Origin of the sequence: Dactylosporangium cerinum, from assembly GCF_042653625.1 — a bacterium.
In the GTDB taxonomy this organism is placed as follows: Bacteria; Actinomycetota; Actinomycetes; order Mycobacteriales; family Micromonosporaceae; genus Dactylosporangium; species Dactylosporangium cerinum.
In genome coordinates this window covers 1-49,844 of record NZ_JBHSIU010000114.1, presented here as the reverse complement: position 1 = coordinate 49,844, position 49,844 = coordinate 1, and the positions used below count along the sequence as shown (strand labels likewise).

Genomic DNA, 49,844 nt, shown 5'->3' with positions numbered 1-49,844 from the left:
ATGTACGGGACCCAGCGCGCGACGCAGTGGGGCTACTCGCTGTGGTCACTGCAGGTCTTCGGCAGTTGACGCACGCAGGATGAGTCCCGTCCGACGGATGGCCCCGGGTGCGTCGGCGCACCCGGGGCCGGCCCGAATTCAGCTGCGCAGCGTGCGATCCAGGCGGCGCACGGCGACGAGCAGGGCGGCGAGGCCCAGCACCGCGAGGTAGGCGATCGCGATCAGCGCGTGCTGCCAGCCGGTGCCGAGGAAGCAGGCCCGGACCAGCTCGATGCTGTGGTACAGCGGCAGCGCCTCCACCAGCCACTGCACCGGCCGGGGGTACACCGACAGCGGGAAGAACGTGGTGGAGAACAGGAACATCGGCAGCATCACCAGCTGGATCAGTTGGGTGTCCTGCCAGCTGCGCAGCAGGGTGACCACGACCAGCCCGAGCGAGGCGAAGGTCGCGCCGATGAGCAGGGCGGCCGGCACGACCAGCAGCGCGGTCCACGTGCCGGTGAGGCCGATGAGGCTCACCGCGACCAGGAACGTGGTGGACACGACGGTGCCGCGCAGCAGCGCCCAGGTGACCTCGCCGAGCGCCACGGCACGGCTGGACATCGGGGTGGTGAGGATCGCCTGGTAGGTCTTCTCGGTGGTGAGCTTCGCGTACATGTTGAACGTCGTCTCGTTCATGGCGCCGTTCATCGCCGCGGTGGCCAGCAGCGCGGGTGCCACGAAGCGGGGGAAGCTGACGGTGGTGTCGGCGAGGCCGGGCACGGTGCCGACGAGGACGCCGATGCCGACCCCGAACGCCAGCAGGTACATCATCGGTTCGAAGATCTCGGCCAGCAGCACCGGCCAGGTGTGCCGGTAGATGAGCAGGTTGCGCTCCACCATCGAGAACGCCCGGCCGGGGCGCAGGGTCAGCTCAGACATACAGCTGCCTCCGGTAGTTTCGCCGGGCGAAGGCGATGCCGGCGGCGGTGAACGCGGCGAGGTACGCCACGTGGACGAGCGTCATGGGCAGCGTCGCGGTGTCGAGCGCGACGCCGCGGGCCAGGTCGATGCCGTGCCACAGCGGGGTCGCCCAGGCGACCGGCTGCAGCCACGACGGCAGCTGCTCGATGGGGAAGAACGTGCCGGAGAACATGTACAGCGGCAGGATCACGAACCGGAACATCATGTTCAGCTTTGCGGGGCGGTCGACGGTCACCGCCCAGGCCGACGCGGGCGCGCAGAACGCCACTGCGACGAGGACCGCGATCGGGACCAGCAGCGTGCCGTGGACGAGATCGACGGCGCCGAAGCACGCGCAGACCGCGATGAACAACACGGCGTTCTGTGCCGCGCGCAGCAGCCAGTACAACATGTGCCCGTGGAAGATGTCGGCTGGCCGCAGCGGGGTGGCCGAGGCCGAGCGGTAGTTGCCGGTCGGGCGGGTGCTCTGGAACACCGGTCCGGCCGCTTCGAGGAACGCCGTCTGCATGACCGCTGCGACGAGCAGTCCGGGCACGATGAACTCGGCGTAGGTGTGCCCGTGCAGCTGCGGGTTGGTCCGGGCGTCGATGAGTTGGCCGAGGCCCAGCCCGAGGGCGATCATGAAGAACAGTGGGTTGACGACGCTGATCACGATGCTGCCGCGCCAGGTGCGGCGGTAGCGGAACAGCCAGTAGGTGAGCCCGCGCACGGCGGCGGTGGTCATCGGTGGTTCCCCCGTTATTCGATGAGCGAGCGGCCGGTGAGGGTGAGGAAGACGTCCTCGAGCGTCGAGCGCCGCACGACGGCGCCGGCCGGGCGCACGCCGAGCGCGTGGACCGCGGCGAGGGTCGACTCGCCGTCGCCGGTGTACAGCACCAGCCGGTCCGGCAGCACCTCCACCCGCTCGGTCACCTCGGCGCACTTGTCGATCATCAGCTGCCGCTCGTGGGCGGCGAAGCGCAGCTCGAGCACCTCGCGGGTGCTGTGCCGCTCGATGAGGTCGGCGGGGGAGCCCTCGGCCACGATCTTCCCGGCGTCCATCACCACCAGGCGGTCGCACAACTGCTCGGCCTCGTCCATGTAGTGCGTGGTGAGCAGCAGCGTGACCCCGTCCTCCTTGAGCTGGAACAGCCGCTCCCACAGCAGGTGGCGCGCCTGCGGGTCCAGGCCGGTGGTCGGCTCGTCGAGCAGGAGGATCTCCGGCTGGTTGATCAGCGCCCGGGCGATGGTGAGCCGCCGCCGCATGCCGCCGGACAGGGTGGAGACGGCCTGGCTGCCCTTGTCCTCGAGGCGGCTGAAGGCCAGCAACTGGTCGCAGCGTTCGCGCAGGGCCTTCCACGGGATGCCGAAGTAGCGGCCGTAGATGAGCAGGTTCTCCCGGACGGTGAGCTCCGTGTCGAGGGTGTCGTCCTGCGGCACGACGCCGAGGCGGGCGCGGATCCGCTCGCCGTCGCGGGCCGCGTCCATGCCGAGGATCCGCAGCGTGCCGCTGGTGACCGGGGAGACGCAGGCGATCATCCGCATGGTCGAGGACTTGCCTGCGCCGTTGGCGCCCAGCACACCGAACGCCTCGCCCGGGCGCACCTCGAAGTCGATCCCGTCGACCGCGGTGTACGGCTCCCCGGTCACGTAGGTCTTCGTCAGGTCACGGGCCTCAATGAGTGGCGCAGTGGTCATGGGTCGTGAAGCTAGTAGAGGTCGTCAAATATTTGCAACGCATTACCAAGTTTTGCGCACATGATCGTCAAGAACAGCGCGGGAGGGGTCGCCGGTGCCCCTCCCGCGCCTTCGGCTTACGCCTGGACCTGGTCGAACTGCTCCCAGCCGCCGATCGCCGCGCGGTTGGCGATCAGCGCCGCGGCCCCCGCGTTCTCCGCGCACACGTACTGGTTGTTGACCGTGGCGAGCAGGCTGACCGTGCCGTTGCTGTTGCGGATCAGCTTGAACGTCTCCCACGGTCCGGCGGCGGTACGGTTGGCGATCAGCGCCGACGCACCCGCGTTCTCCGCACACACCAGGCGGCTGTTGACCCTGGCGCGCAGCGCGATGTTCCCGCCGCCGAGGTCGACCACCTCGAACCGCTCCGCGTTGCCGACCGCGGTGGCGGAGGCGATCAGCGGCGAGTTGCCGCTGTTGGGCGCCGAGACGTAGCGGTTGTTGGCCCGGGACCGGAACGCGAACGCGGTGCCGGTCGGCGTGCTCGGCGGGTTCGTCGGGCCGCCGGCGATCGGCTGGGTCGGCCGGGTCGCGGTCAGCGGCGTCTCCCGCTTGAACATCCGGCCGCCGTCGGCGGTGAGCCGCAGGTAGTAGTCCGACGAGCAGGCGACCCCGTCGGCGTCGAGCGCGGGATGGCCGAAGTTCGTCGGCTGCATCGACGCGTTCTCGGCCGTCTTCGCGATCTGGTTGCCCTCGTTGAACTCGTCGAACATCGACACGTACAGGCCCTGCGCGCCGAGCCGGGTCATGTTGTAGATGTGCCGCCAGTAGAAGTCGCCGTGGGCACGGGCACCGTTGGACAGGTCACCGGGCATGACGCACGGCTGGTAGTCGATCCCCCTGGCGTTGCAGTCGGCCTGGTCGCCGACGTTGACGTTGTTGTAGTACGAGTCGAGCCCGGCCACGTCGCCGGTCCGCCCGACCATCCACGGCGAGATCATGTTGAACGCGTGGTACACGTCCAGGAACCCGGGCCGCGAGTCGTTGATACCGGTGCGCCACCAGGTCGGCACGCCGCCGATCACGTAGCAGCCCTGGGCCTTGAACCAGTTGATGACGTCCAGGCACGGACCCGGCGTGAACGGGCGCCCGGCGTCGTTGAACCCGAAGCCCCAGATGCACACGACCGGCTTGCCGTTCTGCCGCGCGTACGCCGGCGACGCCGTGTACGCGGACATCTTCGTCGTCCAGTCGGTCTTGATCTGCGACTGCATGTTCGTCCAGCTGGTGACGTCGTACATGATGTAGAACTTGCGCCCGTACGCCTCCGCGGCCTGGCGGACCTTCACGGTCATCGCGTCGCGGATCGGCCCTTCACCGCCGGTCGGGTTGAACCGCTGCAGCGCGGCCGTGTCACAGCCGTAGTCACGCATCCACTTGAAGTGCGTGTCGACGGTCTGCTGGTCGTAGGACGAGAACAGCTTGGCGGGCTGCCCGTTGCCCAGGTTCGCGTACGCGGTCGTGTAACTCTTGGTGTATTCGCGCATGTCCGGCCACGACACCAGCGTCGTGTTGCTCGGCGACGGCGGCTGACCGCCGTTGGCGCTGTAATGCCACCACTGGTTGATCGGTGACCCGTCGCCGGGGCAGGAGAACCAGCCCTGGTAACCGACGGAGATCTTCCCGACCACATCGCCCGGAGCGCTGGCGGCCTCGGCGTTGCCGGCGACGTACGCGGTCGCACCGAGCCCGGCGGCGGCCACTCCGGCGGCCAGGACCTGGCGCCTTGAGAGACTCATGAGGTGTCCTTTCAGACGGAAACGCGGGTGGAATGCCACATGGCGGTGGGCGCCTGCCGCATTGCAGGCTTCCGCGTCGTGCGCGAGGACAGGGATGGGCCCGGCCCACGCGAGTGGGCAGGCGGCGGCGAGCGACAGCGGCGCGCGGACATCGGGCGGACTCCGGCACTTCACGGAGGAGCGCGCCGACGCACCTGGAGGAACGGCGTCCTGCGGTGAGGGTGCGCAGGAGCAGGCCGTCTTCACCTGGACCTTTGCAAGTTACGCCCCGGTTTGTCAACAGTTTGATCAGATGTCTCCGTACCGGCCGGTACGGACGGCCGCCTGCCCCTTCGGCCGCTGGCGCTCCCGAGCACCCGCGTGGCCGGCACCGTGCGGGTGCGCATAGCGTCGCGTTGTGCAGAGAGGCTGGACGGACGGGCTGGAGCCGTGGCAGAGCCGGGTCTTCGCGGCCGGGTGTGCGCAGCGGGTGACGCCGCTGGTGGAGGCGTTCGGCACGGACACCGAGCGGTGGGCGTGGCGGGAGGCGCTCGCGGCAGTCTGGGCCGGCGCACCCTACGACCCGCAGATGGTGTACCGGTCCTGGCGGGCCGGGACGTGGGCGCCGACGCTGTTCCATCAGACCCAGGAACTGATCGGTGACGCGCTGGTGACCCGCAACCCCGACCCCGTGATCGCGGCGGCGGGGGCGCAGGACGCGGGCTTTGACGCTGACGACGTGGTGGCCGGCCTGGCGGAGGACTACGGCGCGCTGGCGCTCATCGCGGCCGAGATCGACGCGCAGGCGGCGACGCTGGAGCTGGTGCGGCAGTTGCCGACCGAGCAGGCAGCCGCGGCCGTGCGGGCGGTGTCGCTGGACCTCGAGCCGGTCCTGGCGGACATCGGCCTGCCGCGCTCCGGTCCGTTGGGGCCGCGCCCCGATCCGCGGATCCGGCACGCCGACCACCCGGCGGGCGGCGCCGTGCCCGCGGCGCCGCAGCAGCCGACCCAGCTGGTGGCGGCGGATGCACCGGCGTTCGAGCCCGGCCCGGACGGGCGCCCGCCGTTCCGCTCCGGTGACGTCCTGCGGCTGGACTGTCCACCGGCGGACACGATTGTCACGGCGGAGCACGAGGACCGGCTGACCGTGGAGCACCCGTGGCAGCCCGGGATGCTGTGGTCGCTGCCCCGCCGCCCGAACACGACCAGCAGCGGCGACAACTGGACGCCGGTGCGCATCGAACCCGGCCCGGAGACGCTCGGGGTCGGCGACGCGTGCCGGGTCGGTATCCCCGCCGTCGCCGTGTATCTGGTCGAGGCGTACACGTCCACGCCGCGCCGCTCGACCCGCCCGGTTGCGTGGATGGCTGCATGGCCGGCGGGAGTGCGGCCGCTGGGCGGGTACGGCCGGTACGACGAGCCGCTGGACCCGTACGAACTGCCGGTGCGGGTCGTGCTGGTGCACCGCGGGTATGCGTACCTGGCGCCGGGGGAACGGGTCGTCGACGCGGACGGGACGGAACTGGACTTCCACCCGCCGCTGCTGTTCCTGCACCCGGACGCGGACGTGCGGGACAACACGCGCTGGCCGGTGGCGCAGGTGCCGCGCTGGCCGTTGCGCCGGGTCGACGGCACGGTGATCGGCGAGACGGCGTCGGGCTGCCACGACGAGGAGGCCGACGCCTGGGAGGCGGCGTCCGGTGTCGCTCTGGGCGCCGAGTATGAGCTGGTGCCGTGGTTCCTCCGGGTCGGCGATCGCCCGCCGACCTACTGCCCGTAGGCGACGCCGTGGCGGTGGTCACGCCCCCCGCGTGACCACCGCCCGGCTGGACCCTGCCTCCCTCGGTGGGCAGGGTTGCACGTGGGGCTACGAGCCTTCCTGGACCTGGTAGATCTCGTCGGCGACCAGGCCGTGCGCCTCGCGGTGGACGGCGTGCGCCGCCTCCGCCGACGGCGCCTCGGCGAGGCAGAAGATCTTGCCGCGGTCCTCGTCGACCCAGTACCGCAGGTAGCTGACGTCGTACTTGCTCTGCACCCGCAGGTCGGCCATGTGGGCCTTGACGACGTCGTCGACGGAGACACCCCCGCCGATATGATGAATGTCCATGTACAGCGGCATCGGTGCTGCCTCCTCGGTCGTGACGTGCTTTGACCGTACGGAGCCGGCGGCCCGCCCCGGATCGGTAACCGACCCTGAGGTTTGCCGCGCCACTACCTAAAAACCTGGCACGGCCGCCGCGGACCCCTGCACCTTCCGGATCGCCTTCGCCCGCGTCGACACGCCCAGCTTGGACAGGACCGCGGACACGTGGTGGTCGACGGTCTTCACCGACAGCACGAGGTTGGCGGCGATCTCGGCGTTGGTGTTCCCGGCACAGATCAGGTGCAGCACCTCCTGCTCGCGCCGGGTCAGGCCGTGCGGGTCGGCCCGCGTCGCCGTCTGCGGGCCGGTGGGGACCGACCGGATCCCATGGTCGCGCATCAGCTGCCGGGCCACCCGCACCGCGGCCGTCGCGCCCAGGTCGCCGAGCATCCCCACCGCCCGGCGCAGCGACTGCTCGTCGGCGGCGCCCAGCAACGCCAGCGCCGCGTCGTAGGGGCAGCTCAGATCGAGCCAGGCCGCGGCCGCGCCGGCCCAGTCACCGTCGATCTCCAGCCGGAACGGCTCGGCCAGCTCGCCGCGCGCGGGCCGGTCGGAGCCGGTGCGGCGCAGCCAGACCGCGACCCAGCCGCGCAGCCACCCGTCGGCGTCGCCGACCGCGTCGTCGGCGAGTTCGGCCTCGATGCGGGCGTCCTGCACCTTGCCCGCCAGCCAGGACGCCTCGGCCCGGCCGATCCGCGACTTGACGATCCACTGCGGCTCGCCGCAGCCGTCGGCGGAGGCGGCCGCCTCGTCCAGCGCCGCCCAGACGCCGTCCTCGTCGCGCCGGGCCCGGACCGTCGCGACGCAGTACAGCACGTAGATCCGGTTGATCGGGGACGCCTCCTCGACCCGCGTCAGCACCTCACGGCACAGTGCCAGCGCGTCGTCCCAGCGCCCCATCCGTGACAGCGAGTTGGCCCGCTCGCCGCGCAGGCAGGTGCCGAACGTGTCGACGTCGAACTCGTCGCAGTAGGCGATGGCCTCCTGGTACACCGGATCCGCCTCGACGTAGCGGCGCTCCCGGCACAGCATGCCGTACAGGTTGGTGTACGCCCGGCCGGCCTGCCCGTCGAGCCGGTTCGCCACGGCGATGTCCAACGCGCGGCGGATCAGCCCGGTCCAGTCCTGGCCGAGCATGCGGCGCGCGACCGCCTCCGTGTTCATGGTGTCGCTGAGCACGTCGACCAGGCCGAGCGATTCGGCGATGTCCTGGCTGCGGCCGGCCAGCTCGACGGCCTCGGCGTTGCGGTCGGCGAGCAGCCGCTGCTTGGCCAGGTGCGCGTACGCGCGGGCCAGCTCGACGCCGGGCCCCAGCGGTTCGAGCACGGCGATGGCCGCCTCGGCGTCGCTGATCGCCTCCCGGCCCCGGCACAGGCTGACCATGGCGGCGGAGTGCAGCCGCAGCGCCGCGCCCTCCCGCAGCGGGTCGCCGGCGGCCCGCCACAGCGTCCGCGCCCGGTCCGCCGCCTCGGCCACCCCCGCCCAGCTGTCCACGAAGGACAGTTCGACGCCGAGCGCGTCGTAGAGCTGCGGATCGTCGGGGTCGCAGCGCACCGCGCGCTGATACTGCGCCGCCGCCTCCCGGTGCGACTTGAACCCGGCCGCCCGCCTGGCCGCCCGGACCGCGTGGTGCAGCGCCGCCCTGGTGTCACCGGCCGCCTCGGCGTGGTGCGCCATGCCCGCGTCGTCGTCGCTGCCGAGGTCCTGCAGCGCCGCGAGGATCCGCGTGTGGATGAGCCCGGTCCGGTGCGCCGGCACGGCCTGCTCCACGGCGAGGCGGCCCAGCTCGTGCCGGAACCGCAGGCCGGGCCCGTCGCCGACGAGCAGCCCCGAGTCGACGAGCTCGTCGAGGGCCGTGGCCGGGCCGCCGGTGGCCGCGGCGAGCAGCCGCGGCTCGATCCGGGTGCCGATCAGCGCCGCCGCGTCGAGCACCGCGCGGGTGTCGCCGGACAGCTCCGCCGCGCGGGCCAGCACGGCGTCGCGGGCCGAGGCCGGCACCCCCGCCGCCCCGGCCTTGCCGGCCCGCACGACCTCGCTGACGAAGTAGGGGTTGCCGCCGGTCAGCCGGTGCAGCTCGACCGGCTCCAGTCCGTGGTCCCCGGCCAGGACCGCAACCGCGTCCGCGGACAGCGGCGCGAGCCCGATCCGGCGGGTGGAGCGCTGCCGGCCCAGGTCGCCCAGCGCGATGCGCAGTGGGTGCCCGGGCGCCAGGCTGTCGTCGCGGTAGGTCACGACCAGCAGGACGGGGACGTTGCGCACCCGGCGGGCCAGGAACCGCACCAGGTCGATCGTCGCCTCGTCGGCCCAGTGCAGGTCCTCGATCACGACGACGTGCAGGGTGCCGGACCCGCCGAGCTGCCGCAGCAGCGCCCCGAACAGCTCCTCCCGGGACCCGCCGGACCGGGACAGCTCCAGCAGCTCCCCACCGAGCTCGGCGGCGATGTCGAACAGCGGCCCGAGCGGCCGGGGCGTGAACAGGCCGTCGCACAACCCCCACGCCCACCGCGCGTCGGCGAGGCGTTCGGCGAGGACCTCGACCAGCGTCGACTTGCCGACGCCCGCCTCCCCCGCCACGAGCACCAGACACCCCTGCCCGGCCCGCGCCTGCTGCGCGTACTCGCCCAGCGACGCCAGCGCGGCGTCCCGTTCCAGCAGCTGCATCCCCTACGCCTCCCGCCGGCCCCCCGTGGGCGTTTCCGACCGCCGAGACTACGCGGCCGGCGGCCCCACCGGCGGCGTGCTGTCGGACGTCCGGCACCACCTATGAGCACCGCGACGACCGGGTCGATGAAGGGATCAGCGGGTGGCGCCGAGCATCTGGCCCCGGGTGAGTGCCCGCTGGGCGATCACGAAGACGGCGAGCACCGGCGCGACCGTGACGAACGTGGCGACGGCCAGCTGGGGTGCGTAGAGGCGCACGTCGAGACCGGCGGCGTTGGTCGGGTCGAACAGCGGGCTGGAGGAGACCAGCTGCGGCAGGCCGACCGAGATGGTGGTGCTGGAGGACAGCGGGAGCAGGACCAGCGGCAGGAAGAAGTTGGTCCAGTTGGCGACGAAGCTGAAGAAGCCGACCAGGGCCACCGCCGGCTTCGACGCCGGCAGCGCGACCCGGCGGAAGATGTCGGTCTCCGACAGCCCGTCGATGCGGGCGGCCTCCAGGACCGGTATCGGCAGGGTGGTCCGGAAGTGGATGTAGGTGAGGTACACGCCGAACGGGTGGAAGCCCATGAGCAGGGCCACGACCCAGATGTTGTTGACCGCGCCGACCGCGCTGACCTCCAGGTAGAGCGGGATCACCAGCACGGTGTTCGGCACGACCATGGTCAGCAGGGTGCAGAAGCGCAGCAGCCGCCGGCCGGGGAAGCGCAGCCGGGCGAGGGCGTAGCCGGCCGGGATGCCGACCGCGACGGCGACGAGCGCGCCGCCGGTGGCGACGATCAGCGAGTTGCCGAGCCAGCTGAGCACGACGCCGTCGTTGAACCGCAGCACCGTCTGCCAGCTGTCCCACGCGTTGCGCAGGGCGAGGCCGGTGGGTCCGGTGCCGTCGTCGCGGCGCAGGCCGACCACGGCGAACGCGGCGACGGGGTAGGCGAAGCCGGCGGCGACGAGCAGCAGGGCCGCGATCCGGCCGGTGCGTCCTAAGGCTGGGGACATGTTCGGGTCACCGTCCGTCGTCGAAGAGGCCGCTGCGGCGTACGACCAGCAGGCCGACGCCGAGCGTGATGGCCAGCAGGATCACCGACATGGCGGCGGCCATCGGGGTGTCGAGGATCTGGTACGCGTAGGAGAAGCCGAGCTGGTTCGGCGTCCACTGGGGTGCGATCAGCCCGTGCGTGACCTGGCTGAGGACCTGCGGCTCGAGGAACAGCTGGAAGCCGTAGGCGAGGTTGAGCAGCGTGAGGTACCCCAGCCACGGCCGGATCATCGGCAGCTTGACCCGCCACGCGGTGTCCCAGGCGCCCGCGCCGTCGATCCGCGCCGCCTCCAGGACGTGGTCGGGGATGCTGTGCAGCCCGCCGCCGAGCACCACGACCCAGGTGCCGGCGCCCTGGAAGAACAGCATCGCGGCGAGGATGTAGGGCAGGTTGCCGGGTTGGGCGACCTCGTTGAGGGTGCTGTAGCCGAAGCCGTGCCACAGGAACGCGATCGGGCTCTGCCCGGGGTCGAGCAGGAACAGCCAGAGCATGAAGTTGGCGACGCCGGCGAGGGCGCCGGGCAGGTAGTAGACGAAGCGCATGGTGGTGCCGAAGCGGCCGGGGCTCGCGTCGACGAGCAGCGCGAGCCCGACGACGCCGATGAGCATCAGCGGCAGCCAGATCAGCAGGGTGAGCGCGACGTTGCCGAAGGTCTCGGCGAAGCGGAGGTCCGACACGACCCGCTGGTAGGCGCTGATCCCGCCGAAGCCGGTCTCGGACTCGTTCTGCAGGCTCTTGACGACCGCGTAGCCGGCGGGGACGAGGCCGCCGACGAGCAGCAGCGCGACGTAGGGCAGGACGAGGACCGCGGCGGCGCGGCGGCCCATCCGCCCGGCCCGCCCGGTCCTGCCGGTGCGCCCGACCCTGCGGGCCGGCACTGGTTCGGGGTGGACCTGGTGGCGGGGGGTCCACGGTTCGGTCTGGATGCTCCTGTACGTCGTCACGGTGGCCTCACGCACTGTCGTGGACGGTGTAACCGAAGGACCGTGCCTCGCCGACGAGCCGCTCGCCGAAGACGGTCCAGGCGTGGGCGAAGGAACGGCCCGAGGTGAGCGCCGGTGTGACGGTGTGCGTCCACACGGTGCCGGTGTTGTAGCGGGTGTAGTCGCGTTCGGGTCGCACGATCGTGCTGGCCAGGACGAACGCGGCCGCGGCGGCGTCGAAGTCGGCGAGGTAGCCGGTTTCGCGCTGCCTGGTCAGCCACGGCTGTTGCAGTGGCCCGACGCCGGGCAGGCCGACGCTGAGGTCGACCTGCCAGCGCGGGTCGGTGGCGACGAACCGGGCGAAGGTCAGGGTGTTCTGCAGCTGGGTGCCTTTGATGTGGCGGGAGAACCCCCACAGGCCGCCGCCTTCGGAGCTGGTGAACGGGGTGGGGTCGGCGCTCCAGCGCAGCGGGGCGGCGGCGGCGATGCGGCCGGGCGGGACCTTCCAGGTGTCGCGGAACAGGAAGCTGCCCCACCACACCGCGCCGGGGCTCATGACGAGGCGCCGGCCGAGCGCGGCGGCGTCGGGGGAGAAGATGCCGGCGGGTGCGACGACGTCGGCGGCGACGAGGTGGTCGAGCAGGTCGCGGACGCGGGTGCAGCGTGGGTCGGCGAGGTTGATGTGCACCTGCCGCTCGCTGAGCCGGTCGTTGGTGGGGCAGCCGCTGGCCCACAGGTACCGGTCGGGGGCGTAGGCGTCGCCGAGGAAGCCGGTGAGGTAGCCGGGGTGTTCGGCGGCGATGCGTAGGCTGAGCTTCTCGTAGTCCTCCCAGGTGGTCGGCGGCTGGTAGCCCCAGGCGGCCATCAGCTGCTTGTCGTACCACAGCACGTCGGGCGCGGCGTCGTTGCGCAGGCAGCGGAACAGCCCGTCGATGCGGCACTGGGCGATGGAGCTGGGCGCGTACTGGGCGATGACGTCGGCCAGGTCGGTGGTGAGGTCCCGCACGTAGTTGATCTTCGAGTTGACGGCCCAGGCGATGTCGTCGTTGGACGGGAAGAAGATCGCGTCCGGCCAGCCGGTGCCGGCCTGGTTGAACAGCACGAACTTCTGCTGCAGCTCGGTGCTGCCGACGTTGCCGTTGATCGTCATGACGTCGACGGGGATCTCGGGGTGCGCCTGCTGGAAGGCGTTGACGGCGGGTAGGCGGGGCGGGTCGACCCACACGGTGATGCGCCCGCCCGAGTCGGTCGCGTCGTCGGCGGTGCCGGTGCCCTCGGGGCCTTTGCAGGCGCCGAGTCCGATCAGCGCGATCAGCGCGATCGTCGTGCCGGTGCGGCGGATCATCACGGGCCCCTTACCGAAGCCATCGGATGTCTAGTGGAGCAACGGTGGGATTAGACATGGGAGGTCTGCAAACGTCAACCCGGACAAATCGCGTCGCAGACCAATCGTTACCGAAAAACATCCTATGAATGTGGCGCTTCGGGGGAGACGAACCGCACAGGGCGGTGCTAGTGTCCGACGCCAATAGATCGGATCATTGCTCACCAGCATGGTCCGCGCGCCGGACGGAAGTATGTGCATGACGACGATCACCGCAGTACGGGTCCACGACGTACGTTTCCCGACGTCGCTGAGGCTCGACGGGTCGGACGCGATGAACAAGGACGCCGACTACTCGGCCGCGTACGTGGTGCTGGAGACCGACACCCCCGGCCTCGCCGGGCACGGCTTCACCTTCACCATCGGCCGCGGCACCGACCTGGTCACCGAGGCCGTGCGGCAGCGCGCACAGCCGCTGCTCGGCCGCGACGCCGGCGAGCTGTGCGGCGACCTCGGCGCGGTGTACCGGGAGCTGAGCGGCGACTCGCAGCTGCGCTGGCTGGGGCCGGAGAAGGGGGTCGTGCACCTCGCTCTCGCCGCGGTGATGAACGCGCTGTGGGACCTCGCCGCCCGCCGCGCCGGCAAGCCGCTGTGGCGGCTGCTCGCCGAGATGTCGCCGGAGGAGCTCGTCGCCGCGACCGACTTCCGGTACATCACCGACGCCCTGACCCCCGACGAGGCCCTCGCCATGCTGCGGGAGATGGAGCCGACCCGGGCCCAGCGGCTGCAGCAGCTGCGTGAGCTGGGCGGCTACCCGTGCTACACGACCAGCGCGGGCTGGCTCGGCTACGACGACGACAAGCTGCGCCGGCTGCTGAAGGAGGCGGTCGACTCCGGCTACCGGCACGTCAAGCTCAAGGTCGGGCAGGACCTCGCCGACGACATGCGGCGCCTGCGGATCGCCCGCGAGGTGATCGGCTGGGACGCCAACCTGATGATCGACGCCAACCAGGTCTGGGACGTGCCGGAGGCGATCGACTGGGTCGGCAAGCTGGCCGAGTTCCGTCCACTGTGGATCGAGGAGCCGACCAGCCCCGACGACGTCCTCGGCCACGCCGCGATCCGGCGGGCGGTGGCGCCCATCGGCGTCGCCACCGGCGAGCACGGCATGAACCGGGTGCTGTTCAAGCAGCTCTTCCAGGCCGGCGCGATCGACTACTGCCAGCTCGACTCGGCCCGGCTCGCCGGCGTCAACGAGATCCTCGCGGTCTACCTGATGGCGAAGAAGTTCGGCGTCCCGGTGTGCCCGCACGCCGGCGGGGTCGGGCTGTGCGAGCTCGTCCAGCACCTGTCGATCTTCGACTACGTCGCGGTGTCCGGTTCCCTGGACAGCCGCGTCACGGAGTACGTCGACCACCTGCACGAGCACTTCACCGACCCGTGCATCGTCGTCGACGGCCACTACGTGCTGCCGTCGGCGCCCGGATACAGCGCGCAGATGCACGAGCGGTCGCTGATCGAGTTCGGGTACCCGAACGGCGGGTACTGGCAGACGCGGGTCGGGGGTGCCTGACATGACGCTGCTGGAGGTGCGCGGCGCGAGCAAGAACTTCCCCGGCGTCCGGGCGCTCGACAACGTCGACCTGGAACTGCGCCACGGCGAGGTCCTGGCCCTCGTCGGGGAGAACGGCGCCGGCAAGTCGACCCTGATGAAACTGCTGTCCGGCATCGACCGGCCGGACGGCGGCGAGTTCTTCCTCGACGGCGTGCAGTACACCCCGGCGAGCCCCCGGCACGCCCAGGAGCTCGGCATCTCGATCATCCATCAGGAACTCAACCTGATGCCGGACCTCACCGTCGCGCAGAACATCTACATCGGCCGCGAGCCGCGCATCGGCGGCCTGCTGCTGTCCGAGCGGGCGCTCAACCGCCGCACCACCGAGCTGCTCGCCCGGCTCGGCCTGCCGCTGGAGCCCACCGACCTCATCGGTGACCTGACGGTGGCCCGGCAGCAGATGGTCGAGATCGCCAGGGCGCTGAGCTTCAACGCCCGGGTCCTGGTCATGGACGAGCCGACCGCGGCGCTGAACGAGGTCGAGGTCAACACGCTGTTCGGGCTCATCCGGCGGTTCGTCACCCCGACGACCGGCGTCATCTACATCTCGCACCGGATGCACGAACTGGCCGAGATCACCGACCGGATCACGGTGCTGCGCGACGGGCGGTACGTCGACACCCTCGACACCGCGTCCAGCACCGTCCCGCAGGTGATCTCGCTGATGGTCGGTCGCACGATCACCGGCGAGCAGCGGCCCCGCGCCGCGGTCGTCACCGGTGAACCGGTGCTGTCCGTGCGCGGCCTGCACACCAAGGCCCTGCTCCGCGACGTCAGCTTCGAGGTGCGCCGCGGGGAGATCCTCGGGTTCGCCGGGCTCATGGGCGCCGGCCGCACCGAGCTCGCCCGGGCCCTCGTCGGTGCGGACCGCAAGGACGGCGGCACGGTCACCGTCCACGGCCGCGAGGTCGCCATCTCCAACCCGGCCGACGCCGCCCGGGCCGGCATCGGCTACCTGTCCGAGGACCGCAAACGCTACGGCGTCCTGCTCGGGCGCAGCGTGCGCGACAACGTCGTGCTCGCCTCGATGCCCCGCTTCACCTCCGCGTTCGGTCTCGTCGCCGACCGGATGATCGGCAAGACCGCCACCGACTACGTCGCCAAGCTGCGCATCCGCACCCCGTCGACCGGGCAGCTGGTGCAGAACCTCTCCGGCGGCAACCAGCAGAAGACCGTCATCGCCAAGTGGCTCGTCCGCGACTGCGACGTGCTCATCTTCGACGAGCCGACCCGCGGTATCGACGTAGGCGCGAAGGACGAGATCTACGCGCTGCTCGACGAGCTCGCCGCCGACGGCAAGGCGATCGTGATGATCTCCTCCGAGCTGCCCGAGATCCTGCGGATGTCGCACCGGATCGCGGTCATGTGTCAGGGGCGGATCACCGCCGTGCTCGACAGTACCGAAGCCTCCCAAGAATTGATCATGGACTATGCCACCCGCTTCAGCGCCCAAGGAACGGTGACCTCGTGACCGCGATCCCAATCCCCGCCAGGGTCCGGGGCTCCGTGCAGCAGCTGCTCGCGCTCGCCAGCCTCATCGCGATCCTCGTGTTCTTCTCGTTCGCCAGCCCGTACTTCTTCACCCCGAGCAACCTCGTCGGCATCCTCATGGCCGCCACGGTCACCGGGATCCTGGCCCTGGGCACGACGTTCGTCATCGTCTCCGGCGGCATCGACCTGTCCATCGGCACCGGCATGATCCTGTGCGGCGTGATGACGGGCGTGTTCATGACCTACTGGGGCTGGCCCGCCTGGGCCGGCGTCATCGGGGCGATCCTGTTCGGCGGCCTGATCGGCTTCATCAACGGGTTCAACGTGTCCGTGCTGGGGCTGCCACCGTTCATCGCGACGCTCGGCATGATGCTCGTCGCGTCCGGCCTGTCCCTGGTCATCTCCGGCACGAAACCGATCTACTTCAAGGAACACCCCGACTTCCAGCTCCTGATGAACTACGACGTGATCCCGGGCGCCCGCTTCCCGCTCGGCGTGCTCATCTTCCTCATCCTCACCGTCGTGGCCGCACTCGTGCTCGCCAAGACCATCGTCGGGCGGTACGCCTTCTCCATCGGCAGCAACGAGGCTGCCACCGCCCTGTCCGGTGTCAACGTGGTGCGCTGGAAGCTCACCATCTACACGATCGCCGGGCTGTTCGTCGGCATCGCCGGCGTCCTGGCCGCGTCCCGGCTCAGCTCCGCCCAACCCGTCGGCGGCATGGGCCTGGAGCTGGAAGCCATCGCCGCGGTCGTCATCGGCGGCACCTCACTGCAAGGCGGGCGCGGCTCGATCGCCGGCACCGTCGTCGGCGCCCTCATCGTCGCCGTGCTCACCAACGGCCTGCGCGTCACCGCCGTGCCGCAGGAGTGGCAATCGGTCGTGGTCGGCTGCGTCATCCTCGTCGCCGTCTACGTCGACATGCTGCGCAGAAAAGCGAACTGAACACCCCCCACCTTCAAGGAGTTCCAGATGCACAGGAAGGCGTTCGTCGCGCTGCTCGGCGCGACCGCGATCACCTTAGCGCTCGGCGCCTGCTCCGAGGCCGCCGAGAAGCCCGGCGCGGAGAAGAAGCCCTACGTCGCGCTCATCTCCAAGGGCTTCCGCCACCAGTTCTGGCAGGCCGTGAAGGCCGGCGCGGAACAGGCCGGCAAGGAGTTCAACGTCGACGTCACGTTCGAAGGCGCCCAGGAGGAGGGCAACGTCGAGCAGCAGATCCAGCTGCTGCAGACCGTCATCGACAAGAAGCCCGGCGCGATCGGTTTCGCGGCCATCGACAGCCAGGCCGCCGGCCCGCTCATGACCCAGGCGAAGAACGCCAAGATCCCGGTGATCGCGTTCGACTCCGGTGTCGACAGCGACGTGCCGATCACCACCGCCTCCACCGACAACCTCGCCGCCGCCGCCGAGGCCGCCAAGCACATGGCCGAGAAGATCGGCCACGAGGGCAAGATCGCCATGGTCGTCCACGACCAGACCAGCGTCACCGGCGTGCAGCGCCGCGACGGCTTCCAGGAGTACATCAAGAAGAACGAGCCGAAGATCCAGATCGTCGACGTCCAGTACAGCGGCGACCCGTTGAAGGCCACCGACCTCGCCAAGGCGATCCTCACCGCCAACCCCGACCTCAAGGGCATCTACGGCTCCAACGAGGGCGCCGCGATCGGCGTGCTGCACGCGGTCCAGGAGAAGGGCCTCACCGGCAAGATCACGATCGTCGGCTTCGACTCCGGCAAGGACCAGATCGACGCCATCAAGGCCGGCACGATGTACGGGGCCATCACCCAGAACCCCGTCGGCATCGGCTACGAGACCGTCAAGGCCGCCGTCGCCGCCATCAAGGGCGAGAAGCTGCCGAAGACGATCGACACCGGCTTCTACTGGTACGACAAGACCAACATCGACGACGCCAAGATCTCCGCAGTCCTGTACCAGTGACACACAGGCCGCCGGGCACGCCCTTCGCGGGGCGCGCCCGGCGGTCGTTCCCCGTCATGCTGACCGGATGCACCTGACCTGGTTGGACGAGCCGACCCTCGACGCGGTCCGCGATGGGCTGCGCAGAGTAGCGCCGGACCTGGCCGACGCCACCATCGTGCCCCGCGGACTCGAACCCGCCGACGATCCGCAATGGTGCGCCGCCAGCGCTGTCGTGGACGACCGGTTCGTCGTCAAGTTCGCCTGGGCGCAACCACCCGCCCGGCGGATCTGGCACGAGACACAGGTCCTGGACGCGCTGCGGGCGGCCGCACCCCGGCTGCCGCTGCCCGAGGTCGTGACTGCGTCCCGAGCGCCGGCGATGCTGGTCACACGCCGAGTGTCGGCCTTGCCGTTCTTCGACATACGTCACCTCATCGGGCCGGCCGACCGGAATCCTGCCGCGCGGGACCTTGCCACCGTCCTCGCCGACCTTCACCACCCCGACGTGCTGCACACGGTGTCCGACGCGATCGGCCCGCCGCCCGACCCGACAACACAAGCGGCAACGCACACGACCACCGACACCCTGCGGGACCGATTCGGTGTACTGGTCAGACCCGACCAGCGCGACCGGGTGCTGTCCTGGTGTGACTGGGCCGACCACACACTCGCAGCCCCGGGCAGGACCGTCCTGGTGCACGGCGACTTCCACGGCGGCAACCACCTTTGGGACCGGCACACACTGCGGCTGCGCCTGATCGTCGACCTGGAGACGGCCGGTGCCGGCGAACCCGAGTTCGACCTGCGCTGCCTACCGGCCGACTGCGGCATCGACCTGTTCACCGCCACCGTTGCCCACTACCAGGAGCTGACCGGCACCAACCTGGACATGCACCGAATCATGGCCTGGCACCTCCGCACCGTCCTCGGCGACGCGCTGTGGCGAGCCGAAGCCGGAGTCGCGTTGCCCGACAACCGCACACCGGCGCAATGGGTCGACAGTCTGACCGCCAGGTTCACCGCGCTCGGGACCTTCCACTAGGAGGCCGACCCAGCAGATACACACGGCCGGCCACTGTCAGCAGGCTCCTGGGGAGAACCCGTCAATTCGCGACAGATTCCCCAGCCGCCTGGACCTGCGGGTGTGCGGCGACCGTGGCGGCGACGAGATACACCACGAGCGCGACCGTGGTCCATGTCGCCAGCGGCGCGCCGCTGACCGTGGAGTGGGACGCCAGCTGCGGGCCGAACGCGGCAAGGGCCGCCAGCAGCTCGAAGCGCAGCACCGCGACCGCCGTCAACGCACCCACCGCGAGCGCGCAGCCGATCGTCCACAGGTACGCCGGCAGCCGCTTGCCGATGCCGACGACGGCCAGCAACCCGATCGCCACGACACAGGCGATCGCGAAGCCGTCCAGCACCCCCGGAACGGCGTGGCCCAGCGCGCTGCGGGCCGCGGCGTGCTCCCCGTCGTCGAACAGCTGCCGCATCGACGCCTCACCGTGCGCCGCGACCCGCCCGTCGGGGAACAGGTCCACGTCGAGGCGCCGGCCCGGGTCGGCGTCGTGGTTGCCGCGCGCGGTGCTCAACCCGAGCACGGTGCACGTCGCCCACGCTCCGGTGGTCAACCCGACCAGCGCCACCGCCGCCCCGGCCGCCGCGACCGCGGCCGCCCCCCGACCGAGCCACACCCGCACCGCGCCCTCGTCCATGCATCCCCCGTACAAGACCCGTCGATTCCTACAGCCGTCAATGTACCGGCCGTCGCGTCTCCGCCCGGCTCCTGCTGCGGCTTTACACGTCCGCGCAGGTCTCCCTACGATGCACGAATGCCGTCACCGGCCTCGTCCCGACCGCCAACGCTCGACGAGGTCGCCGAGCGCGCGCGGGTGTCCCGCACCGTCGCCTCCCGCGTCATCAACAACGGCCCCAATGTCAGCCGGGCCAAGCGGGACGCGGTCGAGAAGGCGATCCGGGAGCTCGGATTCACGCCCAATCGCAGCGCGCGGGCCCTCGCGACCCGGCAGACCGGCGTGGTGGTGCTGGCGGTCACCGGCGACGGGCCGGAGGTGTTCGCGGACCCGTTCTTCGCGCAGCTGATCGTCGGGGCGTCCGCCGCGCTGGAGAAGACCGACCTGCACCTGATGCTCAGCCTCATCACGTCCGGCCACGGCCAGCAGCGGCTGCGCAACTTCCTGCAGACCCGCGGCGCCGACGGGGTGATGCTGGTGGCGACGCGCGGCGTCGACCCGCTGGTCGACATCGTCGCGCAGTCGGGGCTGCCGACGGTGTTCATCGGGCTGCCGAAGGACGGGACGCCGCCGTACTACATCGACGTCGACAACGCCGGCGGGTCGCGGGCGGCGACCGAGCACCTCCTGCGCGGCGGCCGGCGGCGGATCGCCGTGATCACCGGGCCGCCGGACACGGCGGTCGGCCGGGAACGGCATCGCGGGTTTGTCGAGGCGTTGCGGCTGGCCGGGCTGGAGCCGTATGCCACCGCGGCGGGCGACTTCCTGGAGCCCAGCGGCGCCGAGGCCATGCGCGTGCTGCTGAGCACGCACCCGGACCTCGACGCCGTGGTCGTCGGCAACGACAACATGGCGGCCGGAGCGTTGCGGGTGCTGCGTGCCGCCGGCCGTTCGGTCCCCGGCGACGTGGCCCTGGTCGGCTTCGACGACCTGCCGATCGCGGAGCACACCGACCCGAAGCTGACCACCGTCCACCAGCCCGTCCAGGCGCTGGGCCGCGAGGCCGCCCGCATCCTGGTCGAGCTGCTGGACGGTGGTCAGCCGGCGTCGTCCGTCCTGCCGACGAGGCTCGTCGTGCGCGCGTCGGCCTGAGGCGGCCGTCAGTACCGGGTGTACTGCATCCGGTCGTAGAAGGCGGTCAGCTTGGTGCCCGGGTAGGTGAACGGCTGCAACCAGCCGTCGACGCCGATACCGGGCCAGAGGTTCATCATGATGCGTTGCGGGTGGGTGGGCAGCGGCCCGCGCGACCCGGTCTCCTGGTGGACGAGCCGTCCGTCGACGAACCAGTTGATGGTGCCCCCGTTCCACCACTCGAAGGCGTAGGAGTGATAGGCCGCCGAGGCGTCGAAGCCCAGGTTGATGACGGTCTCGTGGCCGCCGACGCCGCCGGTGAAGTAGTTGGTCTGCAGTTGCGTGGTGTTCTTGCCGAGGATCTCCACGTCGATCTCGTCCCAGGGCTGGCCGTCGCTGGGCCCGGTGTAGGTGAAGAACGAGGTCACGGTGCCGGGGTTCTTGACGGCCTTCAGGCGCGCCTCGAAGCGGCCGTACGTGTACAGGTCGGTCGTGCGGAACTCGCCGGCGGCGTACGGCTTGCCTGAGCAGCCACCCGGGCAGGACTCGGTGTCCAGGTTGATGCCCATGACGCCGCCGTTGAACCAGACGTGGTCGGCGCGCCAGCCGGCGTTGAACATGCTGCCGTTGCTGTAGCCGTCGGCCTTGTACCAGCGACCGGTGTCGAACGCGTCGAAGTTGTCGACGAAGCCGGCGCCGATGGCCGCCTCCGCCCGGTGCACACCGGTGCCGATCAGGGCGGCGACGAGGCCGAGCGTGGCGATGAGCAGTGCGATCGGAGTTTTCTGCACTGACGTCTCCAGTTCTCGGGGATTGGCGGATCCCTTGAACGCCGAACTGGAAGCGCTTCCAGTCGGCGCTACGCGCATCCTGTGCCCATTTCCGGTTCTTGTCAAACAGGTCTTTACGTCGACAGTCCTGGATGGGTACCTTCCGAACTGGAAGCGCTACCAGTCTGGAGGCACCATGCGGAGACGCACACTGCTGGGCACGTTGGCGGCTGCCGCCGTCGCGCCGGCGGTATCCGGTACACCCGCCGAAGCCGCGACACCGACCCGCTACCTGGGCATGTTCAGGGAGGAGGACCCCAGCGTCGCCGCCGCCAACGTCAGGCACCTGTACGGCGTCACCCCCGCCAGCGTGATGTGGTTCGACAGCTGGGCCAGCGGCCGCCCCTTCCCGGTGGACGAGGCCAGGATGCTCTGGCGGCGCGGCATCATGCCGCACTACACCTGGGAACCCTGGGACACCGCCCTCGGCCCGAACGACCCCGCCCAGATCCACCTGCAGGACATCATCGACGGCTCCTGGGACGCCTACATCACCGCACGCGCCAGGGAGTTCGCCGCGGTGCGTCAGCCGATCCTGGTCCGCTGGGGCCACGAGTTCAACGGCAACTGGTACCCGTGGGGCATCGCCAACAACAACGCCGACCCGTCCCTGTACGTGCGCGCGCACCGCCACATCCACGACCTCGTGTCGGCCACCGGCGCCCGGAACGTGCAATGGGTGTGGGCCTACAACAACGGCTCGTCACCCGACACCGCGTACAACGACCCGGCCGCCGCCTACCCGGGCGACCGGTACGTCGACTGGATCGGCATCGACGGCTACAACTGGGGCTTCGGCCCGTCCTGGGACCCGGCCGGCGACCACTGGACGACCTTCACCGCCACCTTCGACGCCGCCTACGCCAAGTCCCGTGCCATCGCCCCGCGCAAGCCGGTGATGCTCGGCGAGTTCGCGTCCACCGAGGACGGCGGCGACAAGGCCCAGTGGCTCAAGGACCTGGACACGACCCTGCGTTCGGGCGCGTACCCGGATCTGAAGCTGCTCACGTACTTCGACCTGACCAAGGAGGAGGCCTGGTCACCGAACTCATCCCCGGCCGCGCTCGCCGCCTTCAAGATCTGGGTCCAGCGGCGGTACATGAACGGCCGAGGCCACGAACTGGCCCGCATCGCTTGTTCATAGTCCGATCGGCACCGGCCCACCCTGCCGGGGCGGGCCCGCTACGGTGGGCCGGTGCGTGCCATTGAGGACCGGATCGCGGTCGCGCGGGAGACGGTTGAGCGTCAATATCCGGTGGAGGCGGCGGTGCGGGCAGTCCACGAGCTGGGCGAGCTTGCCCTGCTGCCCGGCAGCGACCTGCTCGGCATCGCGCGGGCGCTGGTCGACGCTTCCGACCACGGGCCCGAGCCGCTGGTGGCCGCCGCGCGGACCGTGCTGCAGGCCGTCACCAGCCTCGCTCCCGCGCCGGTGGTCGCGGACGGCGGCCGGGACGGGCAGGTGCGGTTCGAGGCGCTGCTCGGCCTCGGCGACCCCGGCGCCTTCGAGCCCGCGACGGCCTGGCGGCGCCTTCGCGGCCGGCTCCGGGTGCCGCTCGGGGTGGGGACGGACGGCACCCCGGTCACGATCGACTTCACGGACGCCACGCACGGGCTGATCGTGGGCGCACCCGGCTCGGGGAAGTCCGAGCTGCTGCGGGCGGTGATCCTCGCCCTCGCCGTCGCGCACCCGCCCGAGGACGTCAACTTCGTCTTCGTCGACCATCACGGTGGCTCGACGTTCGCCCCGTTCGAGCTGCTGCCGCACACCGCGGCGATGATGACCGGGATCGGGTGGTCGCCGGACCTCATCGACCGCTGCTTCGACACCATCGCCGGGGAACTGTCCCGCCGGGCGGCGCCCGGTTGGACCGGGCCCGCGCTGTTCGTCGTCGTGGACGAGTTCACCGAACTGCTCACCAGCCGGCCCGACGTCATCGACCTGTTCGTGCAGGTGGGTCGGGTAGGCCGGTCGCTGGGGGTACACCAGCTGCTGGCGACGCAACGGCTCGAGGAAGGCCGGCTACGGGGCCTGGACAACTACCTGCCGTCACGGATCGCGCTGCGCACGTTCAGCACGCGGGAGAGCCGCGCCGCGATCGGTGTGCCGGACGCCTACGAGCTGCCCATGACGCCTGGGGCGGGGTACCTGCGGACCGGCTCGGACGCGCCGGTCCGGTTCCGCGGGCCGACCGCGTTCCACCGGTACTGGCCGCAGGCGGACCCGGCGTGGCAGCGCGTCCTGCACAGCCTCGCCGCCTGGGGGTCGCCGAACGTGGCGGAGGTGCTGGTCGACCGGATGCGCGCCGCCGCCCCGCCGGTGCGCCCGCTGTGGCTGCCGCCGCTGACATCGTCGCCGACGCTCGGTTCACTGCCCGCGGACGCGCCCGGCCGTGGGGTGCCGCTGGCGCGCGTCGACGTTCCCTTCGAGCGGCGGTACGACGTCCTCACCGTGCCGATCGACGACGGCAACATCGCCATCGTGGGCGGGCCGCGCAGCGGGAAGTCGACCGCGCTGCAGACGCTCGCGCTCGGGCTGGCTCAGACCCACACGCCCGCGGAACTGCAGGTGTACGCCATCGGGCAGGCGCTGGCCCCGCTGACCGGCCTGCCGCACACCGCGGGCGTCGCCGACCGCCGCGGCGACCTGGTGCCGCGGATCCTGGGCGAGCTGCACGCGCGCCTGGACCGCCCACTCGCCGGCCGCGCGTACCTGCTCGTCGACGACTGGGGCGTGGCCCGCGACGACTTCGAAGACCTGTTGCTCGACCTCGCCGTGCGCGGACCCGCCCACGGCATCCACCTCGCCGTCACGGCCCGCCGCTGGGCGGAGCTGCGGCCGAGGATCCGGGACACCGTCACCGCCCGGATCGAGCTGCGCCTGGGCGACCCCGCCGAGTCGGGGATCGACCGCCGGGCCGCCAGCCGTGTCCCGTACGACCTGCCGGGCCGTGGCCTCACCGCCGACCGCCTGCAGATGATGGTGGCCCGGCCGCAACTGACCGAGGACGGCGACCTGGACGCGGCGGTCGCGGCGATCCGCGCGGCCTGGCCGTTCGAGCCGGCGCCGGCCGTCTCGCCGGTGCCGGAACGGCTGTCACCGGCGGTGCTGCCCGAGCCGCGGCGGGGCCTTCTCCCGATCGGCGTCGAGCAGATCACGCTGCGGCCGGTCGCGGTGGACTTCGCCGCCGAACCGCACCTGATCGTCCTGGGCGACGAAGGGTCCGGCAAGACCTCGTTCCTGCGCGGCCTGGCCCGGTCGATCGAGCGCGCGTACCGGCCGGAGGATGCCCGGATCGTCGTTGTCGACTACCGCCGTGGCCTGCTCGGCGCGGTCGGTGAGCCGCATTTGATCGGGTACTGCACCGGCCCCCAGCGCGCCGGTGACGTGGTGCACCAGGTGGTCGACGCGTTCAAGGCGCGGGTGCGCGGCCCCGAGCTGTTCCTGCTCGTCGACGACTACGACCTGGTCGCCGACGCCACCAATCCGCTCGCGGACCTGACTGAGCTCCTGCCGCGCGCCGGTGAGATCGGGCTGCACGTGGTGATCGCCCGCCGGGTCCGCGGCGCCGGCCGGGCGATGTTCGAGCCGGTCCTGCGGACCCTGCGGGACCTGTCCGCGCCGGGAATCCTGTTGTCCGGTCCCCGCGAGGAGGGCCAGGTGTTCGCCGGCGTCACGCCCGAGATCCTGCCGCCCGGCCGGGGCTGGCGCGTGTCCCGCCGCGACGGCAGGCGCCTCATCCAGCTGGCGTGGCACCAGCCTCCGCTACCGGCGTCCGCGGCGTGAGGAACCGTCCACCTTTGCCTCCTGGGACGTAGAGGCCTACGGCATGCAGATCGTCAACTTCTACCGGCAAGGGCCCAGCCTGTCGCCAACCGGTTGAACCTGGCTCACTGCTCACTGTCCAGTATGGACACGGTGGCCGCGAGAGCGGTCAGGCCTGCGGGCAGGTCGGCCAGGTCGATCCACTCCTCCTCGGTGTGCTCGCCCTCGCCGGTGGTCACCCCGATGGCGAGCGCCGGCACTCCCGCTGCGTAGGCGGCGTTGGCGTCGGTGCTGGCAGCGACCAGCCGCACCGGCCGTCCCGCCTGTCGCAGCGCGGCGGACGCGGCCCGGACCAGGGGAGCGTCGGACGGGATCTCACCGGCCGGCCGCCGCCCCAGGTCGGCGACGGTCACCTCGAGCCCGGCCGACTCGGGACCCGAACGCCAGGCCTCGATCGCGTCGTGCAGGGCGGCCTCCCGCGCCGCCAGGGTCTCCGGCCGCACCGCTCGCAGGTCGACGTCGAACCAGCACTCCCGGGCCCGCGCGTTGATCGCCTCGCCGCCGCCGATCCGCCCGATGTTGACGGACGTGTCCGGCATGGGCGGCAGCCGCCTGAGTGCCTCCGCCGCCAGCACGATCGCGCCGTGCACGGCGCTGGGCGCGTCGGCCCGCTCCCAGGCGTGGCCGCCCGGCCCGCTCACCGTGATCCGGCACCGGGCCGAGCCGACCCCACGGGTGGCGATCTTGTCGAGGTAGTTGCCTTCCACGGCGATGAACGCGCCGACGGGCACGGGCGGCCGGTGCAGCGCCTCCGTCGCGCCGGCCAGGTTGCCGAGGCCCTCCTCGCCAACGGTGGCCACCACCCAGACCGGTCGGCGGGTGCTCGCCGGCAGCAGCACGGCCAGCTCGGCGAGCGCCGCCACGGCGACGGTGTTGTCGCCGACGCCGAGTCCGCACAGCCGGGTGCCGTCCCGGCGGGTCGCGTGGTCCATGTCGGCGCCGAAGACCGTGTCGAGGTGGGCCCCGAGGACGATCGCGGGACCCGTACCTTCGCGGACCCGGCCCCACAGGTTGCCGACGGCGTCGGTGTGCACCTCGGCCAGGCCGTCGCCGCGCCACCACGCACCGACCACGGCGGCGCGGGCCTGCTCCTCGCCGGTCGGCGCGGGAATCACGGTGAGTTCCTCGGTGCGGGCGACCACCCGCGCAACTGACGACTCCACGCCCCTACCCCACCACAACGCGGACGCCACCGCTCACCGGGCCGGCCCGAGGCTGGTCGGGGGCCGGTCAGCATGGGTCACGCGGGCCAGTTCAGGGTGGTCTCGGCGGGTTTCGAAGCGGTCAGGTCGTGGCCGACGGCCTGGACCAGCAGCGTGGTGCGGGCGTCGGGACGGCTGCCGCTCGTGGTGCGCCGCACGGACGGCAGGTAGAACCCGGTGCCGTTCGTGGTGCCGAGGTAGGTCAGCGTGGTGCCGTCCTGGCTCCTGCTGGACAGCCGGTACCGGTACGGCGGCCGGGCCGGCGCGGACCAGCGCAGCAGGACCTCGGCGAGGTTGCCCTGAATGTCGCTGCGCACGACGGTGAACGCCGTCGGTGCGGCCGGCGCCCCGGACTGCCCGGCGTCGAGCACGGCGAGCATGCCGACGTTCAGGTCGACGAGACGTGGGCCGGCGCCGGTCAGCCGCACCGCGAGGGCGATCTCCACGATCGGCTTGCCGGTGGCCGGGAGGTCGACGGTGGTGGTGCCCCAGCTCGAGAACGGCGTGGTGACGTTGGAGTACGTGAACCCGCTGCCCTCGTGCCGGACGCCGACCTGGAGTGTGAATCCGTTCGGCTGGACGCTGCTGCGGCACGCGATACGGATCTGCCGTCCGGTGCCGGTGGGCAGGTCGGTCTGGTAGAGCCGGATGAGGTTGTCGGCGCTGAGCGAGCCGTTGATCCGCAGGCTGGATCCGCCCTGCCAAGCGGTCGTGAAGTCCAGTCCGGCGGTGAGGGGCTTCCCGGCGCCGGTGGTCACCACCCAGCGGTACGTGGGCAGGACGTCCTGCAGGCCGAGGTGGTTCCAGCCGTTCTCCTGTGCGGCGCCGTCGATCGCGTACCGCGTGCCGTGCCCGGCGTTGAACGTCGTGGTGAACGGGGTCGCCACGATCGGGGTGCGTTCCGCCAGCGACGACGAGAGCCCCTTCCACTCCCAGCCGGGCACCGGCGTGGACGGGTTGCCGGTCGGGCCGGTCCAGAGCTTCGACTCGTTGGCGTAGAAGTCGGTGAGGAAGACGTCGTCGGCCGGCCGGTCCGGCGGCGGGGTCGCCTGCTCGAAGCTCCACTGGGTCCCGTACAGGCCGACCGACGTGATCCGCGGGTCGAGACCGAACACCACGTCGACGTCCGTCCCGGACAGGCCGATGCCGCCGAGGTCGTAGTCGGCGTACAGGGAACGGCTGTCACGGTCGAGGCTGCGCGCGAGCGCGGCGGAGTCCTTCAGCCCTTGCACGGTCCAGTCGCTGTCGATGAGGAACGCGTCGGACGCCTGGAAGAACCGGACGTTCTCGTCGTTCAGCATGTGCTGCCAGCCGACCTTGCCGTCGGCGGTCATCGCGTCGTACCAGCCGATGCCCAGCCCGGCCTCGGCGGCCCGCGACCGCAGCTGGACCATGGTGTCGCGGACGTCGCCGGCGATGTGCCGGTGGACCGGGGTCTCCTGGTTGACGAACCATCCGTCGAAGCCGTAGTACTGGGCGATCTGCACCAGCGCCTCCGGTACCCGCGGATGGTTGAAGTCCTTGACCTGTTTGACGTATTCCGGGTCGGTGTGGTTGCCGAAGAACACGGTGCCGTAGACGGGGACGCCGTTGCGGTGCGCGGCGTCGGTGACCGCGGGGCTCGGCGCGACGATCAGGCCTTCGTCGATGGCGCCGCCCCAGTAGACGAGGGTGCCGACGTACTGCCAGTACCCGAACGCGTAGTACTGCACGTCGTCGCTGCCCAGCGACGGGTGGCCGGAGGTGTGCCCGAAGACGGACAGGGCCATCAGGTCGCCGTTGCAGGCCTGTGCGGTGGGGTTCGCGGCGTACTGCTGCCGCCACCGCCGTTCGGCGCGCTGCACGCTGGCCCGGTTGAACGGGTCGTTCGCGGTCGCCGGTGACCAGGTGTGCAGGTCCTTCGGGAACCAGTGCGGTGACGTCGGCTGCAGGCGAAGCGCCCGGGGCCGAGGCGGGCGATGGGCCGAGGGGGTTCTGTCGTGATGCATCGATTCCTCCCTGTGTCGGTCCGGCCGGGGCCGGTGTGTCGCGTAACGACGGGAGGACGGGACCGGCCCAGGGCGCTGATACGTGCCGTCCGATAGCGGACAGATCCCAAGTTCAGGAGCGGCGGCCGCGCGTCGGCCCGGTCAGCCGGTGGCCGCACGCCTGACGGTGTCGAGGGGAACCGTGGTGAAGCCCGTTCTGTTGGACGCAATGAGGGGGTGTCACGCGGCGGGCCTGCTGCGGGAGGTCCGGGTGCGCGGCCGTGGGCCCATTCCGGTGAAGAGGGCGGCGAGGATGCGGTCGACGTATTCGTGGCTGAGGGGTTCCTGGGTGATCAGGAGCTGGAAGTACAGCGGGCCGGACAGGATCGCCATGGCCAGGTCGAGGTCGAGGTCGGAGGACAGCTGGCCCTGATCGCGGGCGGCCCGCAGGCGGGCGACGGTCTTGTTCGCCTGTGGGGTGATGAAGCGTTCGTTGAGTGCGGCGGCGAGCTGCCGGTCGTGCTGGGCCTCGCCGACCAGGGCCTGGAACAGCGGGCCGAAGGGCGGCGCGGCCAGCAGGTCCACGGCCGCGTAGATCTGCGTGCGCAGGTCGGCGGCGACGTCGCCGGTGTCGGGGTAGTCCAGGCCGGGCTCGTGCAGTGACAGCAGCGAGTCGAGCAGCAGGGCGCCCTTGGAGGACCAGCGGCGGTAGATGGTGTGCTTGCCCGCGCCGGTGCGGGCGGCGACCCCTTCGATGCTCAGCTTGGCGTAGCCGATCTCCTGACCCAGCTCCAGCGTGGCGCGCATGATGGCTTCGGTCCGGTCGGCCCCGCGGCGGTGTGGGGTGTCGGTCATGGCGTCACTTTATCGGTACGGCGCGTGCCGTTCTTGACAAGCGGCGACCGTTCCGGACAAGCTCGTATCGGCACGGACCGTGCCGTTATGGAAGGACATGCCTCGTAATGCCAGACCCCACCGTGCTGCACCCGATGCCCGGACAGCCGCGGGTGGTGCTGCTGAAACCGCTGGTCACCTCGCCGCTGATCGAGGTGGGAGAGTTCTCGTACTACGACGACCCGGACGACCCGACCGCGTTCGAGACCCGCAACGTGCTGTACCACTACGGGCCGGAGAAACTGGTCATCGGGAAGTTCTGCGCGCTGGGCGAGGGTGTGCGGTTCATCATGAACGGCGCCAACCACCGCATGGACGGCCCCTCGACGTTCCCGTTCCCGATCATGGGCGGCTCCTGGGCCGAGCACTTCGACCTCATCACCGGCCTGCCGGGACGCGGGGACACCGTGCTGGGCAACGACGTCTGGCTGGGCTACCGGGCGATGGTCATGCCGGGCGTACGCATCGGCCACGGAGCGATCGTCGCCTCCGGCGCCGTCGTGGTCGACGACGTCCCCGACTACGGCATCGTCGGCGGCAACCCGGCCAGGCTCCTGCGCCGGCGGCACAGCGACGCCGACATCGCCAGGCTCCTCGCCGTGGCCTGGTGGGACTGGCCGCCGCAGCGCATCACCGAGCACGTCCGCACGATCATGTCCGGCAGCGTCGACGACCTCGAGCGGTGCGCCGAGCAGTGACGGATTGGAACAGCGTCGCCATGCAACAGCACGCTGACGTGGTCGTTGTGGGCGCCGCCCGGCCGGGCTCATGCTCGCCGCCGAACTGCGCCTGGGCCGCGGCCGTCGACGCACCGGCCGGTCCCGCGCTGCGCGACGCGCTCTCCACCTGGTTCGGCCGCCCGTAACCGGGAGGCGGGTTCAGCGGACGAGGACGTCGACGGTGGGCAGCGCGGCGTTGGCGGCGTGCGCGTCGACGATGCCGGCGATCGCGTCGCGGCCGAGGAGGCGGTACCCGTCGGCGCGGAGCCGGCGGGCCACCTCCCGGTCCTCGTCGCGGGCCAGCCAGTGCAGCTCCCCTCCGACGGCGAGGGCCAGCGCGGGCCGCCCGGCCGTCAGCTCCGCCTCGGCGCGTCCGATCCACGCCGTGGCCTCGGCCCCACCGGCTCGCAGGTCCTCGAGGCGGGCGTCGGAGCGGTCGAGCTGCGGGTCCCCGGCGTCGGCGGGCAGCAGCGGGAAGACCGAGACGGCGGTGCGCCCCCGCGGCGACCCGGCCCACCGGGAGGGACCGTCGGCCTCGACCACCGCGTTGTCCGCGTCGACGAACCAGTCCAGCGCGTCCAGCAGCGGCCGCACCTCATCGGCGCTGTCCTGCCGGACCGACACGGTCAGTCCGTACAGCTCGCCGAGCAGTGTCCGGTACCCGTTCACCCAGGTCTCGGCGCTGTCCCTGGCGTAGTTGTGCACGATGGAGGTGGGCATGTCGGCCGGGTCGTCGTACCAGAGCCCGTAGTGCAGCCCGTCGCTGCCGCCGCTGAGGACGGTCACGAACTCGGCCGGGTCGCACAGATAGCGGGCGTGCAGGCGCTCATCGATCCCGTCGCGGGCCCGCCGCTCCAGCCCGCCGTCCTCGAAGTACTCGGTGAGCCCGAACGGCGACACCATCAGGTGGTCGAGGGCCATGCGCTCGGCGGTGTCGGCGCTGTCCCAGAACGCGCTGAAGACGGCCAGGTGCCGGGGGAGGCGCAGGCCGTGGACGCGCTGGACCCGCTCGGCCACCGCGGGGTGCCGCTCGTGCATCTTGTCCAGCGACGCCAGCCGCCGCGCATCGGTGTCCACCGGCGCATGGTAGCTGCGGCAACGCCGTGCTCTAGGGTTCGAGGCGGCCGGGTGAGAGGGAGACGGTGACCAGTTTCGGGACGGGAATGCTGTACATGATGGCCGACGCCGACCTGTCCGAGGGGCCGTCCGGTCCGGCGGTGGCGTGGCTGTCGGAGATCGCGGCGGTCGGGCTGAGCCGCCGGTTCCGGGAAACGGTCGGCGAGCGGGTCGTCGAGTTCACCTACGACGGCGGCGAGGTCGGCGTGCGGTGGCTCAGCGACGCGGAGGCCGCCCCGATCCTGGCGGAGGGCGGCGACTGGGGCGACGCCCTGCGGGACTGGCCGTCGGCGCTGGACCACGACCTGCACCTGCCGAACTGCACCGCCGACACGGCCGGCACGGTCGAGGCCGACGGTCTGCAGGTCGACGGGTCGTACTTCACGCCGATCGAGCTGACCATCGCCGGCCTCCGCGAGGCACTTGCCGACCGTGAGGACCTGGAGGACCGCGACTTCCTCGAGACCGAGGTGCTCGCCCGGCTCGAGTTCTGCCGGACCCACGACCTGATCTTCGTCGTCTACTGACCCGACGGTCCGCGGCTGGGCGGGAAGCGTGTGAGAATGCGGCTCATGTCGTCAGACCGTCGGCTGGACCGGCGCGCGGTGTTGGGCGCCGGGCTGGCCGCGACCGTCGCGACCCTGGCCGGGTGCGGGGACAAGGGCGACCCGGCCGGCGGCACACCCAGCGGGAGCGCGGAGGCGGCCGCCGCTGACGGCGCGACCGGCGACACCGCAGGAGGCGGCGCGGGGCTCGGGCCGGCGTCGGCAAGCGCGTCGGCGCCGGGGCAGCAGGTGCTGGCGGCGCCGTACAGCGGCAAGCTCGTGGAGATTCTGCAGCAGTACCTCGTGCCGACCAGCGCGAACCCCAAGCACCCGGGCTACGCGGGTGCGGTCGTCCTGACCAACGTCGGCGGGAAGGTGACCACGCACGCGGCGGTCGGCGACGCGCTGCGGTACGGGTCCGGGGCGGTCGAGCTGCCGGCCAAGTCGCGGGTGGCGATGCGCCCCGACTCGATCTTCGACGTCGCGTCGGTGACGAAGATCTTCACCACCATCCTCGCGGTGCAGCAGGCGGACCGGGGCAAGCTGGATCTGTCCGCGCCGGTCGCGCAGTACCTGCCCGCGTTCGACGGGCCGGGGAAGGCCGCGGTCACGGTGCAGATGCTGCTGACCCACACCAGCGGCCTGCCGGTCGGGCCGTCCATCCCGGAGACCTCGAAGCAGCCCGACGTCACGGCCCGCTGGAATTCCATCATCGCCACGCCTCTCGCCGACGGTGTGGCGGCCGGCTCGCTGTTCCGGTACACCAGCCTCGGCCTGCTCCTCACCCAGAAGATCCTCGAGAAGATCACCGGCAAGCCCCTCGACCAGCAGGTGAAGAACGACATCACCGGCCCGTTGGGGCTGCGCGACACCGGCTTCAAACCGCTCGGGTGGCTCAGCGCGGCGGACAAGGCGAACCGGCTCGTCGCCACCGACGCGCGGACCTCACGCGGGCTGCTGCGCGGCACGGTCCACGACGACATCTGCAACGTGCTGGGTGGCGTGGCCGGGTCCGCGGGCATCTTCACCACCGCCGCCGACCTGTCGGTGATCGGGCAGATGTTGCTCGGCGGTGGCCAGTACAACGGCAAACGCCTCATCTCCGACGGCGCGGTGCGCAACATGTTCACGAACAAGAACGCCGGACTGCCGGCCACCGACGTCGACCGGCCCAACCGGACGTCCACCCACGGCATCGGGTTCGAGCTGGACCAGCCGTGGTTCATGGGCCGCCTCGCCGGCCCGGGCACGTTCGGGCACACCGGGTTCACCGGCTGCGAACTGGTGGTCGAACCGCGCCGCAGGCTCGTCCTGGTGCTGCTGACCAACCGCGCCCACCCCAACTGGAGCTGGGCCAACCCCGACCCGACCCGGGTCGCCGTGGCCGACGCCATCGCCGCCGCGATGCCCTGACCGCGACGCGACGATGGCCGGGACTGGTGCTCCACCCACCTGCGCCACGCCGCCCCACACCCGCAAGGTCGCCCACGGGCCGCGGTCGACCCGGAACGCTCCTTCAGGTCGGCGACGGCATGAGGCTGAACGCGTTCTCCTCCTCCTGGGCGTTGTGCAGCTGCATGATGGCGTACAGGCCGTAGAGGCCGGCCCGTAGTTCGACGACGTCGTCCGGCTCCGGCCGGTCGCCGATGTCCTGCGTGGCGCGGCGTAGCCGGCGGACCTGGTGCTCGATCTCGGCGTGGGTGCGGCTGAGCGCCCCGATCGGGTCAGGCCCGCCGAGAGCCCGCGCGACGATCGGCAGCAGCTGGTCCTCCTCGGCACGTTCGTGCGGCAGGAGGTCGGTCTCGAGGCGGTCCAGGAGCCCCCGCAGGGGCCTCAGGTCGGGCCGGGTGACCGAGAGGTCGTCGGCGACGGCGCGGATCTGTTCGACGAGGGGCCGGATCGCAGTGTGCTGTGCGTACAACCGTCTGGCCGCAGCGAGGTCGGCGGCTGGCAGGGTGACGGTGTGCGTGCGCCCCGGCAGCAGGGCCGTCAGGGCGAGGCCGATGGCGGCGACGTCGATCGCCTCCTGCAGGATGGCACCGGCCACCGGTGTCAGCAGCCCGGCCGCGGCCGGGACCATCGCGGCCAGCGACAAGGCCATGCCGGCGGCGGCCGAGCGGCGGGCGATGCGGTGGCTGCGCCGGGCGATGAGGAGTGCGTCGGCGAGGCCGTCGATGCGATCGGCGGTGAGCACGATGTCGGCGGTCTCGGCCGAGGCGGTGACGCCACGTGCGGCCAGGGCCACGCCGACCCCGGCGGCGGCGAGCGCGGGGGCGTCGTTGACCCCGTCGCCGACCATGATTGTCGGCGCCGTGCGCTGCTCCGTGCCGACGATGGCGAGCTTGTCGGCCGGGTCGCGGTCGGCGTACACCGCGTCGACCCCGACAATGCGTCCCACGGTCTCGGCGATGTCGGCCCGGTCACCGGTGACCAGGACCGTGCGTTCGATGCCGGCGTCGCGCAGGGTGCGCATCATGCGCGGCGCGTCGGGCCGGAGCGGATCGGTGAGCAGCAGTACGCCGGCGGGCCGGCCGTCCACCGCGGCGAACACGGTCAGCGAGCCGTCCAGCGCGGCGCGACGGCGGGCCCGGCGCACCCAGTCCGGTGCCGGACCGTCGACGACCCAGGCCGCTTTGCCAAGGCGCACCGGGTGACCGTCCACCACACCTTCAATGCCGAAGCCGTGCTGTTCCCGCACGCCCGACGCCGGCGACAGGGCCAGCCGGCGATCGCGGGCGGCGGTGACGATGGGCGCCGCGAGCACGTGCGCCGACGCCTGGTCGAGCGAGGCGGACAGCCGCAGTACCTCGTCGGCCGGCCTGTCGCAGGCCGTGACCACCCCGGTCAGGACGGGTCGGCCGCGGGTGAGCGTGCCGGTCTTGTCGAACAGCAGGACCCGCCCGGCCGCCAGCCGTTCGAGAGCGGCGCCGCCCTTGAGGATGACGCCGCGCCCGGCCGCCCGGGACAGCCCGGACATGATCGCGATCGGGGCGGCCAGCAGCAGCGGGCAGGGGGTCGCCACGACGAGCACGGCCACGGCACGCACCGCCTGGCCCGAGATCGCCCATGCGAGCGCGGCCGTCAGCAGTGTCAGCGGCACGAAGGCCAGCGCGAACCGGTCGGCGAGGCGGATGAACGGCGCGCTGCCCGCCTGGGCCTGCTCGACGAGGCGTAGCACGCCCGCGTAGGTCGATGCGGCGGCGGTCTCGGTTGCCAGCATCCGCGTCACCGAGCCGGCGTTGACGACACCACTGCGGACGTCTTCGCCGGCGCGGCGCTCCACCGGCAGCGGCTCACCCGTCAGTGCCGACTCGTCGAACACGCCGCCGTCGAGCAGCCGGCCGTCGACGGGTATGAGTTCGCCGGCGCCGACCAGGAGCCGGTCACCGACCACGACCCGGTCCACGGGGATCTCCTCCACGCCGTCCGGCCCCTCGCGCCGCGCGATACGGGGCGCGCCGGCGGCCAGCCGGCCGAGCTCCCGGCGGGCTCGGGCCGAAGCGCGCGCCTCCAGCACGCCTCCGGTGAACAGCATGACAGCGATCACCGCGCCCGCGAGCGGCTCACCGACCAGCAATGCCCCCACCAGCGCCAGCCAGGCGACGACGTCCACCGACGGGCGACGGTGGAGCAGCGCCACGGCGATGGCGGCGGTCGAGTACGCCAGCCCGACCACCGTCGCCGCGGCCCACACCGCCGACGCCCAACCGGCCGCGCCCGCGGCGGCAACCGCCACGCCGCAGAGGAGCAGCAGGGTCGCCACCGCGAACAGGACGATCTCCCGCGCGACCCACAGCCCGGACAGCGCTCGAGCCGTGACGGTGTTCGGCACGATCTCACCCCCGTCGGTCAAGGATGTCCCATTGATCGGGTGGCATCCCGGCGAGCGGTGCCGGTCCGCCGGCGCGGCGCCGACACCCCGTTCCTGGTCCTCACCGTCAGCCCTCCTCCGCAGGCCGGTCCGGTCGCCGGTCGGCCGGCGTCATCGGCACATCCGCACCGCCGTGCGACGGCCCATTGGCCGATCGGCGCTCCCGACCACCGCAACGCAGCCGTCCGATGCCCACTGTGCGCCGGATCGACCGGTGGCGCCACGGCCGGATCGCCCGGGCCGCAGGGTCGATGGGCACTGTCGTGCGCCGCCGCGTCTCCACCGTGACGCCTCGCGGGTGGGCGTGCCACGCCCGTGGGGCGGCGCTGCCGGACGCGGGACGCCGTCCCAGCTCACCCGATCGGCATGATTCCTGGGCAGCGCCTGGCGTGACCCGCACGGCAGGAAGAGGCTGGAAGGGCCACGACCGTGCCACTGGGGCGCCGCCGGCGCGGTGGTCCTCGCCGTCGGCAGCCGCGGTCGCGGTGGGTTCACCGGGCTTGCTGCGCGGCCTGCATCCACTGCACCGGGCGCAGTGCCCGGGCTCGTTGATCACGTCGGTACGAATCCGGGAGGGGCACCTGATGGGGTACCGGTACGGACCCGTCGTCGTCGGTGTCGACGGATCCGCGGACAGCGTCGGGGCGCTGCGCTGGGCCGCGGACGAAGCCTGTCAGAAGGGCAGGGAGCTGCTCGCCGTGCACGCGCGCGATCCCGCGACGCCGTCTGACGGCGGTGCCGACATCGCCGGGCAAGCGGCCGAGGAGGCGCTGCGCTGGCGGCCCGGAGTCTGCGCCACCGGCGTGACGGACAGCGACGCCCCCGCCGAGGTGCTGCGCCGCCATACCCAGCGGGCCCGGCTGGTCGTGGTCGGCAGCCACGGCAGCGGGGGTAACCTGGCCGAGCCGCTCGGCTCCGTCTCCGACGCGCTCTGCAGGCAGGCGCACTGCCCGGTCCTCATCGTGCACGAGGCGAGACGCTGGGCCGACCCGTTCGCGGTGCTGCCCCATGTCGGTCCCGTCGTGGTCGGGTTCGACGGATCCGACGCTGCCCGCCGCGCGCTACGGCTCGCGTTCGAAGAGGCCGCCGGTCGTAGCAGGCGGCTCGTCGTCATCCAGGTCTGGAAGCATCCGCAGATGTGGATGCCCGGCGAGCACCGGGATCAGCACCCGGACGGGCCGCACTGCACGGATCTGACCAGCGACGAGACGGCCGTCCACGAGGCGCTCGTGTCGGCAGCCGAGCCGTGGCATGCGCAATTCCCGCTGGTCGACATGGAGCTGCGCAGCGAACCCGGTGACCCTGCCGAGGCGCTGATCGTCGCCTCCCAGTGGGCGATGCTCATGGTGCTCGGCACCCGGTGTTCCACCGATGCGGTCCAGCCGACCAACCCCTCCGTCAAGCGCCGCGTGCTGCGCACCATGGCCTGTCCCGCCCTCATCGCCCACGACGTCGCCGCGTACACCGGCGCAAGCTCCGCCGGTCTGGGCCTGTGCGCCGACCTGCCCGGGCCACCGGTTGCCGCTGACGGCGGCGGCCATTAGCCGATCACCGGCTGCGGTGGGCGATCGCCGCCCGGCGCTCCGACCGGCGGACGTTCGTCGGCCGGCCCGCACCGGAGCACGTCATCGGTCCTCGGGCGACGCCGCCCGCCGGGCCGGGGCCGGTCAGCGTCCCGGGCCGCGGGTCGACGCGGCCGGTGTGCGGTCCCACACCGCGCGGGCGCCGGAGTCGCCGACCCGGTAGACCTGCACGAGATTCGCCGCGGCGATGACCAGAGCGAGCACCGACAGCACGACATCGGTCATGCCGCGCCCCACCAGGCCGGTGGCGGCCCGGCCGGCCGCTGCGCGGCGGCGTGCCCAGAGCATCGCCACGATGACCGCGAGCAGTGGCAGGGCGAACCAGATGAGGGTGTCACCGAGCTCGGCGTGTGCACCGGGATCGCCGACGCGGTGCTCCAGGTCCTCCCCGCTGCTGGTGGCGATCGGTATGGCCACCGTCGCGAGTGCGGCGACGCCGACGATCAGCGGGCCGAAACGGTCGGTCAGCGACGGGCGGATCGCGAGCGCGGCGGCGCCGAGCACGGCCAGGGGCAGCAGCACCACCACCGCGTGCACGACGAGCGGGTGCAGCGGGAGTCCATTGAAGTCGGGCATGTGGACCACCCTGGCAGCGCGATCTTCGAGGATTCTTAGCCGGCGCCGTGCCAGGCTTGGCGCATGCCTCCCGCCGGCGACACCGCGCCCGCCCTGCTGCTCGTCGAGGACGAACGGGACCTGTCCGACATGCTGGTCGAGGTGCTGACCGAGGAGGGATACCGGGTCGACCGTGCCGGCGACGGGCAGTCAGGGCTGCACTTCGGCCTCACCCGGCGCTACGACGTCATCGTGCTCGACCGTGGCCTGCCGGCGGTCGACGGTCTGGACGTGCTGCGCAAGCTGCGGGCGCGGGGCGTCACGACCGCGGCGTTGCTGCTGACGGCGCGCGGTGCGGTCACAGACCGGGTGGAGGGGCTCGACGCGGGTGCGGAGGACTACCTCGTCAAGCCGTTCGACCTCACGGAGTTGCTCGCCCGGCTGCGGGCGCTGCGCCGCCGCCATCAGCAGCACGCGGACCGGGTCGCGGTCGGGGACCGGTGGCTGGACCTGGACGCCAGGCAGGTCCGCGACCGCACCGGGCGGGCGGTGACGCTGTCGGAACGTGAGTGCGCCCTGCTGCGCACGCTGGCCACCCGGCCGCGGCAGGTGTTCAGCCGCGACGACCTGCGCTCGCTGGTGTTCGACGCGGCGGAGAGCCCCGGCGTCGTCGACACCTACGTGCACTACCTGCGGCGCAAGCTCGGCCGCGATGTGGTCCGCACCGTGCACGGGCTCGGCTACCAGATCGGCGCGGCATGAACGGCACACCCGACGCCCGGATGGTCCGCCGTGCGGCGATCGGCATCGCGGCGCAGGTCGCCGCCGCGGTCGCCGCCACCGTGCTGCTCGTCAGCGTCCTGGCCTACTCGCTGACCGTGCGGGCCGAGCACCACGACGAGGAACGCATCGTCCGCACGGTCACCGAATCCGCCGGCCCGCAGCTGATCGGTTCGGACGGTGTGGTGCTGCTGCACCGCGACGCTTCCGGCTCGGTGCGCTCCGGCCCCGCGGTGCCCGAGGCGGTGTCCCGGCTGGACCTGGGGCGGCTGCGGGCCGGACGGGGCAACGCCGGCGTCGCCGGTCGCGAGTACGAGACATATGCGGTCGACCGGCCCGACGGCAGCCGGACCGTCGGGCTGCTCGACGTGACCAGCCGGGAGGAGTCGGGGGAGCGGCTGGTCGGATCGCTGCTGCTCGGCGGACTGGTCGGCATCGCCGTCGCGGGCGCGGCCGGACTGCTGCTCGGGCGCCGCGCGGTGCAGCCGCTGGGCAGGGCGCTGGACCTGCAGCGGCGCTTCGTCGCCGACGCGAGCCACGAGTTGCGCACGCCGCTGGCGGTGCTGCACACCCGCGCCGAGCTGATTCAGCGCCGGCTCGCCCGCGCCGGTGACCTCGCCGACGAACGCCTGCGCGCGGACGTCGCACGGTTGACGACCGACACCCGCGCCCTCGGTGAGGTCGTCGAGGATCTGCTGCTGTCGGCCGAGCTGCAGCACCGGCCGGCGGCGGGTGTCCCGATCGACGCCGGTGACCTGGTCCGGGAGCTGGTCACGTCCGTCGGCCCGCACGCCGAACGCCGGGGCGTCACCCTCGCCGCGGACACGGGCGGCGGCGTGCTCATGGTGCAGGGCGTGCGCTCCTCACTGCGCAGGGCCCTCGCGGCTCTCGTCGACAACGCGCTGGCTCACGTCGACACGGGTGGCAGCGTCACCGTCGGCGCGCACGGCGGCGGTGGCCGGGTCCGTGTCGCGGTCACCGACGACGGCGACGGCCTCGATCCGTCCGGAGCGGACGATCTCATGCGTCGCTTCGCCCGCGGCAGCGGCCACGCCGACCGCGAGCGACGCCGCTTCGGCCTCGGGCTCGCACTCGTCAACGAGGTCGTCCAGGCCCATCGCGGGCGCCTCGAGATTTCCGGCAGCCCGGGCCACGGTGCCAGGTTCGTCATCGATCTCCCCGCTGCGCGCGAGCCGGGGACGTCCTCGTGAAGCGGTGACCACGACCGTCGTGGGCGCCGGCCGCGGGATGTTCGCCCCCGCACAGGTGGGGTGTGGAGGAACGACGACGGGTGGACGGATCCGTCGCGGTCGCGATGTCCGGTGCTCCGTTCCGCGCCGTGGCACGCGGTGCCGCCCGCCACGGCAGCATCGGGATCAGGCCGACTTCGGCGCGTGCACGATCAGCACCGGGCAGGTGCCAGTGGTGGACGCAGCCGATCCGCGGCCGGGCGCCGGTCCGGCACTACCTGGACGGCCTCCTTCACGATGCGACGGCGGTCCACCCTCCACGATCATCCGCTGCTGGCCGGGCCGGAAGGGTCGATGGTCCCGTCCGGCCGGGCCGTGCTCGAAGCCCTTTCCGCCCTCGGCGGGCCGGTGAGCGCCTCGGCCTGCCGGCCCGCGGTGTGGTGTAGGGCCCGCCGTGGTGGGCAGGAGCCGCGGATGCGAACGATGACCGCGTGGCGCGTCGACCGGCCCGGGCCGATCGACGGGCGGCCGCTGCGGATGACGTCGGCGCCGGTGCCCGAGCCGGGGCCGGGTGAGGTGCTGATCCGGGTCAACGCATGTGCCGTGTGCCGCACCGACCTGCACCTGGCCGAGGGCGACCTGCCACCCCACCGTCCGGGTGCCGTGCCCGGTCACGAGGTGGTGGGTGAGGTCGAGCAGCTGGGCGGGGACACCGGCGACCTGCGGGTGGGGGACAGGGTGGGCGTGGCGTGGCTGCGCCACACGTGCGGCACCTGCCGGTACTGCCGCTCCGGGGCGGAGAACCTCTGTCCGTCCTCGCTCTACACCGGCTGGGACGCCGACGGCGGGCTCGCCGAATACTGCGTCGCGCCGGCCGAATACATCTACCGGATGCCGTCGCGGTACGACGATGCCCACGCCGCCCCGCTGCTGTGCGCCGGGATCATCGGCTTCCGGGCGTTGCGCCGGGCGGACCTGCCGCCGGGCGGCCGGCTGGGCCTGTACGGCTTCGGCGCGTCCGCGCACCTGACGGCGCAGGTCGCGCTCGCACAGGGCGCCACGGTGCATGTCCTGACCCGCTCGGTCGAGGCCCAGCGGCTGGCCCTGTCCCTCGGTGCCGCGTCGGCCGGTGCCGCGGCGGACGCGCCGCCGGAGCCGCTGGACGCGGCGATCCTGTTCGCTCCCGTCGGCGACCTGGTGCCCGTCGCGCTGTCCGCGCTCGATCGCGGCGGCACGCTCGCGGTGGCCGGCATCCACCTGACCGACATCCCGCCGCTGCGCTACGCCGACCACCTGTTCCAGGAGCGGACCCTGCGCAGCGTCACCGCCAACACCCGCCAGGACGGCCACGACTTCCTGGCGTTCGCGCAGGACCACCCGCTGCGGGTCACCGTCACCCCGTATCCGCTGTCCGGGGTGGACCGGGCACTGGCCGACCTCGCTGCGGACCGGGTGGAGGGTGCCGCCGTCATGACGCTGCCGGGCCACTGAATCTCGATGCCGCCAGTCTGGCCGCCGCCGGGTCGCACGTTCGAGGCGACGCACGGTGGGCAGGGACACCCGTATGGGTTTCACGATGGATGCTCAGGTCGCGGACGCGTTCGCGCCGATCGCCGAGGCGGCGGCCGGCACCACCCCACCACCCGTCGGTGACGTGGCCGCCCGCCGGGTTGCGTTCGAGGGGCTGATCGCGCACATCGACGGCGCGCAACCCACCCCGGACGACGTCACCAGCAGCGACTTCATGCTGACCACCGCCGACGGCGTCCCGATGCGGCTGCGCTGGTACAGCAAACCCGGGAGCCGGTCCGGCCGGGCGGCGGTGTACTTCCACGGCGGCGGGATGATCCTCGGACATCTGGACCTGTTCGACGGGATCGTCTCCCGGTACGTGTCAGCCTCCGGCACCCCGATCCTGTCGGTCGACTATCGCCGCGCGCCCGAGCACCCGCACCCGACGCCGGTCGAGGACGCCTACGAGGGGCTGGTCTGGCTGCACGAAAACGCTGTGGGACTCGGCGTCGACCCGGCCAGGGTGGCGGTCTTCGGCGACAGCGCCGGCGGGGGACTCGCTGCGGCGGTGTCCATCCTCGCCCGGGACCGGCAGGGCCCACAGATCGCCAGGCAGATCCTGGTCATGCCGATGCTGGACGACCGCAACGTCACCCCGGATCCGCGCCTCGAACCGTTCGTGGGCACCTGGACCTGGGACGACAACCGCACCGGCTGGCGGGCTCTGCTCGGCGACGCCGCCGGTGGCCGGGACGTGTCGCCGTATGCCGCGCCCGCCCGGCTCGCCGACTGCACCGGGCTGCCGCCGGCCTACATCGAGGTCGGCCAGCTCGACATCTTCCGCGACGAGGACCTCACCTACGCGCTGCGGCTGTCCCGGGCCGGCGTCCCGGTCGAGTTCCACCTGCACCCGGGCGTGCCGCACGAGTTCGACGGGATCGCCTTCGCCGCCGACGTCGCCAAACGCGTCGTCGCCGACCGCATCCGGGCCCTCAACACCTTCTGACATCCGACACCTGCCACGGCAGCCGGGCGCAGACCACCTGGAGAGGCGGTCACTCTTGCTCACCCGAGCCGGCGGGCGCCGGCACCGAGGGGATGCTACGGGAGCGCATCGACGCCCGCACCATCACAGCCATGCATCATAATCTATCCGTCGTCTTTGAGTTACGGATCAATACCTTGGCACTCCCGCCCGTTCTCGCGGCGGTGAACGGGAGCTCCAGGCGCAGGCTGGTCCCCGCCCCGTGGGGGCTGTGGAGAAAGATTCGGCCGCCGAGCGCCTCTATGCGGTCCTTGAGGCCGACCAGGCCGGTGCCCCGGGCGAAGTCGGCGCCACCGACGCCGTCGTCCTGAACCGCGACGCGCAGGACACCGTCGACGGCGTCGGTCTCAACGGTGACCGTGACGGCCGAGGCCCGCGCATGCTTGGCCGTGTTCGTCAGCGCCTCGGCGACGACGTAGTACGTGCTGACCTCGACATGCTCGGGCAGCCGCCCCTCCGCGCGCATGTCCAGGTGGACCGGGATCGGCGAGCGGCGGGCGAGCGCCCGCAGCGCCGGGCTGAGGCCGCCCTTGGTCAGGATCGCCGGATGGATGCCGCGTGCGATCTCGCGCAGCTCGTCCAGTGCGCCGACCGTCTCGGCGACGGCGCCGTCGAGCTGCGCGCGGAGCGCGTCGAGCTCGAGTGGCACCGCCGCCTGCGCCGTGCGCAGGTGCAGCGCCAGCGCGACCAGTCGCTGCTGAGCGCCGTCGTGCAGGTCCCGCTCGATACGCCGGCGGGTCTGATCGGCGGTGGCGACGATCCGCGCACGAGACGTGGTGAGCGCAGCGTACAGCTGTGTGTTGTCGAGGGAGACGGCGAGTTGGCCGGCGATGAGCTTGACAGCGTCGAGCCAGTCGGTGGTGAAGGCGCCGCGGATGAGGCGATTCTCCAGCAGCAGCACCGCCCGCAGCGTGCCGCGGTTGAGGATGGGCACGGCCAGCAGTGAGCAGCAAGTGATGTCGGTGAAGTACGGGTCGCGGGCGAAGCGGTCGTCGCGGGTGGCGTCTCCCACGACCAGCGGTTCACGGATCCGCTGGGCGTATCGCAGCACGGACATCGGCACCATGTGCTCGTGGCCGGTGCCGCTGACCGGGATGACGCCGCCGTCGCCGCCGCCGCCGGGTGCGGACAGCTGCCAGTCTTGCCGGTCGCCGTTCCACAACAGCAGGTGTACGCCGGTGGCGCCGGTCATTGCGCTGAGCACCTCGACGAGACGGGAGTGCAGCCCTTCAACGTTGGTCTCGGAGCTCAGCGCCTGCGACGCGGACAGGATGCCGAACAGGTCGATCGTTCCGGTCATGACGGTGGAGCGACGATGATGAAGATCGACGGGGTGGTAGGCGGCGTGCCCGGCGGTCGGCTCGGCTTGTGGTCGCAGGGTCGGGTACGCCCAGTCCAGTTGGTGGACTTTCGCTGTCGCGCCCCATGCGAGGTATTCCTGGCGGGCCTCGGCGAGAAGGTTCCAGCCCACGTGTTCGACGCCGTGGGCAAGGTAGAAGCGGGCCGCGTGTTCGGTGATCAGGGCCTGATGCCATGGACGCTGACGCTGGGCGACCTCGCGCCGCGCGTCGTCGAAGGCGAGGACGGCGGCGCGGAAGTCGCCGACGGCCCAGGCCCGCTCCGCCTCGAGCAACCGCAGCAGGTGCAGGAAATTGTCCGGCGCATTCGCGGCCCGTGCGGCCAGCCACTCAGTCACATCGTCCAGTTCGGGAAGCAGACCGCCGCGCTCGTCACCATGACTGTCACGGGCCTGCCCGGCGAGGGCAAGCCCGTGCAGCAGGTGGGCCATGGCGATCGTGTGGAGGCTAGCCGCAGTCGGTAGCAGCGGCATCGCCGCCGTGGTGTGCCGCGCCAGCGCGACCTGATCACCGAAGATGGCGGCGGCGAGCGCGCGGGTGACATGCGCGTGGAGAAGCGCTTGGACGTTGTCGGCGTATCTGTCGGCGGGGACCGCCGCACCGGCTACGATGGTGCTTTCGCCGCGCAGCACACCAGCCAGCCACTGGTAGCTGTCGAACGATTCGCCGATCTGCCTGCCGCCGGTCCGCCGCACGAAGGCAAGTCCGGCCTCCACCTCCGCGACGTGGACGTCCAGCGATGGCGCGCTGTCCAGCAGGCCCCCCGTGGCCGGGTGATAGGTGTATCCGGCGTTGGCCAGGTCGCCCCCCGCGATCAACCCTTCCCGGGCACGCTGAGCTGCTTGGACACTGTTTTCGATCGGTTCGAACCAGCAGCTCAGGAGAGCGGAGAGGAAGCGCACCTGCGAGGTGTCGGGCTCGTAGCCGCGGGCCTCGCCCAGCGCCAGGACCCGCCGCATCGCCTGCCACCCGACGGCGTAGTCGCCGCGCATTGTGCCAGCGGCGAAGGCGGTGTGGCTCACCGGTCCGAGGAGAGCACAGGCGGGGCCGTGCTCGATCCAGATCCGCAGCGCTTCCAGGCTCAGCCAGGCGAGCGTGGCGTGGTCGGCGGACATGTGAGCCGCCGGCAGGATCGCGTTGATCAGACGGGCCGTGACGAGCAGCCTCGCGTCGGTGACCTCCGGGCGAGCCAGATCATCCGCGGCGTCGATGTGGTCCAGCCACCAGTACAGATGATCGAACTGGTGGTCGAGCTCGCTGGAGAGCCGGTCCGCAACGGGCACGGTGATGCCGAGTTCACGCAACGACTGGATACCCAGCCCGATCGCCTCGACGAAACGGTTCCGGTGGGTCAGGCTGCGTGCCTGCACCACCGTCGCGTCCGCCCGGTCCATGGCATTGGTGCACAGCCCTTCGATCGTGCGGTACTCGTCGTCCGCTTCCTCCAGGCGCCCCATGCTGTACAGGGCGGCGTGGCGGTAGGTGTGCACCTCCGCGAGCGTGGCGACGTCGCCCGGGTCGACAAGCTGCAGCACAGCGGCCAGCAGCGCGTTCACCAGCGCGTGGTCCCCGATCAACGTCGCCTGATCGGCAGCGCGCCGCAGCAGACCCACCACCATCCGCCGCTCCGCCGGGTTGTCGACCGCGTCGACCACCCGCAGGTACTGCTCCGCCGCGCACGCAAACCGCTCCGGCACCCCAGCCAGCCGCCGCGCCATCGCCAACCGCAGGGTACGGCGCCGCTGCGGACCCAGCCCGCGCAGGACCACCTCCCGGATCCGGTCGTGGCGGAACCGCACCGCCTGGCGTATCCCGGGTTCCAAAACCAGCAGGCCCTCGTCGAGGGCGGGCGCCAGCCGCTGTTCCACCACGCCACGCGGCGCGGCGACGGCGGCCTGCAACTCGCTCAACTCGGTTCGCCCGCCAAAACACGCCATCTCCTCCACCACCTGCCGCGACGGCGCCGGCAGGGCCTCAACCCGCGCCGCCAGCAGCCCGGCGACCTCGGACTGGCCCAGGTGAGTGCGAACCGCCGCCGCGTCCCACCGCCACCCGGCGGCCGTCGCGGACAGCACGCCGTCGCGGCGCAGCGCGTTGAGGACTTCCACCGTCTCGTATGGATTGCCGGACGTACACGGGTTGATCACCTCGACCAAGCCCGCCGCCGCAGCCCGGTCCGCGTGCAGCATCTCAGCAGCCATGGCGACAGAGCCGGATACCGGCAGGTTGCCCAGCCGCAGGTGCCGCACTGCGGGCTGTTCCCGCCACCGGGACAGTGCCGCCGCCAGCGGATGCGTCGCGTCCACGTCGCCGTCGCGGTACGCACCCACGAGCAACAGACCGTCGATCTGCTTCTCGCTCAACACGAGGTCGACGACGCCCAGTGGCGTGCGCCCCGCCCACTGCAGGTCATCGACGAACAGCACCAGCGGTCGTTTCCGCGACACGACCGCCCGCAACACCTCCACCGCCGTGCGCTGCGCCCGCACCTGCGCGGTCAGCGGATCCCCGGGATCGGGCTGCACCGCCAGCAGCGCGGCGAAGACCGGCTGTACCGCGGTCAGCAGACCCACGTTCGGGCCGACCGCCTCCAAGATCCGCTCGCGGACCTGCGCCAGTTCTTCCTCCGGCTCGGCCAGCAACAGCCGACCCAACGCGCGAAGCGCCTGGTACACCGCGTCGAACGCCAGATCGCGCCGATACTGGTCGAACTTGCCCGCCACGAACCAGCCATCACTGCCCGTCACCACCGGCCGCAGCTCATCGACCAACGCCGTCTTGCCCACCCCCGGCGCCCCACCGACCAGCACCCCACGACACCGGCCCGCCAGCGCCTCCTCGAACGCCGCCTCCAGCGCCGCCACCTCGTCATCGCGTCCCACCAGCCGCGACGGCGGCAGCAGCTGCAGCGGAACATCCCGCTCGCCGACCCGCAGCCGAGCCGCCGCACTCGGGTCGGCGTCCCGCAACCGCTCCAGGTCGTAGACCACGCCCTCGGCCGTCTGGTATCGGTTGTCCGGCTCCTTCTCCAGCAGATGCATGATGATCTCGGACAACGGCGCGGGTACGGCTGGGTTCACCTCGGCGGGCGGCACCGGCACACGGGCCAAATGATCATGAGTCAGCCGCAACGGGTCTCCGCAGCCGAACGGCGGCGCGCCCGTCGCCAGCTCATACAGCAGCGCACCCAGGGCATACAGGTCGGCACGCTGATCCACCGATCGGCCGGTCCGCCCGGTTTGCTCCGGCGCCAGGTACGGCAAGGTCCCCACGATCTCGGTGTGGTGCGTGAACTCGGGACGAAGCTCGGCGAACGGCGTCGCCAAGGCGAAATCCACCAGGCAGGAGGCGCCATCGTCGCCGGAGATCAGGATGTTCGCCGGCGTGATGTCCCGGTGCATCACACCCCGCCGATGCATCCCCGCCACTGCCTTGGCCAGCCCCACTGCCAGCCCGATCAGGTCATCAACCGCCAGCGGCGTCGCCCGCCCGGCCAGGCTTGTGCCATCGACATCGTCCACGACGATTGCCCCCGGGTACTGCGGCGCCTCCACCAGTTGCGGGACTCCCGCGACACCACGCAGCCGCTCCAGGATCGTCACCTCATGCCGCAGCCGGCATTCCGCGTCTGGTCCCAACGGCTCTTTGAGGACAACCGTGCGCCCGGCAAGGAACAGCCGAGTCACGCGAGTGCGTTCGCTCTCATGCACTGCTTCACCCCGGACGGGCGGATCCCGGCCATGCGGCGCCTTGCCTGCTCCCATCCCGACACCTCCACGCGGAGTTGCAAATCCAGCCTATACCTTGCTTACGCCTATTTTTAGGACGAGGACGGCTATATTCGGCTTTCTGGGACGAGGACGGCTACATTCGGCGCCGTTGCGTTGTGGGATCGATGGACGCGTTGAGCCCGTGCTGGGTCCGGTGGGGTTCGATCGGCGTCGTTGGGTGACGTCAGTCGATGCGTGGGTATGCCGGTGAGATGCGGTATCCGCATGGTGGCGGTCTGACCGCCAAGGCGCGGACCAAGCGGGAAGCGGTGCGCAGAGAGGCTGCCGCGCTGTTGGGGGCAGGGTCTGCCGGTTGCGGAGGTCGCGTCTCGGCTGCGGGTCTCGGCCGAGATTGTGTACCGGTGGCGGCGCGCGATCGGCGAGGGTGGTGTGGAAGCCTTGGCGTCGAAAGGTTCCAGCGGCGCGTCCTGCCGGCTCGACGACGATCAGCTTCGCCGCCTGGGTGACGCGCTGGACCGAGGGCCGGTGGCGCACGGGTTCGGCCCGGACCAGCGCTGGACCCTCGCGCGGATCACCGAGCTCTTTGACCGGCTGTTCGGAGTGCGGTACACGCTGCGTGGAACGTCGTATCTGTTGCACCGCATGGGTTTCAGCCCGCAGGTCCTTGCTCGTCGGGCGGCCGAACAGGGCCCGGCGCAGATCGCGGACTGGCATACGCGGCGGTGGCCGTCGGTAAGAGATGAGCGGTGGCGCAGCGGGCCTGGATCTGCTTCGAGGACGAGGCGGGTCAGATGCTGCGACCGCCGAAGGCCCGGACCTGGGCCCGGTGCGGGCACATCCCGGTGGTGACCGTGACCGGGAAGGGCTCCGGCCGGGTCTCGATCGCCGGGCTGCTCTGCCTCAAACAAGGCCACCGCGGCCGGCTGATGTACCGCACCCTCACCCACCGCGGCCGCAAAGGCGAGCCGTCCAGCTCCACCGAAGCCGACTACATCGCCCTGCTCGACACCGCGCACCAACGCCTGGACGCGCCGATCGTCCTCGTCTGGGACAACCTCAACACCCACGTCAGCAAGGCCATGCGCGACTTCATCGACGGCCGCGACTGGCTGACGGTCATCCGGCTGCCCGCCTACGCCCCGGACCTCAACCCCACCGAAGGCGTCTGGTCCAACCTGAAACGCGGCATCGCCAACCTCACCGCCCACGGCGTTGACCACCTCGCCCGTACCGTCAAACGCCGCCTCCGCCGATGGGTACGCTCAGTGGCTGAGTGACTACGTGGCAATGCCCGCCGTTGGTGTCCGACGGCGGGCATTGCGGCAAACGTCCTGATCAGTTTCGGCTACGAAGGCGTACCGCGTTGGTGCGCCTCGAGCGTGGCTCGCTTGATGAACATGCGATAGGAGCAACCGAAGCGATCCGCATTCCGCATCAGGTCGATGCGGAACTGATCGTCCGGGAGGTCCCACAGCAGCATGCCGAATTCATCGAACAAGCGCAGTGCGGCCACGTCCTTGACGTAGGAGAGCACGTCACCTTCGGCGAGCAGAAACCATTCGCCGAAGGTGTCCATGCCGTCACCGCCCTGGTCCGATATCGTGCACACCGCGCTACTGCCGCCTGGACCTCCTCAAGATATAGGCGGCCCAATTGTCGGCGGCGGTGTGGTTCTCCTGGTCGCCAAAGGCAACCTGCCAAATTTCGTGACCGATGGTCTGTGCGGAGTCACGTGCACGTCTCGAAGCTGCGGCGCGTCGACTTGACCGTGGTTTACCGAGGGACGGCGATAGCGTTCGAGCTGTCAGCGGCGGCTTGCCGACGCTCGGCAGGCGTCGCTGACAAAGCCTCCTGGCCCAGGTCAGGCCGGAGGCTGCGGACGGCGCGTTGACCGGCGCGGTGCGTAACGAGACCAGCGGCGATCACCTGCGGGCCATCGGGTTTGCGCTCGCCGGCCTGGACCCGACCACCGCATAGAAGGAGAGGGCGCTGATGCCCCTATGTTTGTCAAGCGGTTCGTGGGGTTTGGCCTGCTGGGTTGCGCTGTTGGATGAGGTGGTAGACCTCGCGGGCGATGTAGCGCTTGAGGCAGCGGATGGCTTCGCGGCGGGTGTTGCCTTGGGCGGTGCGTCGGTCGAGGTAGTCGCGGGTGCGTTGGTCGGTGCGGGTTCTGGTCAGCGCGATGTGGTAGAGGGCGGCGTTGGCACGGTGGTCGCCGCCGCGGTTGAGCCGTCGTCGGCTGGTTTTGCCGGAGGAGGCTTCGACGGGGCTGACGCCGCAGAGGGCGGCGAAGGAGGCTTCGGTGTGCATCCGGTCGGGGTTGTCGCCGGCTGCGACGAGGAGCGCGGAGGCACTGTCGGGGCCGATCCCGTTGCGTTGCAACAGTTGCGGGGCGTGGGTGTCGAGCACTGCGGTGATCTGTTGCTGGAATTCGCGTTCCTCGGTGGTGAGGGTTTGGATGCGTCGGGCGAGGCGGCGCAGCGTGTATCGGGTGGCGGCGGCAACGTCGGTGGGGGTGGTATCCGGTAGGTCGGCGCAGTGGCGGATCAGGGCGGCGCCGGTGCAGCCGGCCAGCTGGTCGTGTAGGGCCGGGTCGGCGCTGACGATGACGGCTTTGAGTTGGTTGTATCTCCCTGGCAAGGCGGACCTGGTCGCGCAGAACGCCACCGGTACCTGGGTGACGCTGTCCGGCGGAGCGTCGTTCGGCGTACCCACCCAGTTCTCGGCGCCGGCGGTACCGGGACCTGAAGTGGCGCACTCAGGTCCGTAGGACCTTGATCACGGCCAGCACCC

At 71.6% G+C, this 49,844-nt stretch carries 40 protein-coding genes; 20 read left to right on the top strand and 20 right to left on the bottom strand.

All coding sequences use genetic code 11. From position 1 onward, the window contains the following. Positions 1 to 138: 138 nt before the first annotated feature. The 4 genes from ACFPIJ_RS56380 to ACFPIJ_RS56365 form a co-directional block, all read right to left on the bottom strand. Entirely contained in the window at positions 139 to 921 is a 783-nt protein-coding gene (locus ACFPIJ_RS56380) for an ABC transporter permease (protein ID WP_380127823.1), read from the bottom strand. Next, positions 914 to 1,687, bottom strand: coding sequence for an ABC transporter permease (locus ACFPIJ_RS56375; RefSeq protein WP_380127822.1), 774 nt, complete (start codon positions 1,685 to 1,687; stop codon positions 914 to 916). Before ACFPIJ_RS56375 ends, ACFPIJ_RS56380 begins: the two co-directional genes overlap by 8 nt. A 14-nt stretch (positions 1,688 to 1,701) precedes the next feature. Beyond that, a complete protein-coding gene (locus tag ACFPIJ_RS56370; protein ID WP_380127821.1) occupies positions 1,702 to 2,640 on the bottom strand; it encodes an ABC transporter ATP-binding protein in 939 nt (312 codons plus the stop codon). Positions 2,641 to 2,756: 116 nt separating this feature from the next. Next, positions 2,757 to 4,418, bottom strand: a complete 1,662-nt coding sequence (locus tag ACFPIJ_RS56365) for a lectin (RefSeq protein ID WP_380127820.1) — start codon at positions 4,416 to 4,418, stop codon at positions 2,757 to 2,759. A gap of 397 nt (positions 4,419 to 4,815) precedes the next feature. On the opposite strand from ACFPIJ_RS56365, the gene ACFPIJ_RS56360 reads away from it, so the two are divergent. After that, a complete protein-coding gene (locus ACFPIJ_RS56360) occupies positions 4,816 to 6,177 on the top strand; it encodes a hypothetical protein (RefSeq protein ID WP_380127819.1) in 1,362 nt (453 codons plus the stop codon). An 87-nt stretch (positions 6,178 to 6,264) separates the two neighbouring features. On the opposite strand, the gene ACFPIJ_RS56355 is transcribed toward ACFPIJ_RS56360, so the two are convergent. The 5 genes from ACFPIJ_RS56355 to ACFPIJ_RS56335 all read right to left on the bottom strand — a co-directional run bounded on the left by ACFPIJ_RS56355 (position 6,265) and on the right by ACFPIJ_RS56335 (position 12,503). Then, complete coding sequence (locus tag ACFPIJ_RS56355) at positions 6,265 to 6,504, bottom strand: DUF4242 domain-containing protein (protein ID WP_380127818.1); 240 nt, start codon at positions 6,502 to 6,504, stop codon at positions 6,265 to 6,267. Between the two features lie 108 nt (positions 6,505 to 6,612). Then, positions 6,613 to 9,201 (bottom strand): helix-turn-helix transcriptional regulator, encoded by a 2,589-nt coding sequence (locus ACFPIJ_RS56350; protein WP_380127817.1) that lies wholly within the window; start codon positions 9,199 to 9,201, stop codon positions 6,613 to 6,615. Between the two features lie 135 nt (positions 9,202 to 9,336). After that, entirely contained in the window at positions 9,337 to 10,194 is an 858-nt protein-coding gene (locus tag ACFPIJ_RS56345) for a carbohydrate ABC transporter permease (protein ID WP_380127816.1), read from the bottom strand. Positions 10,195 to 10,201: 7 nt separating this feature from the next. Next, positions 10,202 to 11,179, bottom strand: a complete 978-nt coding sequence (locus tag ACFPIJ_RS56340) for a carbohydrate ABC transporter permease (protein ID WP_380127815.1) — start codon at positions 11,177 to 11,179, stop codon at positions 10,202 to 10,204. A 7-nt stretch (positions 11,180 to 11,186) separates the two neighbouring features. Continuing rightward, positions 11,187 to 12,503 carry an ABC transporter substrate-binding protein gene (locus ACFPIJ_RS56335; RefSeq protein ID WP_380127814.1) on the bottom strand — a complete coding sequence of 439 codons (1,317 nt, stop codon included), beginning with the start codon at positions 12,501 to 12,503 and terminating at the stop codon, positions 11,187 to 11,189. Between the two features lie 238 nt (positions 12,504 to 12,741). Between ACFPIJ_RS56335 and ACFPIJ_RS56330 the strand changes: the two genes are divergently transcribed. The 5 genes from ACFPIJ_RS56330 (at position 12,742) to ACFPIJ_RS56310 (ending at position 18,550) form a co-directional block, all read left to right on the top strand. Beyond that, positions 12,742 to 14,055 carry an L-fuconate dehydratase gene (locus ACFPIJ_RS56330; RefSeq protein WP_380127813.1) on the top strand — a complete coding sequence of 438 codons (1,314 nt, stop codon included), beginning with the start codon at positions 12,742 to 12,744 and terminating at the stop codon, positions 14,053 to 14,055. Position 14,056: 1 nt separating this feature from the next. Then, entirely contained in the window at positions 14,057 to 15,568 is a 1,512-nt protein-coding gene (locus ACFPIJ_RS56325) for a sugar ABC transporter ATP-binding protein (RefSeq protein WP_380127812.1), read from the top strand. Continuing rightward, the gene (locus ACFPIJ_RS56320; protein WP_380127811.1) at positions 15,565 to 16,533 is read left to right on the top strand and encodes an ABC transporter permease; all 969 of its coding nucleotides are present in this window, start codon (positions 15,565 to 15,567) and stop codon (positions 16,531 to 16,533) included. Before ACFPIJ_RS56325 ends, ACFPIJ_RS56320 begins: the two co-directional genes overlap by 4 nt. 27 nt (positions 16,534 to 16,560) lie before the next feature. After that, positions 16,561 to 17,526, top strand: coding sequence for an ABC transporter substrate-binding protein (locus tag ACFPIJ_RS56315; RefSeq protein WP_380127810.1), 966 nt, complete (start codon positions 16,561 to 16,563; stop codon positions 17,524 to 17,526). A 67-nt stretch (positions 17,527 to 17,593) separates the two neighbouring features. Continuing rightward, the gene (locus tag ACFPIJ_RS56310; protein ID WP_380127809.1) at positions 17,594 to 18,550 is read left to right on the top strand and encodes a phosphotransferase family protein; all 957 of its coding nucleotides are present in this window, start codon (positions 17,594 to 17,596) and stop codon (positions 18,548 to 18,550) included. Positions 18,551 to 18,611: 61 nt separating this feature from the next. On the opposite strand, the gene ACFPIJ_RS56305 is transcribed toward ACFPIJ_RS56310, so the two are convergent. Beyond that, positions 18,612 to 19,220, bottom strand: coding sequence for a hypothetical protein (locus tag ACFPIJ_RS56305; protein ID WP_380127808.1), 609 nt, complete (start codon positions 19,218 to 19,220; stop codon positions 18,612 to 18,614). Between the two features lie 117 nt (positions 19,221 to 19,337). Between ACFPIJ_RS56305 and ACFPIJ_RS56300 the strand changes: the two genes are divergently transcribed. Next, on the top strand, positions 19,338 to 20,351 hold the full coding sequence (locus tag ACFPIJ_RS56300; RefSeq protein ID WP_380127807.1) for a LacI family DNA-binding transcriptional regulator: 1,014 nt from the start codon (positions 19,338 to 19,340) through the stop codon (positions 20,349 to 20,351). Positions 20,352 to 20,359: 8 nt separating this feature from the next. Here the strand turns inward: ACFPIJ_RS56300 and bglS are convergent, their stop codons facing one another. Beyond that, a complete protein-coding gene (gene bglS, locus ACFPIJ_RS56295) occupies positions 20,360 to 21,121 on the bottom strand; it encodes a beta-glucanase (protein ID WP_380127806.1) in 762 nt (253 codons plus the stop codon). Positions 21,122 to 21,296: 175 nt separating this feature from the next. Here bglS and ACFPIJ_RS56290 point away from each other — a divergent pair, with 175 nt between their 5' ends. Further along, positions 21,297 to 22,304 (top strand): glycoside hydrolase family 26 protein, encoded by a 1,008-nt coding sequence (locus tag ACFPIJ_RS56290; RefSeq protein WP_380127805.1) that lies wholly within the window; start codon positions 21,297 to 21,299, stop codon positions 22,302 to 22,304. A gap of 51 nt (positions 22,305 to 22,355) precedes the next feature. Then, positions 22,356 to 24,944 (top strand): type VII secretion protein EccCb, encoded by a 2,589-nt coding sequence (gene eccCb, locus ACFPIJ_RS56285; RefSeq protein ID WP_380127804.1) that lies wholly within the window; start codon positions 22,356 to 22,358, stop codon positions 24,942 to 24,944. A 104-nt stretch (positions 24,945 to 25,048) separates the two neighbouring features. On the opposite strand, the gene ACFPIJ_RS56280 is transcribed toward eccCb, so the two are convergent. From ACFPIJ_RS56280 to ACFPIJ_RS56270, 3 genes are all read right to left on the bottom strand, one after another. Continuing rightward, positions 25,049 to 26,146, bottom strand: a complete 1,098-nt coding sequence (locus ACFPIJ_RS56280; protein ID WP_380127803.1) for a M20/M25/M40 family metallo-hydrolase — start codon at positions 26,144 to 26,146, stop codon at positions 25,049 to 25,051. Between the two features lie 77 nt (positions 26,147 to 26,223). Next, positions 26,224 to 28,173, bottom strand: a complete 1,950-nt coding sequence (locus ACFPIJ_RS56275; RefSeq protein WP_380127802.1) for an endo-beta-N-acetylglucosaminidase — start codon at positions 28,171 to 28,173, stop codon at positions 26,224 to 26,226. A gap of 219 nt (positions 28,174 to 28,392) precedes the next feature. Further along, complete coding sequence (locus ACFPIJ_RS56270) at positions 28,393 to 29,007, bottom strand: TetR/AcrR family transcriptional regulator (protein ID WP_380127801.1); 615 nt, start codon at positions 29,005 to 29,007, stop codon at positions 28,393 to 28,395. A gap of 107 nt (positions 29,008 to 29,114) precedes the next feature. On the opposite strand from ACFPIJ_RS56270, the gene ACFPIJ_RS56265 reads away from it, so the two are divergent. After that, positions 29,115 to 29,744 carry a CatB-related O-acetyltransferase gene (locus ACFPIJ_RS56265; protein ID WP_380127800.1) on the top strand — a complete coding sequence of 210 codons (630 nt, stop codon included), beginning with the start codon at positions 29,115 to 29,117 and terminating at the stop codon, positions 29,742 to 29,744. A 20-nt stretch (positions 29,745 to 29,764) separates the two neighbouring features. Continuing rightward, a complete protein-coding gene (locus ACFPIJ_RS56260; protein WP_380127799.1) occupies positions 29,765 to 29,911 on the top strand; it encodes a hypothetical protein in 147 nt (48 codons plus the stop codon). Positions 29,912 to 29,924: 13 nt separating this feature from the next. On the opposite strand, the gene ACFPIJ_RS56255 is transcribed toward ACFPIJ_RS56260, so the two are convergent. After that, complete coding sequence (locus ACFPIJ_RS56255) at positions 29,925 to 30,842, bottom strand: ADP-ribosylation family protein (protein WP_380127798.1); 918 nt, start codon at positions 30,840 to 30,842, stop codon at positions 29,925 to 29,927. Positions 30,843 to 30,907: 65 nt separating this feature from the next. Between ACFPIJ_RS56255 and ACFPIJ_RS56250 the strand changes: the two genes are divergently transcribed. Together ACFPIJ_RS56250 and ACFPIJ_RS56245 are read left to right on the top strand one after the other, a co-directional pair. Continuing rightward, the gene (locus ACFPIJ_RS56250; RefSeq protein ID WP_380127797.1) at positions 30,908 to 31,408 is read left to right on the top strand and encodes a hypothetical protein; all 501 of its coding nucleotides are present in this window, start codon (positions 30,908 to 30,910) and stop codon (positions 31,406 to 31,408) included. Between the two features lie 45 nt (positions 31,409 to 31,453). Then, entirely contained in the window at positions 31,454 to 32,839 is a 1,386-nt protein-coding gene (locus tag ACFPIJ_RS56245) for a serine hydrolase domain-containing protein (RefSeq protein ID WP_380127796.1), read from the top strand. Positions 32,840 to 32,942: 103 nt separating this feature from the next. On the opposite strand, the gene ACFPIJ_RS56240 is transcribed toward ACFPIJ_RS56245, so the two are convergent. Then, the gene (locus tag ACFPIJ_RS56240) at positions 32,943 to 35,258 is read right to left on the bottom strand and encodes a heavy metal translocating P-type ATPase (protein WP_380127795.1); all 2,316 of its coding nucleotides are present in this window, start codon (positions 35,256 to 35,258) and stop codon (positions 32,943 to 32,945) included. A gap of 623 nt (positions 35,259 to 35,881) precedes the next feature. Here ACFPIJ_RS56240 and ACFPIJ_RS56235 point away from each other — a divergent pair. Next, positions 35,882 to 36,841: a universal stress protein gene (locus tag ACFPIJ_RS56235; protein ID WP_380127794.1), complete on the top strand. Its 960-nt coding sequence runs from the start codon at positions 35,882 to 35,884 to the stop codon at positions 36,839 to 36,841. Positions 36,842 to 36,964: 123 nt separating this feature from the next. Here the strand turns inward: ACFPIJ_RS56235 and ACFPIJ_RS56230 are convergent, their stop codons facing one another. Next, positions 36,965 to 37,456 carry a DUF2231 domain-containing protein gene (locus ACFPIJ_RS56230; RefSeq protein ID WP_380127793.1) on the bottom strand — a complete coding sequence of 164 codons (492 nt, stop codon included), beginning with the start codon at positions 37,454 to 37,456 and terminating at the stop codon, positions 36,965 to 36,967. A 63-nt stretch (positions 37,457 to 37,519) separates the two neighbouring features. On the opposite strand from ACFPIJ_RS56230, the gene ACFPIJ_RS56225 reads away from it, so the two are divergent. The 4 genes from ACFPIJ_RS56225 to ACFPIJ_RS56210 all read left to right on the top strand — a co-directional run bounded on the left by ACFPIJ_RS56225 (position 37,520) and on the right by ACFPIJ_RS56210 (position 41,923). Continuing rightward, entirely contained in the window at positions 37,520 to 38,197 is a 678-nt protein-coding gene (locus tag ACFPIJ_RS56225; protein WP_380127792.1) for a response regulator transcription factor, read from the top strand. Then, the gene (locus tag ACFPIJ_RS56220; protein WP_380127791.1) at positions 38,194 to 39,426 is read left to right on the top strand and encodes a sensor histidine kinase; all 1,233 of its coding nucleotides are present in this window, start codon (positions 38,194 to 38,196) and stop codon (positions 39,424 to 39,426) included. The genes ACFPIJ_RS56225 and ACFPIJ_RS56220 overlap by 4 nt, the downstream gene beginning before the upstream one ends. A 453-nt stretch (positions 39,427 to 39,879) precedes the next feature. Continuing rightward, entirely contained in the window at positions 39,880 to 40,896 is a 1,017-nt protein-coding gene (locus ACFPIJ_RS56215) for a zinc-dependent alcohol dehydrogenase family protein (protein WP_380127790.1), read from the top strand. Positions 40,897 to 40,969: 73 nt separating this feature from the next. Beyond that, complete coding sequence (locus ACFPIJ_RS56210; RefSeq protein WP_380127789.1) at positions 40,970 to 41,923, top strand: alpha/beta hydrolase; 954 nt, start codon at positions 40,970 to 40,972, stop codon at positions 41,921 to 41,923. A gap of 136 nt (positions 41,924 to 42,059) precedes the next feature. On the opposite strand, the gene ACFPIJ_RS56205 is transcribed toward ACFPIJ_RS56210, so the two are convergent. Further along, entirely contained in the window at positions 42,060 to 47,084 is a 5,025-nt protein-coding gene (locus tag ACFPIJ_RS56205) for an AAA family ATPase (protein ID WP_380127788.1), read from the bottom strand. 360 nt (positions 47,085 to 47,444) lie between these two features. On the opposite strand from ACFPIJ_RS56205, the gene ACFPIJ_RS56200 reads away from it, so the two are divergent. Together ACFPIJ_RS56200 and ACFPIJ_RS56195 are read left to right on the top strand one after the other, a co-directional pair. Continuing rightward, a complete protein-coding gene (locus tag ACFPIJ_RS56200) occupies positions 47,445 to 47,900 on the top strand; it encodes a winged helix-turn-helix domain-containing protein (RefSeq protein WP_380127787.1) in 456 nt (151 codons plus the stop codon). Further along, a complete protein-coding gene (locus ACFPIJ_RS56195) occupies positions 47,798 to 48,328 on the top strand; it encodes a transposase (RefSeq protein ID WP_380127786.1) in 531 nt (176 codons plus the stop codon). Before ACFPIJ_RS56200 ends, ACFPIJ_RS56195 begins: the two co-directional genes overlap by 103 nt. 68 nt (positions 48,329 to 48,396) lie before the next feature. Here ACFPIJ_RS56195 and ACFPIJ_RS56190 read toward each other — a convergent pair whose 3' ends face one another. Continuing rightward, a complete protein-coding gene (locus ACFPIJ_RS56190; protein WP_380127785.1) occupies positions 48,397 to 48,627 on the bottom strand; it encodes a hypothetical protein in 231 nt (76 codons plus the stop codon). 431 nt (positions 48,628 to 49,058) lie between these two features. After that, positions 49,059 to 49,718: a transposase gene (locus tag ACFPIJ_RS56185; RefSeq protein WP_380127784.1), complete on the bottom strand. Its 660-nt coding sequence runs from the start codon at positions 49,716 to 49,718 to the stop codon at positions 49,059 to 49,061. Between the last annotated feature and the right edge of the window lie 126 nt (positions 49,719 to 49,844).

Excerpts from the sequence above, each read along its gene's own strand:
- ACFPIJ_RS56330 (WP_380127813.1), top strand. The coding sequence starts at position 12,742 with ATGACGACGATCACCGCAGTACGGGTCCACGACGTACGTTTCCCGACG.
- ACFPIJ_RS56270 (WP_380127801.1), bottom strand. The coding sequence starts at position 29,007 with ATGACCGACACCCCACACCGCCGCGGGGCCGACCGGACCGAAGCCATC.
- ACFPIJ_RS56310 (WP_380127809.1), top strand. The coding sequence starts at position 17,594 with ATGCACCTGACCTGGTTGGACGAGCCGACCCTCGACGCGGTCCGCGAT.
- ACFPIJ_RS56380 (WP_380127823.1), bottom strand. The coding sequence starts at position 921 with ATGTCTGAGCTGACCCTGCGCCCCGGCCGGGCGTTCTCGATGGTGGAG.
- ACFPIJ_RS56215 (WP_380127790.1), top strand. The coding sequence starts at position 39,880 with ATGCGAACGATGACCGCGTGGCGCGTCGACCGGCCCGGGCCGATCGAC.
- ACFPIJ_RS56265 (WP_380127800.1), top strand. The coding sequence starts at position 29,115 with ATGCCAGACCCCACCGTGCTGCACCCGATGCCCGGACAGCCGCGGGTG.
- ACFPIJ_RS56260 (WP_380127799.1), top strand. The coding sequence starts at position 29,765 with ATGCAACAGCACGCTGACGTGGTCGTTGTGGGCGCCGCCCGGCCGGGC.
- ACFPIJ_RS56275 (WP_380127802.1), bottom strand. The coding sequence starts at position 28,173 with ATGCATCACGACAGAACCCCCTCGGCCCATCGCCCGCCTCGGCCCCGG.
- ACFPIJ_RS56205 (WP_380127788.1), bottom strand. The coding sequence starts at position 47,084 with ATGGGAGCAGGCAAGGCGCCGCATGGCCGGGATCCGCCCGTCCGGGGT.
- ACFPIJ_RS56365 (WP_380127820.1), bottom strand. The coding sequence starts at position 4,418 with ATGAGTCTCTCAAGGCGCCAGGTCCTGGCCGCCGGAGTGGCCGCCGCC.
- ACFPIJ_RS56300 (WP_380127807.1), top strand. The coding sequence starts at position 19,338 with ATGCCGTCACCGGCCTCGTCCCGACCGCCAACGCTCGACGAGGTCGCC.
- ACFPIJ_RS56355 (WP_380127818.1), bottom strand. The coding sequence starts at position 6,504 with ATGGACATTCATCATATCGGCGGGGGTGTCTCCGTCGACGACGTCGTC.
- ACFPIJ_RS56375 (WP_380127822.1), bottom strand. The coding sequence starts at position 1,687 with ATGACCACCGCCGCCGTGCGCGGGCTCACCTACTGGCTGTTCCGCTAC.
- ACFPIJ_RS56370 (WP_380127821.1), bottom strand. The coding sequence starts at position 2,640 with ATGACCACTGCGCCACTCATTGAGGCCCGTGACCTGACGAAGACCTAC.
- ACFPIJ_RS56190 (WP_380127785.1), bottom strand. The coding sequence starts at position 48,627 with ATGGACACCTTCGGCGAATGGTTTCTGCTCGCCGAAGGTGACGTGCTC.
- ACFPIJ_RS56335 (WP_380127814.1), bottom strand. The coding sequence starts at position 12,503 with ATGATCCGCCGCACCGGCACGACGATCGCGCTGATCGCGCTGATCGGA.
- ACFPIJ_RS56230 (WP_380127793.1), bottom strand. The coding sequence starts at position 37,456 with ATGCCCGACTTCAATGGACTCCCGCTGCACCCGCTCGTCGTGCACGCG.
- ACFPIJ_RS56350 (WP_380127817.1), bottom strand. The coding sequence starts at position 9,201 with ATGCAGCTGCTGGAACGGGACGCCGCGCTGGCGTCGCTGGGCGAGTAC.
- ACFPIJ_RS56220 (WP_380127791.1), top strand. The coding sequence starts at position 38,194 with ATGAACGGCACACCCGACGCCCGGATGGTCCGCCGTGCGGCGATCGGC.
- ACFPIJ_RS56235 (WP_380127794.1), top strand. The coding sequence starts at position 35,882 with ATGGGGTACCGGTACGGACCCGTCGTCGTCGGTGTCGACGGATCCGCG.
- ACFPIJ_RS56315 (WP_380127810.1), top strand. The coding sequence starts at position 16,561 with ATGCACAGGAAGGCGTTCGTCGCGCTGCTCGGCGCGACCGCGATCACC.
- ACFPIJ_RS56345 (WP_380127816.1), bottom strand. The coding sequence starts at position 10,194 with ATGTCCCCAGCCTTAGGACGCACCGGCCGGATCGCGGCCCTGCTGCTC.
- ACFPIJ_RS56290 (WP_380127805.1), top strand. The coding sequence starts at position 21,297 with ATGCGGAGACGCACACTGCTGGGCACGTTGGCGGCTGCCGCCGTCGCG.
- ACFPIJ_RS56210 (WP_380127789.1), top strand. The coding sequence starts at position 40,970 with ATGGGTTTCACGATGGATGCTCAGGTCGCGGACGCGTTCGCGCCGATC.
- ACFPIJ_RS56325 (WP_380127812.1), top strand. The coding sequence starts at position 14,057 with ATGACGCTGCTGGAGGTGCGCGGCGCGAGCAAGAACTTCCCCGGCGTC.
- ACFPIJ_RS56245 (WP_380127796.1), top strand. The coding sequence starts at position 31,454 with ATGTCGTCAGACCGTCGGCTGGACCGGCGCGCGGTGTTGGGCGCCGGG.
- ACFPIJ_RS56225 (WP_380127792.1), top strand. The coding sequence starts at position 37,520 with ATGCCTCCCGCCGGCGACACCGCGCCCGCCCTGCTGCTCGTCGAGGAC.
- ACFPIJ_RS56305 (WP_380127808.1), bottom strand. The coding sequence starts at position 19,220 with ATGGACGAGGGCGCGGTGCGGGTGTGGCTCGGTCGGGGGGCGGCCGCG.